The organism is Sporocytophaga myxococcoides, assembly GCF_000775915.1.
GTDB classification, from domain to species: Bacteria; Bacteroidota; Bacteroidia; order Cytophagales; family Cytophagaceae; genus Sporocytophaga; species Sporocytophaga myxococcoides_A.
Map to the genome: position 1 here is coordinate 1 of NZ_BBLT01000001.1, position 57,671 is coordinate 57,671.

Annotated in this window: 49 protein-coding genes (1 of these 49 running past the window's edge); 33 read left to right on the plus strand and 16 right to left on the minus strand. The window is 35.7% G+C overall.

Translation table 11 applies throughout. The features are described 5' to 3' along the window. The 8 genes from MYP_RS00005 to MYP_RS00040 form a co-directional block, all read left to right on the plus strand. Positions 1–1,020, plus strand: a 1,020-nt coding sequence (locus MYP_RS00005; RefSeq protein WP_156140205.1) for an alkene reductase, incomplete at its 5' end; no start/stop codon positions are given. Between the two features lie 544 nt (positions 1,021–1,564). Then, positions 1,565–2,248, plus strand: coding sequence for a DNRLRE domain-containing protein (locus tag MYP_RS00010; protein WP_156140207.1), 684 nt, complete (start codon positions 1,565–1,567; stop codon positions 2,246–2,248). A gap of 123 nt (positions 2,249–2,371) precedes the next feature. Beyond that, on the plus strand, positions 2,372–3,025 hold the full coding sequence (locus MYP_RS00015) for a DNRLRE domain-containing protein (RefSeq protein ID WP_197059972.1): 654 nt from the start codon (positions 2,372–2,374) through the stop codon (positions 3,023–3,025). Between the two features lie 142 nt (positions 3,026–3,167). Continuing rightward, positions 3,168–3,716: a DNRLRE domain-containing protein gene (locus MYP_RS00020; protein WP_197059973.1), complete on the plus strand. Its 549-nt coding sequence runs from the start codon at positions 3,168–3,170 to the stop codon at positions 3,714–3,716. Between the two features lie 55 nt (positions 3,717–3,771). Continuing rightward, positions 3,772–3,969 (plus strand): hypothetical protein, encoded by a 198-nt coding sequence (locus MYP_RS00025; RefSeq protein WP_045456811.1) that lies wholly within the window; start codon positions 3,772–3,774, stop codon positions 3,967–3,969. 256 nt (positions 3,970–4,225) lie between these two features. After that, positions 4,226–4,810, plus strand: coding sequence for an RNA polymerase sigma factor (locus tag MYP_RS00030; RefSeq protein ID WP_052429834.1), 585 nt, complete (start codon positions 4,226–4,228; stop codon positions 4,808–4,810). Between the two features lies 1 nt (position 4,811). Then, entirely contained in the window at positions 4,812–5,444 is a 633-nt protein-coding gene (locus MYP_RS00035) for a hypothetical protein (protein ID WP_045456814.1), read from the plus strand. A 9-nt stretch (positions 5,445–5,453) separates the two neighbouring features. Further along, positions 5,454–6,224 carry a hypothetical protein gene (locus MYP_RS00040; RefSeq protein WP_045456817.1) on the plus strand — a complete coding sequence of 257 codons (771 nt, stop codon included), beginning with the start codon at positions 5,454–5,456 and terminating at the stop codon, positions 6,222–6,224. Positions 6,225–6,437: 213 nt separating this feature from the next. On the opposite strand, the gene MYP_RS00045 is transcribed toward MYP_RS00040, so the two are convergent. Next, the gene (locus MYP_RS00045; RefSeq protein WP_045456820.1) at positions 6,438–7,847 is read right to left on the minus strand and encodes a trypsin-like peptidase domain-containing protein; all 1,410 of its coding nucleotides are present in this window, start codon (positions 7,845–7,847) and stop codon (positions 6,438–6,440) included. A gap of 139 nt (positions 7,848–7,986) precedes the next feature. Between MYP_RS00045 and MYP_RS00050 the strand changes: the two genes are divergently transcribed. From MYP_RS00050 to MYP_RS00065, 4 genes are read left to right on the plus strand one after another with little or no spacing between them, the layout of a single operon-like run. After that, positions 7,987–9,486 carry a GH3 auxin-responsive promoter family protein gene (locus MYP_RS00050; protein ID WP_045456823.1) on the plus strand — a complete coding sequence of 500 codons (1,500 nt, stop codon included), beginning with the start codon at positions 7,987–7,989 and terminating at the stop codon, positions 9,484–9,486. Between the two features lie 15 nt (positions 9,487–9,501). After that, the gene (locus MYP_RS00055; protein WP_045456825.1) at positions 9,502–10,668 is read left to right on the plus strand and encodes a 1-deoxy-D-xylulose-5-phosphate reductoisomerase; all 1,167 of its coding nucleotides are present in this window, start codon (positions 9,502–9,504) and stop codon (positions 10,666–10,668) included. A gap of 58 nt (positions 10,669–10,726) precedes the next feature. Then, entirely contained in the window at positions 10,727–12,049 is a 1,323-nt protein-coding gene (gene rseP / locus MYP_RS00060; protein ID WP_045456827.1) for an RIP metalloprotease RseP, read from the plus strand. 17 nt (positions 12,050–12,066) lie between these two features. Next, a complete protein-coding gene (locus MYP_RS00065) occupies positions 12,067–13,503 on the plus strand; it encodes a LysM peptidoglycan-binding domain-containing protein (protein ID WP_045456829.1) in 1,437 nt (478 codons plus the stop codon). A gap of 195 nt (positions 13,504–13,698) precedes the next feature. Here the strand turns inward: MYP_RS00065 and MYP_RS00070 are convergent, their stop codons facing one another. Then, the gene (locus MYP_RS00070; protein ID WP_045458877.1) at positions 13,699–14,247 is read right to left on the minus strand and encodes an NUDIX domain-containing protein; all 549 of its coding nucleotides are present in this window, start codon (positions 14,245–14,247) and stop codon (positions 13,699–13,701) included. Between the two features lie 106 nt (positions 14,248–14,353). Here MYP_RS00070 and MYP_RS00075 point away from each other — a divergent pair, with 106 nt between their 5' ends. The 3 genes from MYP_RS00075 (at position 14,354) to MYP_RS00085 (ending at position 16,872) form a co-directional block, all read left to right on the plus strand. Then, positions 14,354–14,962 carry a ribonuclease HII gene (locus MYP_RS00075; protein WP_045456832.1) on the plus strand — a complete coding sequence of 203 codons (609 nt, stop codon included), beginning with the start codon at positions 14,354–14,356 and terminating at the stop codon, positions 14,960–14,962. Positions 14,963–15,035: 73 nt separating this feature from the next. Then, on the plus strand, positions 15,036–16,139 hold the full coding sequence (gene gcvT, locus MYP_RS00080) for a glycine cleavage system aminomethyltransferase GcvT (RefSeq protein WP_045456835.1): 1,104 nt from the start codon (positions 15,036–15,038) through the stop codon (positions 16,137–16,139). Positions 16,140–16,149: 10 nt separating this feature from the next. Beyond that, entirely contained in the window at positions 16,150–16,872 is a 723-nt protein-coding gene (locus tag MYP_RS00085; RefSeq protein WP_045456838.1) for a 2-phosphosulfolactate phosphatase, read from the plus strand. A 135-nt stretch (positions 16,873–17,007) separates the two neighbouring features. Here MYP_RS00085 and MYP_RS00090 read toward each other — a convergent pair whose 3' ends face one another. Both MYP_RS00090 and MYP_RS00095 read right to left on the minus strand, forming a co-directional pair. Then, positions 17,008–18,075 (minus strand): branched-chain amino acid aminotransferase, encoded by a 1,068-nt coding sequence (locus MYP_RS00090; RefSeq protein WP_045456841.1) that lies wholly within the window; start codon positions 18,073–18,075, stop codon positions 17,008–17,010. Positions 18,076–18,354: 279 nt separating this feature from the next. After that, the gene (locus tag MYP_RS00095) at positions 18,355–20,937 is read right to left on the minus strand and encodes a putative LPS assembly protein LptD (RefSeq protein WP_052429835.1); all 2,583 of its coding nucleotides are present in this window, start codon (positions 20,935–20,937) and stop codon (positions 18,355–18,357) included. A 158-nt stretch (positions 20,938–21,095) separates the two neighbouring features. On the opposite strand from MYP_RS00095, the gene MYP_RS00100 reads away from it, so the two are divergent. From MYP_RS00100 to MYP_RS00115, 4 genes are all read left to right on the plus strand, one after another. Beyond that, on the plus strand, positions 21,096–21,878 hold the full coding sequence (locus MYP_RS00100; RefSeq protein WP_045456847.1) for an N-acetylmuramoyl-L-alanine amidase family protein: 783 nt from the start codon (positions 21,096–21,098) through the stop codon (positions 21,876–21,878). 2 nt (positions 21,879–21,880) lie between these two features. Further along, entirely contained in the window at positions 21,881–22,816 is a 936-nt protein-coding gene (locus MYP_RS00105) for an MlaD family protein (protein ID WP_045456849.1), read from the plus strand. 279 nt (positions 22,817–23,095) lie between these two features. After that, on the plus strand, positions 23,096–24,724 hold the full coding sequence (locus tag MYP_RS00110; RefSeq protein ID WP_045456851.1) for an acyl-CoA carboxylase subunit beta: 1,629 nt from the start codon (positions 23,096–23,098) through the stop codon (positions 24,722–24,724). A 77-nt stretch (positions 24,725–24,801) separates the two neighbouring features. After that, positions 24,802–25,653, plus strand: coding sequence for a transglutaminase-like domain-containing protein (locus MYP_RS00115; RefSeq protein ID WP_045456853.1), 852 nt, complete (start codon positions 24,802–24,804; stop codon positions 25,651–25,653). A gap of 11 nt (positions 25,654–25,664) precedes the next feature. Here MYP_RS00115 and MYP_RS00120 read toward each other — a convergent pair whose 3' ends face one another. Next, positions 25,665–26,261: a thioredoxin family protein gene (locus MYP_RS00120; protein WP_045456855.1), complete on the minus strand. Its 597-nt coding sequence runs from the start codon at positions 26,259–26,261 to the stop codon at positions 25,665–25,667. Positions 26,262–26,287: 26 nt separating this feature from the next. Further along, complete coding sequence (locus MYP_RS00125; RefSeq protein WP_052429836.1) at positions 26,288–26,917, minus strand: 4'-phosphopantetheinyl transferase family protein; 630 nt, start codon at positions 26,915–26,917, stop codon at positions 26,288–26,290. Positions 26,918–26,995: 78 nt separating this feature from the next. On the opposite strand from MYP_RS00125, the gene MYP_RS00130 reads away from it, so the two are divergent. From MYP_RS00130 to MYP_RS00160, 7 genes are all read left to right on the plus strand, one after another. Further along, a complete protein-coding gene (locus MYP_RS00130; protein ID WP_045456858.1) occupies positions 26,996–27,904 on the plus strand; it encodes a WD40 repeat domain-containing protein in 909 nt (302 codons plus the stop codon). Positions 27,905–27,962: 58 nt separating this feature from the next. Then, positions 27,963–28,676 (plus strand): DivIVA domain-containing protein, encoded by a 714-nt coding sequence (locus MYP_RS00135; RefSeq protein WP_045456860.1) that lies wholly within the window; start codon positions 27,963–27,965, stop codon positions 28,674–28,676. Beyond that, entirely contained in the window at positions 28,676–29,041 is a 366-nt protein-coding gene (gene folB / locus MYP_RS00140) for a dihydroneopterin aldolase (RefSeq protein ID WP_045456863.1), read from the plus strand. Before MYP_RS00135 ends, folB begins: the two co-directional genes overlap by 1 nt. Continuing rightward, positions 29,034–29,894: a ChaN family lipoprotein gene (locus MYP_RS00145; protein WP_045456865.1), complete on the plus strand. Its 861-nt coding sequence runs from the start codon at positions 29,034–29,036 to the stop codon at positions 29,892–29,894. The genes folB and MYP_RS00145 overlap by 8 nt, the downstream gene beginning before the upstream one ends. A gap of 41 nt (positions 29,895–29,935) precedes the next feature. Beyond that, positions 29,936–30,457, plus strand: a complete 522-nt coding sequence (locus MYP_RS00150; protein ID WP_045456868.1) for a DUF7935 family protein — start codon at positions 29,936–29,938, stop codon at positions 30,455–30,457. A gap of 425 nt (positions 30,458–30,882) precedes the next feature. Further along, entirely contained in the window at positions 30,883–31,731 is an 849-nt protein-coding gene (locus tag MYP_RS00155; RefSeq protein ID WP_045456870.1) for a prephenate dehydratase, read from the plus strand. Beyond that, on the plus strand, positions 31,703–32,881 hold the full coding sequence (locus MYP_RS00160) for a pyridoxal phosphate-dependent aminotransferase (RefSeq protein WP_045456873.1): 1,179 nt from the start codon (positions 31,703–31,705) through the stop codon (positions 32,879–32,881). The genes MYP_RS00155 and MYP_RS00160 overlap by 29 nt, the downstream gene beginning before the upstream one ends. A gap of 82 nt (positions 32,882–32,963) precedes the next feature. Here the strand turns inward: MYP_RS00160 and MYP_RS00165 are convergent, their stop codons facing one another. Continuing rightward, positions 32,964–34,421, minus strand: a complete 1,458-nt coding sequence (locus MYP_RS00165; protein ID WP_045456875.1) for a sugar MFS transporter — start codon at positions 34,419–34,421, stop codon at positions 32,964–32,966. A gap of 324 nt (positions 34,422–34,745) precedes the next feature. On the opposite strand from MYP_RS00165, the gene MYP_RS00170 reads away from it, so the two are divergent. Continuing rightward, positions 34,746–35,072 (plus strand): T9SS type A sorting domain-containing protein, encoded by a 327-nt coding sequence (locus MYP_RS00170; protein WP_045456878.1) that lies wholly within the window; start codon positions 34,746–34,748, stop codon positions 35,070–35,072. A gap of 54 nt (positions 35,073–35,126) precedes the next feature. Further along, positions 35,127–36,167 carry a uroporphyrinogen decarboxylase gene (gene hemE, locus MYP_RS00175; RefSeq protein WP_045456880.1) on the plus strand — a complete coding sequence of 347 codons (1,041 nt, stop codon included), beginning with the start codon at positions 35,127–35,129 and terminating at the stop codon, positions 36,165–36,167. 53 nt (positions 36,168–36,220) lie between these two features. Here the strand turns inward: hemE and MYP_RS00180 are convergent, their stop codons facing one another. Next, positions 36,221–37,246 carry a bifunctional heptose 7-phosphate kinase/heptose 1-phosphate adenyltransferase gene (locus tag MYP_RS00180; protein ID WP_045456882.1) on the minus strand — a complete coding sequence of 342 codons (1,026 nt, stop codon included), beginning with the start codon at positions 37,244–37,246 and terminating at the stop codon, positions 36,221–36,223. Further along, positions 37,225–38,436, minus strand: a complete 1,212-nt coding sequence (locus MYP_RS00185; RefSeq protein WP_045456884.1) for a pyridoxal phosphate-dependent aminotransferase — start codon at positions 38,434–38,436, stop codon at positions 37,225–37,227. Before MYP_RS00185 ends, MYP_RS00180 begins: the two co-directional genes overlap by 22 nt. A gap of 235 nt (positions 38,437–38,671) precedes the next feature. Here MYP_RS00185 and MYP_RS00190 point away from each other — a divergent pair, with 235 nt between their 5' ends. Both MYP_RS00190 and MYP_RS00195 read left to right on the plus strand, forming a co-directional pair. Next, positions 38,672–39,250, plus strand: coding sequence for a DUF4136 domain-containing protein (locus tag MYP_RS00190; RefSeq protein ID WP_045456886.1), 579 nt, complete (start codon positions 38,672–38,674; stop codon positions 39,248–39,250). 194 nt (positions 39,251–39,444) lie between these two features. Further along, positions 39,445–44,019 carry a translocation/assembly module TamB domain-containing protein gene (locus MYP_RS00195; protein WP_045456888.1) on the plus strand — a complete coding sequence of 1,525 codons (4,575 nt, stop codon included), beginning with the start codon at positions 39,445–39,447 and terminating at the stop codon, positions 44,017–44,019. A gap of 4 nt (positions 44,020–44,023) precedes the next feature. Here the strand turns inward: MYP_RS00195 and MYP_RS00200 are convergent, their stop codons facing one another. After that, the gene (locus tag MYP_RS00200) at positions 44,024–44,917 is read right to left on the minus strand and encodes a DMT family transporter (RefSeq protein WP_045456890.1); all 894 of its coding nucleotides are present in this window, start codon (positions 44,915–44,917) and stop codon (positions 44,024–44,026) included. 147 nt (positions 44,918–45,064) lie between these two features. Here MYP_RS00200 and MYP_RS00205 point away from each other — a divergent pair, with 147 nt between their 5' ends. Then, a complete protein-coding gene (locus MYP_RS00205) occupies positions 45,065–45,280 on the plus strand; it encodes a hypothetical protein (protein WP_045458883.1) in 216 nt (71 codons plus the stop codon). Here the strand turns inward: MYP_RS00205 and MYP_RS00210 are convergent. The 3 genes from MYP_RS00210 to MYP_RS00220 all read right to left on the minus strand — a co-directional run bounded on the left by MYP_RS00210 (position 45,277) and on the right by MYP_RS00220 (position 48,186). Further along, on the minus strand, positions 45,277–47,229 hold the full coding sequence (locus MYP_RS00210; RefSeq protein WP_045456893.1) for a glycosyltransferase family 2 protein: 1,953 nt from the start codon (positions 47,227–47,229) through the stop codon (positions 45,277–45,279). The two genes, MYP_RS00205 and MYP_RS00210, sit on opposite strands and share 4 nt — an antisense overlap. A 5-nt stretch (positions 47,230–47,234) precedes the next feature. Beyond that, positions 47,235–47,840 (minus strand): recombination mediator RecR, encoded by a 606-nt coding sequence (recR, locus tag MYP_RS00215; protein WP_045456895.1) that lies wholly within the window; start codon positions 47,838–47,840, stop codon positions 47,235–47,237. A gap of 70 nt (positions 47,841–47,910) precedes the next feature. Further along, the gene (locus tag MYP_RS00220) at positions 47,911–48,186 is read right to left on the minus strand and encodes an ATP-dependent Clp protease adaptor ClpS (protein WP_045458885.1); all 276 of its coding nucleotides are present in this window, start codon (positions 48,184–48,186) and stop codon (positions 47,911–47,913) included. Positions 48,187–48,273: 87 nt separating this feature from the next. Between MYP_RS00220 and MYP_RS00225 the strand changes: the two genes are divergently transcribed. Next, the gene (locus MYP_RS00225) at positions 48,274–49,761 is read left to right on the plus strand and encodes a sodium:solute symporter (RefSeq protein WP_045456898.1); all 1,488 of its coding nucleotides are present in this window, start codon (positions 48,274–48,276) and stop codon (positions 49,759–49,761) included. 2 nt (positions 49,762–49,763) lie between these two features. On the opposite strand, the gene MYP_RS00230 is transcribed toward MYP_RS00225, so the two are convergent. The 3 genes from MYP_RS00230 to MYP_RS00240 all read right to left on the minus strand — a co-directional run bounded on the left by MYP_RS00230 (position 49,764) and on the right by MYP_RS00240 (position 50,845). After that, on the minus strand, positions 49,764–50,093 hold the full coding sequence (locus MYP_RS00230) for an MGMT family protein (RefSeq protein WP_045456900.1): 330 nt from the start codon (positions 50,091–50,093) through the stop codon (positions 49,764–49,766). 62 nt (positions 50,094–50,155) lie between these two features. Further along, positions 50,156–50,590 (minus strand): Hsp20/alpha crystallin family protein, encoded by a 435-nt coding sequence (locus MYP_RS00235; RefSeq protein WP_045456902.1) that lies wholly within the window; start codon positions 50,588–50,590, stop codon positions 50,156–50,158. Positions 50,591–50,650: 60 nt separating this feature from the next. Then, complete coding sequence (locus MYP_RS00240; RefSeq protein ID WP_028981833.1) at positions 50,651–50,845, minus strand: hypothetical protein; 195 nt, start codon at positions 50,843–50,845, stop codon at positions 50,651–50,653. Positions 50,846–51,188: 343 nt separating this feature from the next. Here MYP_RS00240 and MYP_RS00245 point away from each other — a divergent pair, with 343 nt between their 5' ends. Next, a protein-coding gene (locus MYP_RS00245; protein ID WP_052429837.1) for a glycosyl hydrolase family 8 crosses the window boundary here: on the plus strand, positions 51,189–57,671 show its 5' portion. Its footprint extends 39 nt past the window's final position; 6,483 of the gene's 6,522 nt are visible here — the first part of the coding sequence; the start codon lies at positions 51,189–51,191; its stop codon lies beyond the right edge, outside the window.

Below are 57,671 nucleotides of genomic sequence, written 5' to 3' on the forward strand. Positions count from 1 at the left end.
ATTGTAATGGCTCCTATGACAAGGTCAAGAGCAATCAATTCCATCCCAGGAGAAAATGTAGCAATCTACTATGCTCAAAGAGCTTCAGCCGGACTCATCATTACAGAGGGAACGGCACCATCTGCCAATGGTATCGGTTATGCGAGAACTCCTGGTATTTTTACAAAAGAGCAAATTGATGGCTGGAAGAAAGTAACAAAGGCTGTTCACGATAAAGGTGGAAAAATCATAGTACAATTAATGCACGTAGGTAGAATTGCACATCCGGCCAACATGCTGCCTGGTTCAAAAATTGTGGCTCCATCTGCTGTTGTTCCTAAAAGCGAAATGTGGACCGATACATTGGGAATGCAGCCTATGCCTCAGCCATCAGAGCTTACAGAAGAGGAAATAAGACTGACAGTAGCAGAGTTCGCTCAGGCAGCTAAAAATGCAGTAGAGGCGGGCTTTGACGGAGTGGAGCTGCATGGAGCCAATGGTTATTTAATAGAGCAATTTATCAATCCATCAACCAACAAGAGAACTGATGCTTATGGAGGTTCAACTGAAAACAGAAGCCGCTTTTTAATTGAAACCGCTAATGCAGTGATCGCAGCAATAGGTAAAGATAAAGTAGGAGTAAGAATCTCTCCTTATAATACTTTTAATGATCTGGAGCTATATCCTGAAATTACAGAAACCTATAAGTATATAGCAGAAGAGTTAAATAAGCTGGATATCCTTTATCTGCACATAATTGATGCTCTTGCCAATGCTTCAGAAGAAGGTCGCTTATTGGTTGCAGCAATCAGAAAAACTTTTAATAAGACATTGATCCTTGCCGGTGGTTATGACAAAGCAAGGGCAGAACAAGCAATTGAGGAAGGTAGAGGAGATCTTGTATCATTCGGAAGGTTCTTTATTTCTAATCCTGATTTGCCAGAACGTTTCAGAAACAATGCTCCTCTTGCAGAAGGCAATCAACAATTATTCTATGCAGCAGGAGACGAAGGTTATACAGATTATAGCTCATTAAATTAATATTAAGGCCACGTGAAGTTGAAAGACGTGCCGGAGAAATCCGGTGCGTTTTTTTTATTTATTGAAAAATAGCCTCTGTAATTTTATTGAATTTAATTACTTCCAGCGATTAAACCTTTTAGTCCCATGGAAATAAAAAGTGAATACATTTCCGCACAGAGGCTATTTAGCGACGAAAGAAGTTAACATTGATGAAATTAAAACCTTGAAAAGGCCTTCTTTTAACCGTCTTTAAATCTAAGTTAGGCTTTTTTTTCTAAAAAAAATAAAAGCCGGAAGGCTAATTTTATGATTTTTCTTAGAAGTTATTGATTTTTAGTAATTCATCTTAACAGTAATTAAGATTATTAAAAATGTCAATTCAATTTTACACGCAAACCAATCAAAAATATTCTTATTGGGAACGATTTCAAATTTTGAAGTCTATAAGGTAATTCATTTTTACTCAGATGAGAAAATCTGGGAATATTATTATGAAATTGTTGATTAGATATTGATAAACTTCTGTGTCCTCAGTTTTGAGGCCATACAATGTAGTTACCTTATGGATAAACTTCTACAGATTAATTTTTTTATTATACTATTGCTTCTTAGTATATCTGGATGTATGTCTGATAAATCTCCCATTGATCCTAGACTTGATGGAAGTATAGATACAATTGTCATAAAGCCAGGTCCGGAAGGGAAAGATGCAATAGTCAGTTCTTACTATCCGGAACATAATTTTGGTAATGGTTTATCATTAAACGCTATGATATCCAATATAGACAGAATTCCATATGTAGAAAGAGCCTACATAGACTTTGACATTTCTTCAATTCCTACAGGAGCTTCTATCTTAAATGCAGAATTGATATTATATGCTGATACGGTTTTAATGACTGGAGGATATGCTGGCCATTCGACATCTTCTTCCGGTTCTTTTGAGACAAATGATTGGGTTGTTGAAACAATAACAACTCCATGGGAAGAAAATAGTATTACCTGGTTTAATATTCCTTCAACAGATATTTCTTCAAAAATTGCCTGCGCTCCGGCAACCTCATTTTCTCAGAAATATACAATTAATGTTACTGATCATATAGCTCAGCAATTCCGCTATAAAGGGAGTTCATACGGTTTTTTGATAAAATTGAAGGATGAAAACGGGAGTCGCAAAATAAGTTTTTGTTCTTCAGATTATGCTTATCCTAAACTACGACCAGAATTGATGGTGGTTTATCAGTAGTGTTTAACTAAGTAAGTGGTTGTTGTGATGGAAAGAAAAATAAATATGAACCTTTTGCATTCATATTTTGGGGAAATATGGAGAGGCAAGTGCTTCTTCTTATGGTTAATTCTAATATGTTTAATGAGTTGTTCTAATCCTGTTTGTTTAGCTCCAAATGGAGAAGTCGGTACAAAAGTGATCAATAGGTTTACTATTGTTATTCAGCCAGGAGCAGAAGGTAAAGATGCTGGGGTCTCAACTTATTACCCGGAAGAAAATTTTGGCAACGTTAAAAGTTTAAATGCTTTAACATGGACGGAAAATGTATTGCCCTATACTGAAAGAGGATATATTGATTTTGATATAAAAGAATATATGCCTGCTGGGGCAAAGATAGTAAGTGCATATTTAAAACTTTTTGCAGATACTGTTAATAAAGCTCCCAATATTATAGGCCATTCTGTTCAGAGTTATCAGGGAGTGAAATTGAATAATGAATGGCAGATTTATCGAATAGTGAGTCCGTGGAATGAAAATGAGATAACATGGTTTGATCAGCCCGAAGTGTCAATGACTGATGTTTTTAATTTACCCGGCCCTCAGTTTTCAATCCAATCATTTACCATTGATGTTACAGAACATATCCGGCAGAAGTATAAAGGCACTCCGGGATATAACGGGTTTATGATCAGAAATAAGTTTGAAAGTCCCAATCAATGTGTAGTTTTTTGTTCCTCTGATAATGATCGGAAAGAATTGCGCCCGCAACTTGAAGTGGAGTATGAGAATGAGTGAGCGACTAGAGATTGTAATTAAAAATTTGACAAGGTGCGTTTCTCTTCTTATTGGGATTCTCATTTCTTGTGGAATTTTTTTAACTAGATGTACTCATCCTTATTGTCCGGAAGAAGATGAAGTAATTAATATATTCCATCTAATGCTAAAGCCGGGACCTGAAGGAAAGGATGCTATTTCGATGCCGGATAAGTTCGGAAAAAACTTTGGAGATACTAGTGTCTTAACCTTCATGTATGAAGATGATAGTGGTTTGAGTAAAGGTAACGGATTTATTGAGTTTGATCTTGATCAGCTACCATCGAATTCAAAATTAAAAAGAGCTGTATTGAAACTATTTATTGATACATACGATTCCACTTTTCGCAAGATACCATTATCAGATATAATCCAATCTCATGGATGGTCGGCGCGGGCAGTCATACAGCCTTGGGGCGAGCAGGTCAGCATATACGGCAATGAACCATTAACTTCAGGAGCATTGAAAATTCAATTTCCTGCCAATGATTCCAGCTTTTCGTGCAGTATTGACGTAACACCACTTATCGCAAAGGAGCTCGAAAGACCTGCCAATTATTATGGGTTTATCATTGTTCCGCCTTATGATCAAACTAAATATATGTTCAATTATTGCTCTTCTGATCATCCGGATCAAAGCCTGCACCCAGAATTGATAATTGATTATGAATGATAAAAGTAGAGTTTTTCAAACTCATTTAATATCTATCCAAATCCTGTAGAAATGAATGAGTCATTGTCTTGAAGAGAAAATTAATCCAAATCTATTTGCTATACAGGTTGTGATTCAAACTTGGGAGGAAGACAATATGGATATAGATGATCGTTTATTGTCCTCTGGTGAATTTCGTACCGATTTTCCATCCAATAACCCAGATTATTCCTGTAATATTGATATTACCAGCCTTGTTCAAAAGCAATATTAAAGTCCTCAAAATTATTTTAGTTTTGTGGTTTTAATGAAACGGGATTAGTTTGAAATGTTACCAGAAGGAACGATGAAAAATATGCGGTACTGTTCTTCTGATCATCCGGATCAAAAGTTACATCCGGAATTAACAATAATTTATAAAAAATAATCGATGAAATGATTTCCTTATAGTTCAAGTGTTTTTTATTTCGGGTTAATTAAATTATTTTAGTATTAATATCTTACTAAAATAATCCGGAATCAGAAAACTGATGCTGAAGGAAGCAGACATAATTAAAGGTTGTAAAGAGTATAATTCAACAGCACAAAATGCATTATACAAAGCGTATGCACCTAAAATGAAAGCTTTATGTGTAAGATATTCTTCCAATGAGGAAGAAGCAAAAGATCTTATGCAGGAAGGATTTATCAAAGTCTTTTCAAACATAAAATCATATAATGGAAAGGGGAGCTTCGAGGGGTGGATTAAAAGAATAATGATTAACACAGCTATTTCTCATTATAAAAAGAATAGAAATAAATTTTCATTGGAAGAAATCTCTTTGCTGAATTCAAGAGAGTTAGGATTGGAACAGGAAGAAGAGGTTGAAGAATTATACTCAGAATATACTTCTGAAGATTTAATAAAAGCTTTGAGTAGTTTACCTGAGCAATATAAATTGGTATTCAACTTATTTTGTATTGAAAATCATTCTCATGCAGATATAGCTCAAATGTTATCTCTGGATGAAAAGACTTCAAGGACCAGGTTATTTAGAGCTAAAAAGTTGTTAAAAGATTACCTGATCAACCTGTCCGACAAGCGATGGGTAAACTCTTCGGAAAGGGGAATGTGAAATGGAAAAAAGGAGTATAGAGAATATTTTTAAACAAGGGCTTGAAAATTATGAAATTCAACCCAATGAAGACGAATGGTCGGAAATAGACCTTGCTCTTCCCAGGATAAATTTCTTCAGATTTTCTTTTGTTAATTTCAATATCTATTATTGTTCTCTGATTGTCTTATGTTTTTTATTTTCTGCTTTATCATTGATTTATACTCTTGCTGGAAAAAATGTTAGAACTCAACCTTCTGTTGCTGTAAAAAAGGAAAATATTGAGTTTGAGAAATTTGACCAAAAAGAATTAAAGCAGATAAATAAAGATAGTAAATCGGTAGTATCTCAAAGAGTATCAGTAGTTAAGGTAAAGCCTAAAAAAATCGTAAAATCAGAAAGTGTAGCAAATTATAAAATTAACACAAATAAGAATTTACATATTCCTTTAGATATTAACCAGGATACACTGGGGAATAATGAAAAATTGCAGCAATCAAGCAAGGAAGCTAACCTCTCATTAACTGAATTAAGTCAGCCTGAGCAACAAAAGAAAAAAGATGTCTCGAAAAAGAGAATAGTCTATATTACCAAACAGGATACTATTATTGTTATTGATACATTGAGTAAAAGAAAACCCAAAAGAAAGAATTAAGTTATTGGCATGTGTATTAAGTTATTTTTAATTTCTATAGTATTTCTATTTGTTTCCGGATTATCTTTTGCTCAGATTGACACAACTAACCTCTCAACAGAAGACGAGGTTGATACTGTCATCATAAAAAAAGCAGATTACGTTATCAGAAAAGAGGTATACATTGATGAACCAAAAGAGTATACCAGATTTTTAACAATTTACGGAGCACCTGTCTATTATTCAAGTTATTATGATGTATGTGAAGATTGTAAGGATTTTCTGACAAATCAAAAAAGAGCTGCTGATCCCTTACTTAGTTATAGAATCGGTTTAAACCTTTCGTTTACAAAGGAAAAAATATATATAACTCCTGGAGTTGCCTTTACTTCCGTCCGTGAAAGATTTATAGCCGGAGACTTTTCAGAACAGTATAATCTGGTAAATCATTATAATTACCTGGATGTATCTTTGGCTGCTGGTTATAAGGTCGGGGACGGAAAGCTTAACTGTGTTATTCAAGGGTATGGAGTTGTCAGCAGGTTAATAGAAGCTGAAGGTAAAATCATTTCGACAAAAGACTTTACATCTGTAAATTCAATAAAGACAGATAATTTTAAAACTTATGTATTTAGCTTAGGCCTTGGATTCCGTTTGGGATATAAATTATCAGAAAGGCTTCAGCTCATCGTTGAGCCTGGGTACAGAGGCAATATCTCGACGGTTATAAAAAGCAAAACACCATATGTTCAACAAAGAAATTTTTTCTCAACTGAAATAGGTTTGTCGTTTGCATTTTGAAATGAAACAATCTTGAAGTTAGAATTCACTAATGACTTGTAAGTATTAAATTTTTGTTATTCAGATGAATTAAAGTTCTTTCTTTGGGAAGGATCAGGGATGATGTTTTAATAAGACTTTCAAAAAAAGCTGATGAGATGATCATCAGCTTTTTTAAAATTTTCATTCGTTTTTTGGTTTAGTTTTTTATATTTTCTATTTTCTATTTTCTATTTAAAAATAGAAGTTGTAGTAGCTTCTTGCTCCGTTTGAAGACAAACCTTCAATCATAACCCTTCCTTTTATTTTTTCCAAGATTTCAATCAACTCTTCAGGAGAATTAATGGCAACCTTATTAATAGAGGTGATTATAAAACCTTCAGGTAGCCCCATTCTTGCAATGAGTCCATTTTTAATTCCAGATATTTTGACTCCGTTTGCTATATTAAGTTTATCTCTTTCAACCTTTGAAACAGTTTCAAAGGAAGCTCCAAGGTTCTGAGAGGTCGTAACTTGTTTTACCAACATTGCTGTAGTTCCCTCCCGGTTAGTAAGTGTCACAGATTCGTCAGTCAGTTTTGAATCACTTTTAAAAGTAATCTTTATCTTATCACCCGGATTATGATAGGCAAGTAACTCCTCAAACTCACTTCTGGTATTCACCGGAATGTCATTTAGCTTTAAGATGATATCGCCTTTTTTCAGACCAATTTTTTCAGCAGCTCCGTCTTTTTGCAGATAGGTAACAATTACTCCTGACAAATCTTTCAAATGATGCTTCTCTGCTACAGATGTATTCACTTCAGAGACTTCAGCACCTATGAAAGCTTTTTGAACACATCCGTATTTTATAAGATCTTTAACTACCTTAACCACGATATCGACTGGCACAGCAAATCCATACCCTGTATATGAACCTGTCTTGGATAGTATGGCTGTATTGATTCCTACCAGTTCCCCCTTGGAATTTACAAGTGCTCCACCACTATTGCCTGGGTTAATGGCTGCATCAGTCTGTATGAAAGATTCCAGAGGAAATTGACTGTTCACAACATTTATATTTCTCGCTTTTGCACTAACAATACCGGCTGTTACAGTAGATGTCAGATTAAATGGATTTCCTACGGCAAGCACCCATTCTCCAATCTGAAGGTTTTTAGAATTACCGATTTTAACAGCAGGAAGTCCTTCGGCTTCTACTTTAAGAATTGCTAAATCGGTACTTGGGTCCGTACCAACTATTTTTGCCTGATAGGTTTTTCGTTCATGAATTACTTCAATCTTATCAGCCTTTTGAATAACGTGATTGTTGGTAATGATATAACCGTTGTCTGAAAAGATCACTCCCGAACCAGAGCTGGCAACCTGACTACTTCCATTAAAATACCAGTCAAACCATGAGCTTTGAGCATTGGTTCCAACAGTCTGAATAAAAACTACTGAAGGGGTGCTCTGTGCAGAAGCTGCTACAAAATCTCCGGTCATATTTATAGATTCCTGAGATTTGTAATTTGCAAAAACCTTATTTGTCGGGTTGGTGGCTTGAATAATAATGGGTTCACTTTTGTGGAACAATCCATAAGTATATGAGCCCGCTATGCCAGAAGCAAACCCAAGAAAAATTATTGGTATAAACTTTTTCATAATAATAAAGTGACGCATCTAAGAGCGAAAAATTATAAAATTCTTACAATTTTTTGAAGAAGTTTTTTCTAAAATTGGAACATGGGAATATTTAATAAGGATAATTGCTCTTATTTATTAAATTTGTAAAGACACGTATATGGGAATCAGAGCAATATTAAGTAAGCCAATAGCTAATTTTGTAGTATCAAAACAAAAAAAGTGGGCGTCCGATCCGTCAGGAACTCAGCAGAAAGTCTTTAAATACCTCATCGATAAAGCGAAACATACTGCATTTGGCAGAGACCATGATTTTGCTGGTATAAAATCCTATGAAGATTTTAAAAAAAGAGTACCTGTAAGAGACTATGAGGAGTTAAAATCTTACATTGAGAAGGTCGTTGATGGCCAACCGGATATCCTTTGGCCGGACAAACCTCTTTATTTCGCCAAAACTTCAGGCACAACCAGTGGTATAAAATACATTCCAATAAGCAAAGAATCCATTCCTTACCATATTAGCGGAGCAAGAGATGCTTTGTTGAACTATGTTTATAACACCGGTAAATCAATTTTTCTGGATGGAAAGTTAATTTTCCTTTCCGGAAGTCCTGAAATGGAGATGAAAAACGGAATTCATGTGGGAAGATTATCAGGTATTGTAAATCATCATGTTCCAGGCTATCTGAGGACCAACCAAAAACCAAGTTACCAAACAAATTGCATCGAGGATTGGGAGGAAAAGCTTGATACAATCATAGAAGAAACCATAGATCAGAGAATGACTCTTATCTCCGGTATTCCGCCATGGGTGCAAATGTACTTTGACCGAATTACTGCAAGAACTGGTAAGAAAATCAAAGATATATTTCCTGATTTCTCTTTGTTTGTTTACGGTGGCGTTAATTTTGAACCTTACAAAGCCAAATTGTTTGAATCGATAGGTAAAAAAATTGATTCAATAGAGACTTATCCTGCCTCAGAAGGGTTTATAGCCTTTCAGGATCAGCAAGATAGTAATCAGCTTTTGTTGTTGCTTAATAGTGGTATTTTCTATGAATTCATACCTGCTGATGAATATTTTAATGAAAATCCAACCAGGTTAAATATCAATGAAGTACAGTTGGGCGTTAATTACGCATTAATTATGAATACAAATGCAGGTTTGTGGGGATACTCTATTGGAGATATGATAAAATTCGTTTCCAAAGATCCTTACAGAATCATTGTTACTGGAAGGATAAAACATTTCATTTCGGCCTTTGGGGAACATGTTATAGGTGAAGAAGTTGAAAAAGCATTAAAATTTGCTGTTTCCAAACATCCGGAAACAGAAGTAATAGAGTTCACTGTTGCACCTCAGGTAACTCCCAAAGAAGGGCTGCCATATCATCAGTGGTTTATAGAGTTTAATAAATTTCCTAACGACATCAATGCTTTCAGAGAGGATCTGGATGCAGAGATGGTTAGGTTGAACACATATTATGACGATTTGATTTCCGGAAATATTTTAAGAAAACTGGAAATCACTCCAATGAAAAAAGGTGCATTTATAGATTACATGAAATCAATCGGAAAACTTGGTGGTCAGAATAAACTTCCGAGACTGGCTAATGATCGTAAGATTGCAGACCAGATAGAACAATTTAAGCAAGTGTAAATTTTTACAGATTTCATGGGTATTTTAAAAAAGCATATTGCAATATTAGGATCTACAGGTTCAATTGGAACGCAAGCTCTTGATGTTGTCAGAGCTCATCATGATAAATTTAAAATAGATGTCCTTTCTGCTGAAAATAATGCAGAATTACTTATCAGTCAATGCCTTGAGTTTTTGCCGGAAACTGTAGTTATTGGAAATGCAGAACATTTCGAGAAAGTTAAATCAGCACTGGAGCCAGCAAATATTAAGGTGTTTTGTGGTAAAGAAGCACTTGCAGATGTGGTCCAGACTGAAAGAATAGATCTGGTGCTAACAGCGATGGTAGGCTACTCAGGCTTGTTGCCTACTCTGAAGGCTATTGCTGCCGGAAAAGATATAGCTTTGGCAAATAAAGAAACGCTAGTGGTTGCAGGTGAACTGATTACACATGCTGCCAAAATAAGTAAAGTAAATATCTATCCTGTTGACTCAGAACATTCGGCTATTTTTCAATGTCTTGCAGGCGAGGATTATTCAAAAATCGAAAAGATAATTCTTACAGCTTCTGGTGGACCCTTTCGCGGAAAATCATTGGATTTTCTTAAAACTGTTACCAAACGAGATGCTTTGAAGCATCCAAACTGGAACATGGGAGCAAAAATAACAATAGATTCTGCCTCTTTGATGAATAAAGGGCTCGAAGTGATTGAAGCGAAGTGGCTGTTTGGACTTGAATCTTCACAAATTGAAGTAATTGTACATCCTCAATCTATCATTCATTCTCTTGTTCAGTTTACTGATGGTTCCATGAAAGCCCAGATGGGTCTGCCAGATATGAAGTTGCCTATTCAATATGCACTCTCTTATCCGGAACGTCTCAATTCAGATTTTCCAAGGTTCAATTTTCTTGATTATCCAAATCTTACTTTTGAAAAGCCGGATATGGAAACCTTTAGAAATTTAAAACTGGCCTATGAGGCAATGGAAAAGGGAGGCAATATGGCCTGTATTTTGAATGCTGCAAATGAAATAGCTGTTCAGGAGTTTTTGGCAGATAAAATAAACTTCCTGGATATTCCAGATGTTGTTGAAGATTGTATGGCCAGCATTCCATATATATGCAGGCCTACTTATGAAGATTTTGTACAGACAGATATTGAAACGAGACAGCTTGCAAAAAGAAAGCTTTATAAAGTATAAATTTTACTTATATTTTTCATATTTATTGATTACTATTGTTTAAAGGAACTTAGAGATAATGGATGTATTAGGCATTTTAATTATGGCAGGTCAGCTTTTGCTGGCGCTTTCTATTTTAGTGGGAGTTCACGAAGCGGGGCACATGCTTGCTGCTAAATATTTCGGAATGCGGGTTGAAAAATTTTCGATTGGTTTTCCTCCAAAAATTTTCGGGTTTAAAAAAGGTGAAACAGAATATTCATTCGGTGCTGTACCACTAGGTGGTTTCGTAAAAATCTCCGGAATGGTTGACGAGTCTCTCGATACAAAAGAGCTTTCAGAAGAACCTAAACCTTACGAATTCAGAGCTAAGCCAGCCTGGCAAAGATTGATCGTTATGATGGGCGGAATAATTGTCAATGTTGTTGTTGGAATAATTATTTTTATAATAGCTACTTATGTATATGGGTCAGAATATTTCCCTGCTTCTGAAATTAACAAAAATGGTATAGTAGCGCATGAACTAGGAAGAGAAATAGGTTTAAAGACAGGAGATAAAATTGTCAATGTAAATGGTAAACCTTATGAGAAATTTCCAGAAGATGTTATTAATGCTGATGTATTTCTAACTGACAATAATTTTTATACTGTTAAAAGAGGCGATTCACTTCTTACTATAAAAATACCAAGCAATATTGCTGGTAAACTTTCAGAAGATAAAAACAATTTCATTTCAGCTATTACTCCATTTGGTGTGGAAGCCGTAGAAGACGGTTCTAATGCAGCAAAGGCTGGCTTGAAACCAAATGATAAGATTATCACTATCAATGGCGATTCTATAAGATATTTTCATGAATTGACTTCCAAGCTGGAGACTCTGAAGAACAAGAGGGCAAATATTGTTGTGGAGAGAGAGGGAAAATTATTGACATTAAATCCTGAGGTATCAAAAGAAGGAAAGATTGGATTCCAGCCTAAAATGCTTCTGGAAACCAAAACGGACTATTATACTTTTTGGCAGGCCGTTCCGAAAGGCACCACTGATGCATTTGCTGTAATTACTAATACTGTAAGAGGGTTTGGAAAAATCTTTAAAAGAGAAGTACCTCTAAGCAAGTCAGTAAGCGGTCCGATTGGAATTGCATCGAAATTTGGAAATCAGTGGATCTGGCAAAGGTTCTGGTTTATGACAGGATTACTTTCCATGGTGCTTGCATTTATGAATTTCCTTCCTATACCAGCATTAGATGGAGGACACGTGATGTTCCTTACTTATGAAATAGTTTCGGGTAGAAAACCATCAGATAAATTTCTTGAAGTGGCTCAGAAAGTGGGAATGGTCATTCTATTGTCTTTAATGGTATTTGCCTTTGGCAATGACATATTTAAAAAGTTTCAATAAATTTTATTTAACCTAATATGACTAAAAGGTTTTTTCAGGTTTGCCTCTTACTATTGTTAGGAAATGCTTCTGTATTTTCTGCCCCCCTTGATTCACTTGGAGTCGTCAAAATAGACGACAAACTCCATGTGAAATATCTGGTGTCTCCGGGAGAAACTATATATGGTATTTCAACAAAATATGGTGTCTCTGTTAATGATCTGATGGAAATTAATCCTCAGTTAGAAAATGGCCTGAAGGTCGGGCAGATCATAAACATACCTTATAATCCTTCAATTGTTCAGCAAATCAGAAAAAGTGAGGATGCCATAGTGCATAAAGTGACAGCTGGTGAAACGTTGTTTGGAATTTCCAAAAAATACAACATTCCAATGAATGATCTGTTAAAATGGAATGGGATGGAACTGAAGGCTGGTCAGGAAATAGTAGTTGGCTATAAGAGTCAACAAAGCGCTCCTTCCTCAATTGCTCAAAATTCAAATCCTAAGACGGAACCAGTAAAGCAAAATACAACTACTGAACAGCCAAAGGCAGCACCTGCTGTGAATACTGCTAATGCTCAGCCAGCAAAACCTTCTTCTGCTACAGAAACAAAGGAACCTGTAAAGCAACCTGTAGTTGCGGAAAAAACTACTCCTGCTGAAAAGGCTAAGCCACAACCGGCACCTGTAAGTACTACTGAACAATCAAATACAACAGCTACAGCATGGCCCACCAGTGGTCAGGAACAATACAGATATGATCCGGAAATGAAGCAAATTCTGGTCATTCCGTTTGATCCATATTTATATTTCAGTGATGCTGATGATGAAATTGCAGCTAAATCCAATATGCCTCGCACCAAGGTTCGTCAGGTATTCAGAAGAAGATTAAATGCTTTACTGGATAAGCCTGGCTATGAAATGATTTATCTGGTCGGAGGAAAAGCTAAGGACTCTATTGGTGACTTGAATAAAATTTACAGCTCAGTGAGCTATGCATATCAGGAATCTGTAACCACTGTTAATATTCAGCAACAGGAGGTAAAAGAAGCCAAAGCAAAATCTACTAAGAACTGGATTGAGAAACAGAAAGAAAAACTGATTCCTCAAAATGAAAAGAAATATGATGTGCCTGAAGATTTTGGAAGCTATTTTGGAGTGAAGATCAAAAACCCTCAGGAGTTTTTCGATTATTTTAATTCAAAATACAGCGTTGATTATTATATTTTCATCAACCAGTTTGAAGTTAAAACAGATTATGAGCATTGCCTGGATAGGGCAGCTTTAAATTTTGAAAGAAGCTTTACAACTCATTTCTCCATTTATGACAATGAAGGGAAACAAATTGCAGGCAATAAATTCAAGACGCATTATAATTCCAATTCCAACTACGTTTACCAAATCGTTGCAGACAATTGTCCTAAAATAGCAGAGAGAATTTTATCGGAACTTCCTGCTCCAGACCAGAAATAACAGTAACAGAGAACTGTAACAGTAAACAGAATTAGGAACAACAGCTTATTGAAACAGGAATAATAAGAAAAAAACAATATTTATTAAAAGAAGAAGGCTGCTCATTTTGCAGCCTTTTATTTTTTAGAGTAATAAATTTATTCTATTCTTTTTATTATTTCAGTTCTCTATCACTGATTACTTTTACTGTTTTCCTCAGATCTTCAATATTCTAGCAGCTTTCAGAATACCTGCTATACTCAGACTATCAGTAATTTCATTGTTCATCACCATTTCCACCGCATCTTTCAGATGTACTCTCTTTACCTGCAATTCTTCAGTATCTTCAGGCTCGCTTTCTCCATCTTTCAGCCCTTGTGCAAGATATAAATAACCGACTTCGGAGGTTACGCTGTTTGACGTATGGATAGTGCAGATATTGGTCCATTGATCAGCAGTAAAACCTGTTTCTTCTTTGAGTTCTCTTTTTGCAGACTCAAGTGGGTCAATACCAATTGGTCCCCCACCTTCAGGAATTTCCCAGGAATATTCATTTAGTGTATATCTGTATTGACCAACAAGGTATGTATAGCCTTCGTCATCTACCGGGATAATTCCGATAGCTATATTTTTAAAAGTTACTACTCCGTAAATTCCATTTCCTCCTTTTGGGTTGATTACCTGATCTTCGCGGACAGAAATCCATGGATTGTCATAAATAGATCTGGAAGAGACTGTTTTCCATGGGTTTTGAGTTAGCTCCATATGTTCTGAATTTGAATTTGTGGATAAATTTAGCATAATATAATTAAAAGAAGGATTTCAGGGAGTCATTATTATTCCTTACTTTTATAATAGCAATTTGTTATTGATGCTGAAATCCTACCATACTGAAGATTTAGTGGAAGCAGGGGTTGATGAAGCGGGAAGAGGCTGCCTTGCAGGTCCTGTTGTTGCTGCAAGCGTAATTTTACCTAAAGATTACCATCACCCTATACTCAATGATTCTAAGCAGCTTTCAAAAAAGCAAAGAGAGCTTCTGCGTGAAGAAATAAAACGTGATGCAATTTCCTGGGCAATAGCTGAAGTCTCCCATACAGTCATTGATGAAATTAATATTCTGAATGCATCATTTCTTGCTATGCACAAGGCTATTGGAAAACTTAAAACCAAGCCCGAACTCCTTCTGATTGATGGTAATAGGTTTAAGCCCTACAAAAAAACCAGTCACTACTGTATTGTTGAAGGTGATGCAAAATATCTGAGCATTGCAGCAGCTTCTGTGCTGGCTAAAACCTACCGTGATGATCTTATGGTCAAACTTGCTTCAAAATTTCCTGTTTATGACTGGGAAAACAATATGGGATATGGAACTCCAAAGCATAGAGAAGCAATTTTCCAAAATGGACTTTCTCCTTTTCACAGGCTCTCTTTTAAACTTGATAAATCGGGCTTCGATTCTCAATTGAATTTATTTTGACCTTATCTCTGACAGGCAATATTATCAATCTTTAAAGTCAAAATAAAAAATCGTATTTTTATACAATTTTTATATGGAAAACACTGAAACAATACTCAAAAAGGTCCCTTTGAATGACCTTCATACTGCACTAGGTGCTAAAATGGTACCATTCGCAGGGTTTAACATGCCTGTCCGTTATTCATCAGATCTGGATGAACATAATACTGTAAGAGAAGCTGTCGGTATTTTTGATGTATCTCATATGGGAGAGTTTATGGTGAGGGGAAAAGGGGCTTTGGAGTTGATTCAGAAGGTGACCAGCAACGATGCGTCAAAACTGTTCAATGGCAAAATTCAATATTCTTGCTTACCAAATTCTAAAGGTGGTATTGTAGACGATCTCCTTGTCTATAAGATAAACAACGAGGAATATTTGCTTGTTGTAAATGCATCAAATATAGAAAAGGACTGGAACTGGATATCAAGTCATAATTCGTTCGGAGCTCAGCTGGAAAATATTTCTGATCAAACAGCACTTTTTGCAGTTCAGGGCCCAAAAGCCACAGAAGCTCTTCAAGGACTTACAAGTCTAAACTTGTCTTCAATGGAATATTATACATTTGAAATTACAGATTTTGCCGGGGTTTCAAATGTGATTGTTTCCGCTACAGGATATACTGGCGCTGGCGGTTTTGAGATTTATGTTCCCAGTGATAAAGCAGTACTTGTCTGGAATAAAATCATGGAGGCAGGTAAGTCGTTTGGAATTAAACCTATAGGTCTGGGTGCACGGGATACGTTAAGGCTGGAAATGGGATTCTGTCTTTACGGAAATGACATAGATGATAGTACTTCTCCAATAGAGGCAAATCTTGGCTGGATTACAAAATTTACCAAAGATTTTGTTAATTCTAAATCCTTAAGAGAGCAAAAAGACAAAGGTGTGTCAAAAAAGCTGGTAGGGTTTGTGATGCAGGAGAGGGGCATTCCGAGAAGCCATTATCCGATTTTGGATGCAGAGGGAAATAAAATCGGAGAAGTGACATCCGGAACACAATCTCCAACTTTGTCTGTCGGTATTGGAATGGGATATGTTTCAACTCCATTTGCAGAGGTAGATTCAGAAATATTTATTGATATAAGAAGTAAAAAACATAAGGCTAAGGTTGTAAAGCTTCCTTTCCTGAAGAAGTAAAAGCTAGAATATGAGAAAAGTGGATGTATGCCTTACCCCTGAGCTCCTTCATTTATATGGAGTAAAAAACAGGGTAGTTGTAATTGTTGATATTCTTAGGGCAACCTCATGTATGACTGTAGCCATTGCTAATGGGGTTGAAAAAATTATTCCTGTTGCGAAGTTGGAGGAATGTCAGTCACTTAGGCAAAAAGGATGTGTTGGTGCTGCCGAAAGGGATGGAAAAATGCCTGAAGGTTTCGATCTTGGAAATTCTCCCCTCGCTTATCTTAACAATGCTTATGCGGGCAAAACCATTGCTATGACTACAACCAATGGAACTTTGGCAATCTCAAAATCAAAAGATGCAGAAGAAGTTATCATCGGTTCTTTTCTGAATAAAACTGCTGTTATAAACTATCTTATTTCTCAACCTAATGATGTGCTGATTGTTTGTGCAGGGTGGAAAGGTAAAGTAAATCTTGAAGATACTCTATTTGCTGGTGCAGTAGTGGAAGGTTTGAAAGATCATTTTGAAATTGAAAATGATGCTGTTATTGCTTCTGCCACATTGTACAATTATGCTAAAAAAGATATGTTGGATTACCTTTCAGCATGCTCGCATGTCAAAAGATTAAAAAATCTACACATTCAAAAAGATATTGAATTTTGTCTTCGCGAAGATCAGTTTAATGTAATACCAGTGCTTAAAGAAGATGCATTGGTTGATATGGAAAAACTGGTCCTGACTTAATCTTTTAATGGCTAATTCCTGCTTCTTCAGGAGTAAAAATGAAGATGTGGTTTATTAATCAGACTTAAAAAAGTGTCCTGAATTCAAGTAATTTTTACTTGCATTCAGGACTCCTTTTGTTTATAAACTTTTGGATTATTTTATTCTGTATATCCAGCCAAATTTATCTTCTGCTTTTCCAAGCTTAATATCATTTAGCGCCTTATTCAATTTGTTAGAAAGCTCTCTTGTCTCTTCGCCTGGTAGAACAAGGTCAGTTCCTTTATAATTTATTGTAGATATCTGAGTAATTGTTGCAGCTGTTCCTGTTCCGAAAGCATCTTTCAGCGTTCCGTTTTCATAAGCTTTTACAACCTCATCTACAGATACTCTTCTTTCTTCCACTTTTACACCCCAGTCCTTAGCCAATGTAAGAATACTGTCTCTCGTAATCCCTGCAAGAATAGATGTAGACAGAGGTGGCGTAACAAGAGTATCTCCGATGATAAACATCAGGTTCATGGTTCCGGATTCTTCAAAATATTTATGCTCTTTGCTGTCTGTCCACATAATCTGCTGATATCCCTTTTCAGCAGCAAGTTTGGCAGGCAAAAGAGAGGCAGCATAGTTACCTCCTGATTTTGTAAATCCAGTACCACCTTCTGCTGCTCTTACATATTCTGTCTCTATGATAACTTTAACTGTTCCTTTATAATAGCCGGCAACAGGTGAAGTAAATACTATAAATTTATAAGTAGAAGATGGTTTTACCCCAATAAACTCATCTGATGCATACATAAATGGTCTAAGGTAGAGAGAGCATCCTGGCTGATTAGGAATCCAGGCTCTGTCCAGTTTAATTAGTTCAGTTATACCTTCAAGGTACGCACTTTCGTCAAGCTCAGGCATGCAAAGTCTTTTTGCAGATTTGTTTAGCCTTTTATGATGATCAAGAGGACGAAATAGAAGAATGTCCCCATTATCTGCTCTGTATGCTTTTAAACCTTCAAATATCGTCTGGCCATAGTGTAAAACTGAGGTGGCAGGACTCATTGAAATATTCTGGAAAGGCACAATTCTCAATCCGCCCCATTGCTTATCTTTGTAATCCATGACAAACATATGGTCTGAGTATACTGCTCCAAACTCAAGATTTGTAAAATCCGTCTGACTTAACTTTGAATGTTTGGTCTTTTCAATTTCGATATTCTGAGTATTAATCATAAAAAGGGGAAATTCTCAATGTTTAACGGTAAAGTTATTATTTTGGTGATCCAAAATCAATCAAAACTGACTTTTTACAAGATCAACCTTAAATTTTTTTAGCAAGCCTTAAATAAAGTGTATGCTGTTTTAATAACGGATTTTAGAAATTGTATGTTATTATTTGTCTGGTTATTTTATATATAGAAATATAAAAAGAATTATCAGATCTTTTTTAGGATGTAAATTATTGATTTACAGTTTTATTTAAAGGTTGCAGGTGTAGTTATAATTTTACAATTAACGCGGGCCTGTTCTAAGCGAGTTGTCGTACCAGTCACGTTTTCTGTTCAATTTCAGATCCTGAAGTACCGAAGCTTTAACATTTATGTCAAAACTATAAGATTGTCTGTATCCAAACGGAATCCAGTTGAAACGCATCTCCCAGCAATGAAGGTCACGGTAGACATTGATCTGGGTATAGGTTACCGCCTGGTTGGTTATATCATATCCAGAGTTGAATCCGATTTTCCATTTTTCAGAAATCCTCAAATCTCCGTTGAAAGAAAGCGTTTGTATCCTATTGCCTAGATTATAGCCAATTTTTGTATAGCTAAGGTTGTAGCTTACATACATGCTCCATGGAATATTGAAGTCCACATACATTTCCGGATTGGCGTTAATTACATTAAGTTCTGCCTGACTTGCATTTGGAGCTTTGTAATTTTTCTTTTTAGCTGCAGGATTCAGATTGGTGCTAAGCATTAAAGAGTATTGCTGATCTTTTGTTCCTCCAAAAGTAATTATATCATTACGTCTTTGAAATACTCCTCTAGTTGACTGGGAATCTAACGTGTAAAAATAAGGGTCGAACACATAATTAAAATTTATATCCAGTCTATTGAAAAGTTTAGTTCTGGCAGAAATAGCAATTTTGCTAAGTTGAAATGAATCTGCGGTGAAGTCATAGGAACCATTCATAGAAAGGTTTTCGAGAATTGGTACTTTTTTAGTTGGGTTTACACTATCGTTTTTTGTTTTAACTTTAGCTTCTATTGTATTATTTAAACTGAAAGAGAGCATATTAGATTCACCCCTGCCAGGACCTCCGTAAAGAAATCCATTATACCTGGAAAGGGATTGGTTCGTAGTCTCGCCTCTTGCGGTTACTGGAACAATCTGATAAGACGGACCTCCAAATAGTTTCGAAAAATCAGGACGGTATGTATAATTTAAAGTAGGGATCAATGTATGGCGGACGCCCATTAGGCTGCCTTTTTTGAAATAGACAGATCCGAAAATTCTGGTAGTTAAGTCGGCGCTGAAGTTAAAATCATAAGCGTTTGAAAATCTTCTAAGAGTATCATAAGTTACGACTTGATTGGTGTCAGGACCAATTGTTCTATAATTTAGCCTGTTAAAATACATGTACTCGTTGAAGTTCAAAGATGGGTTCAGGTTGAAGTATTTCAGGGCTTTAATGGTGGTAGCAACACTTGCAGAATGTCTGAGGCCGCTTCTGGCATAAGGAGGAGAGAAGATCCTTCCCAGATTGTTAAAGTTTAATTTTAAGGTATCAAGGTTTTCACCCTCCGGAGTTCTTCCCCTTCTTACACCACTTAAGTTACTGGCCTGAATTGATCCAATCGAGCCATAAGAAACGTTAATTTTTTCATACCAGCTGTTTCCGTCTCCGATTTTTTTCTTGAATGGATAAATCCTGTTCATGTTAAAAGCAAAATCAGGGAATGTAAAATCGTATACTCCTGTGTTATTATTCTGAGTAGATCTTGCAGCAAGTGATAAATTGAATGGTGTACCCCCGAAGAATTTTGAATAAGAAATACTGGAGGTCATTGTATTTGTTAAATAGGCTGCCGGGTTATAAGCATTATTTCTGTTAAAAGTTGTACTGGCAAAATTAACCCCTGAAGAAAGCCTGCTGTTTTTCTTTGATATCGTCTGGTGGTTCCAGACAATTTTATAATCATCAACAAAATAGAATTCTTTAGCTCCCTCTGCCACACCAAAATTCGGATTGGTACTTTTCCTATGATTAAACGCTAAATCCAGGTTTCCCCTGAATTTGTACCTGCTTATATAGTCTGTCTGAGATTGCAGTCCATAACTTCCCAATGTATAAATCTCTCCGATTAACCTTGAGGCAACGTAATCATTGATTGCAAAATAATACCCACCGTTTCTCAGGAAAAATCCTCTGTCGCGGGATTCACCATACATTGGAAAGATCAATCCGGATTTGTTCTTTTTAGGTACCGGAAAGATTCCAAGAATAAAACCCAGTGGGGTAGGAACATCTGCAACATAAAGGTTAAATGGTCCTGTTACAATCTTGTCCTGAGGAATTACCTTTAGTTTATTTGCTCTGATATGAAAATGCGGATGAGCCAGATTACAGGTCGTATAATTAGCACTATTAATGAATAGTGCTTCATCAGTTCTTTTTACTTTTTCACCATGGATAAATCCTTCGCCTTGCTGAGTAATGATGCCTGAAATTATTCCTTTGCGGGTTTTGAAGTTGTATTTGATGATATCTGCGGAATATTTGTCATCCTTTTCTTTAAACAGAGGAACTCCTTTTACTTTTCCTGTTGAATCAGGAACACCAACAGCAGTCAGCGTAGAAGTTGCCCAGTTAATTTCAATCTGCTCGGCTTCCAGAGTAATATCTCCATAATTGATTTTTGCATCACCATATAAATATGCTGTTTGAGTCACCACATCAAGACGTATGGAATCTCTTGCAGAATATTTAATAGTAGTTTCAATGTCGCCTTTATGTTTCACATTAAGCGAATCAGAAGTGTCTGTAGTATCCTTTACTGCAGCGGCTTCCGTGCTTTCTGCCGGCGCCAGCACCTCGGTAGAATCTGACTGAGAAAAAGCAATTCTGCCTGAAAGCAGAAAGATAGTCAGAAAAAATACACCTAAATTTTGTACTAGTTTTTTCAGAATTTATTAAAAATTTACAATTTTTGTATGCAAAGTTATCGTAATAACTTTTAAAATCGAATATTTTGAACAATATTGTATTGACCATCCTCCTCTCAGCAATTATTGTGCTAACTTCCTTCACTCCTGTTGAGGTCAAACAATACAAGCTTAGAACAGTTGTAATTGATGCAGGTCACGGAGGTAAAGATCCCGGTTGTCTTGGAAAGAATTCTCATGAAGCTGAAATCACTCTCGCAACCGCACTTGAACTTGGCAGAATCATCAAAGAGAATCTTCCCGACGTAAAGGTAATCTATACAAGAACAAAAAACGAATTTGTTGAACTTCACGACCGTGCCGGTATTGCAAACCGAAACAATGCAGATTTGTTTATCTCTATTCATTGTAACTCTGGCCCTAAGCATGTATTTGGTACTGAGACATATACAATGGGATTGCATACAACCGAAGACAATCTTGAAGTGGCGAAAAGAGAAAACTCTGTTATACTGAAAGAATCTAATTATAAGAAAAATTACCAGGGTTTTGATCCCAGCTCTCCTCAGGCACATATCCTCTTTTCAGTTTACCAGAATGCTTTTATCGAAAATAGTCTTAGATTTGCACAAAAAGTCGAAAAACAATTCTCTACAAGAATTGGAAGAACAAGCAGGGGAGTAAAGCAGGCAGGATTGGTTGTATTGTGGAAGAGCGCAATGCCTAGTGTCTTGATAGAAATCGGGTTTTTAACCAATCCAGCTGAAGAAAAATTTTTGAAAAACAAAACAAGCCAGGTTTATATGGCTTCAGGAATTTACAGAGCCCTGAAAGAATATAAATCAGAACTTGAATCAATGAATAAATAAAAGTGAAAATATCTAAAGAAGTAAAGGTAGGACTATTGGCCCTGGTTGCCGGTGTGATACTATATATCGGATTTAATTTTTTAAAAGGAGTAGACTTTTTTTCTCCTACAAAAAAATACTACATCGTTTACAATCAGATTGACGGACTCACAGTTTCAAATCCTGTCACTTTGAACGGTATGACCATAGGCCGTGTAGACAATCTCAAAATGGTCACATCCCAGAATAACAAGATTGTTGTTCAGATTCAGGTAGATGAACATATTGTTTTGGGAGACTCAACAAGCGCTTTCATTGCCAATACAGATTTATTAGGTGGCAAATCGATCGACCTTAAACTCGGCAAAAATAGCAGGACTTTTGAAAATGGCGATACGCTCAAAGGAAAGATTGAAAAGAATATCACCGAAATGCTCAGTGAAAAAGCAATTCCAATACTAACCAACCTTGACTCAACTGTCGTAAATCTTAACAAAATTTTTGGAGATGAGCTGGGTACGAGTGTAAAAACAACTCTTCACAATTTTGAACTGGCTTCCGGCGATTTGAAATTACTTATTGGTGAAAACAGAAAGAATCTTTATGCAATCACCTCAAATCTTTCGGCTATGACCTCATCTTTGGCTCAAACAGAAAAAGAGTTAAAACCACTGATTGCTAAAATGAATCATTTCGCTGATTCTTTAAATGATCTTGAGTTAAAAGCAACAGTTGCAAATGCCAACAAAGCAATGGAAAATCTTAGTTCTATTACCAATAAAATTAACTCTGGGCAGGGTAGTATCGGCGCATTGGTGAATGACAAAGCATTTATTGACAATCTTAATAGTGCTGTTAAGAATATGGACAAGCTGGTTATTGATCTTAGAAATAATCCGAAGCATTACTTCTCTCCTCTGGGGCAGAAACCTAAAAAGGGATACGTAGCTCCTGAATAGTAAAATGAGTTATTTATTGAAAAAGAAAATTGTAAATCCCGCTTCTGCGGGATTTTTTGTTTTAAATTACCAGTCTCAAAAGAGAACAAAATTTTTTATCCTAAGTAAATAACAAATAAAAGTATCATAAGGATAATAAAACCTGGATTTTGGAAAGTCAGTAACGATTTTTATTCAGTATTTTCAAATAGGATGTGGAACCCGTTTAATAGATACTAATAAGTTCGACTCATCATCCTAACTATTATTGTCAGTTTATTTATTTTAACCCCGAAGGTCATGAATATTGAGTTCAACAAAAATGAAGATGTTTTCAGACAACTTTCCTTTCAGTTAAAAACAAGATTACAAAAAGTAAAACTAGGAGGCGGAGAAAAGAAAATAGAAGAGCAGCATGAAAAGGGTAAGCTAACTGCAAGGGAAAGAATTAAAAAATTAATAGATAAGGACTCTCAATTTCTTGAAATAGCAGCCTTGGCAGGAGAAGGCATGTACTCTGAAGTTGGGGGATGTCCCTCTGCTGGTGTGGTTACTGGAATAGGATATATTCACGGACGTCTTTGTATGATAGTTGCAAATGACGCTACTGTGAAAGCAGGAGCCTGGTTTCCGATTACTGCAAAGAAAAACCTTCGAGCTCAGGAAATAGCGATGGAGAACAGACTACCTATTATATATCTGGTAGACAGTGCAGGTGTTTTCTTACCAATGCAGGACGAAGTCTTTCCGGATAAAGAACACTTTGGACGGATATTCAGAAACAATGCCATTATGTCTTCTTCAGGAATTGTGCAGATTTCAGCCATCATGGGTAGTTGTGTTGCCGGTGGAGCATACCTGCCAATTATGTCCGATGAGGCTTTGATTGTTGAAAACACAGGTTCTATCTATCTTGCGGGACCTTACCTGGTAAAAGCGGCTATTGGTGAAACTGTAGATAATGAAACACTCGGAGGTGCCTCTACCCATTCTGAAATTTCAGGAGTAACAGATTATAAATGTGCCAATGATGAGGAATGCCTGGAGAAGATAAGAAGTATAATCAGTAAAATCGGACATTCGGACAAAGCAGGATTTGACCGAGTAGAACCCAAACCGCCAACAAAGGACTCGGATGAAATATATGGAATATTACCTGCAGATAGGGTGAAGCCCTATGACATGAGGGAAATAATAGAACGCCTGGTCGATAATTCAGAATTTGAGGAATACAAAGAACTGTATGGAAAAACCATTTTGTGTGGCCTAGCAAGAATAGATGGTTGGTCTGTGGGTATTGTTGCCAACCAGCGCAAAATGGTTAAAAATAAAAAGGACGAGATGCAGATGGGAGGGGTGATATATTCAGATTCTGCTGATAAAGCTGCTCGTTTTATCATGAATTGTAATCAAAAGAAAATTCCATTATTGTTTATTCAGGATGTTACAGGATTTATGGTAGGTACCAGATCTGAGCATGGAGGTATTATAAAAGATGGTGCTAAGATGGTTAATGCAGTGGCTAATTCTGTGGTACCAAAGTTTACTCTTATCATTGGTAATTCTTTTGGTGCAGGCAACTATGCTATGTGTGGGAAGGCTTATGATCCAAGATTAATTTTTGCATGGCCAACAGCGCAATTGGGGGTTATGAGTGGAGCTTCAGCAGGTAAAACACTTCTTCAAATCAAAGTATCTTCTATGAAAGCAAAAGGACAAACCATCACTCCGGAAGAGGAAAAGAAAATCCTTGAAGAGATTACGTCCCAGTACAATGAGAAGCTCTCTCCCTATTATGCTGCCTCCCGCATATGGGTAGATGGAATAATTGATCCTAAAGAAACCAGAAAATCAATTTCCATTGGCATAGAAGCTGCCAATAACGCTCCAATTGAAAAAAAGTTTAACCCAGGAATCCTTCAAACATGATGTTTTCAGGTTTCCTGTATATCTTTATAGTTTGAATTTTGGTTATTATATAGGTAAGAAGGTAGTTAGTATAAGTAATGGACAATAAGAAAATCAAAGCATTAATTTCCCTTTTGGATGATGAAGATACAGAGGTGCTCCTGCATGTAGAAAAAGAAATTCTTGCTTTAGGGGAAGGTATTATTCCATTTTTGGAAAATGAATGGGAAAATAATTTTAACCCGATTGTTCAAAAAAGAATTGAAGAGCTGATTCATACTGTCCATTATGATTTGCTGAAAGTAAGATTAGCTGCCTGGAAGGAAAGCGGTGGAAAGGATCTGCTTGAAGGAATGTGGATTATTGCTACTTATCAATATCCTGATCTCGAAATAGGTAAGTTGAGGTCTGAACTTGATCAGATATACTTCGAAGCCTGGACAAATATGAAAAATGAAATTCATCCATTTGACCAGGTTAAAATTTTAAACAATGTAATTTTTAGCCAATATAGATTTTCAGCAAATACTAAAAATTTTCACTCTCCTTCTAACTCAATGATTAACATTGTTTTAGAAAGCAAAAAGGGGAATCCGATTACGCTTTGCGTAGTTTATCTGCTGATTGCGCAAAAACTGAATATGCCGGTATACGGAGTGAATCTCCCTAATTTATTCATACTTACATATAAATCGGATTCTGTTCAGTTTTACATTAATGCGTTTAATAAAGGATTGATCTTTTCTAAAGCTGATATCGACAACTATTTGTCTCATCTTAATATCAATCCTTTAGATATTTTTTACCAGCCATGTTCCAATCTGGATATTGTTAGAAGGATGCTTAGAAACCTGTCCGTTTCCTTCGAAAAACTTGGTGATGCAGTAAAAGTGGAAGAAATTAAACAATTATTGGATTCAATTTCAGATGGAAGAGAAATAATAGATTAGTTGCTGATTATTTATCTTTTAACAATACAACCTATTGCTCTTTTTTCAGAAACCTTAAGTGCATTATCCTGAACCAATGCAAGTAAAGCATCTCTAAGGTAATGATAGTGAACATCTTTTGGAACTTGAGGATTGTCGTCAATTGCTCCTTTATAAAAAAGCACAAAAGATTTATTGATGTTCTTTAAGACAAATACTTCCGGAGTTTTTGTGACTCCAAAGGCATTTGATATTTCAAAATTTTTATCTGGTAAATATGGGAAATTATAGGCCATTTCCTTTGCTCTGACTGCCATTTCGTTTATTCCGTCAGATGGACAGGCAGCAGGATTGTTAGGATTTATTAAAATAAATTTAACTTTGTTAATCTCAAATTCATTTGCTAAACGAATAATCCTTTCTTCATATAACTTAGAATAAGGACATTCCTGGCTGGTAAAAACAATTACTATACCTTTGTCTTCTGAATACTCTGTCAGACTTACCTTTTTCTGACTTGTTACATTATTGGCAGTAAAGTTTTTCACCTTGTCTCCAACATTGTAACCTGTCTGAGCAAATATATTTAAGGCAAAAAAAGAAAAGAAAACAGTCCCGATAATTTTCATCTTTTTCCCGGATTAGTGCTACTAATTTAATAATTAAAAGCTAAAATGTAATTTCCAATTCTTGAAATTTTCATTGGAATAGTGTTAACTGTAATATTATCGCTTTTAATCTCACATAAACAATGTGCCTCTTTATTAGAAAAATCAAACGGTTTAATTCTGATTGACTCCTTAAAGTTCAGCTTAAGGTCGGAAAACATTTTATATACTGCTTCCTTCACGCACCAATACGCAGACAAAACATCAAGGTTATCGCCAGCTTCAGCTAATTCGGTTTCACTCAGAAATTTATCTTTGACACGTATAATTTTTTCTGAAGAAAGTTCAATATCTATACCAACTTTTCCGACTTTGTTTAAAATTGCACAGCACATTGATTTCGAATGGCTTAAAGAAACCTCCGCATTAAAAGGTACTAAAACTGGTTTCCCCAAATTATCTTTATGAACATCATGGAATTCAATCCCGCTAAATGAGCATAATTTCTCTAAAAGTATTCTAGAAGCAAGCCACTCCTTCTTTCTTTTTTCACTCCAGGATTCCTCACATTTTATTTCCGGCTTGTACATCTGGAGGAGCTCATCAAGATTTTCTTCAATTGCCCAGATTCCCCAGCAGGAATTATCATCAATAGAAGTTATAGAAATTAAGGGCATCAGGAAGTTGAATTTTTTATATGTGTAAAATCGTTTATTAAATTGCTAAATTTAGACAAAATTCCAAAAGTACACTCCATGACAAAAATTGAGGTAGAAAAGATAGCTTCCTTAACTGGTCATAAAGACTGCATTTATACAATTGAAAAGGGCGAATCCGATAAGGTGATTTATTCTGCAGGTGGAGATGGTATGGTTGTTAAGTGGGACCTCAATCAGCCTGACCTTGGCAAGTTGGTTGCGAAGGTGGAAAACTCTGTTTACGCTTTGAGATTTCATCAGGGACGACTCCTGGTAGGGCATAATTTTAATGGTATTCATCTTATAAATCCTGATCTTAATAAAGAAGAATTGTCTACTTCTGTTAGCAATTCTCAGATTTTTGACGTGAAATCTACAGAAAAGAATATCTATTTAGCCTGCGGTGACGGTACTTTGGTTGTTCTGGATGCCGAAAATTTATCCACCATTGCTAAGATTAAAGTTTCTGATAAAAGCCTGAGAACAATTGCCATTAACGAAGCTGATCATTTGCTGGTTATAGGTTCCAGTGATTTTACTGTGAGTGTTTTTGACCTTCAGACTTTGCAATTGAAAGATCAGCAAAAGGCTCATGAAAATTCTGTTTTTACATTGGCATTTTCTCCTGATGGGATATATTTGCTAAGTGGTGGGAGAGATGCTAAATTGAAAGTATGGGCAATAAGGCAAAAAAAACTGGAGCTGATAGAAACAATAGCCGCTCACTTGTTTGCGATAAACAATATTGCATTTAGGGAAGATGGAAAATATTTTGCTACTTGCAGTATGGATAAGTCAATTAAAGTATGGGATGCCGGAACTTTTTCCCTTATAAAAGTTATTGATAAATCCAGACATGCTGGACATGGTACATCAGTAAATAAAGTACTATGGTCTTCTTGTGACACCATTGCTTCATGTAGTGACGACAGAACAATCTCTGTCTGGAAAGTGAAAAATTTATAATATACTCTGACGAACGGTAGAAAGGACTGAACAGTTTAGTTTAAAATTAGTATCCAAAATGAAAATAACCCCAATTGAAATCAGGCAGAAAGAATTTGAGAAAGCTTTCAGAGGGTATGAAAAGGAAGAAGTTGATGCTTTTTTGCTATCTCTGTCTCAGGAATGGGAGCGATTGCTCGAAGAAAATAAAGAATTGAAGAGAAGACTTGATACTTCAGAAAAAGAAGTTTCCAGATTACGTGAAGTTGAACATTCTTTATTCCGCACACTAAAGACTGCCGAAGATACAGGGGCTCATATGATAGATGCAGCTAATAAAACTGCTGAGCTACATCTGAGAGAAGCACAAATGAAAGCTGAGGCTTTGCTCAATGATGCTAGTTTTAAAGCTAAATCTATTTTGGAAGACGCTGAAGAGAAGGCTAAAGACATAATGGATTCGCTACAGGATGAGGTAAAAGCAATAGAAAGAGAATACAATTATATTGCTGATCAGAGAGATAATCTACATTCTGAATTAAAAAGTCTGGTTAACGATACCATAGAAAAGGTTTCCAGGGCAATGGCTAAATCCGGTTCTCAGGAACGTCTGGATGCAAAGCTTAAAGAATTCAGGGGCCTGGGCTTTGAGAAAAAGAAGTCAGAGCAAAAACCCCTTCCCGAAATTAAACCTATGGAAAATCCGGTAAATAAAACGGAAGATCCAAAACCTGCCAGTAATGCTCCAGAGCAGGGCAAAAAAAGTGACGGTTCATTTTTTGATTCACTCTGATGAAAGAAGATATTGAGGTAGCTTTAGAAGGATTGGAATTCTTTGCTTACCATGGATTGTATGAGGAAGAAACCAAAACAGGAAATCGTTTTATCGTTGATGTAAAGGTAAATTATCCAAAAATAAATTATCTGAGTGATGATATAAGCGAAGTAGTAGATTATGTAAAACTTTTCCAGATTGTTAAGCTTGAAATGGAGGTGCCAAGCAAATTACTTGAAGTGGTAGCCCAGAAAATTGTAGATGCCATTTTTAATTTATATCCCAATATAACATCTGCTGAAGCAACAGTATCCAAAATGAATCCTCCACTTGGAAGTCTTTGCAAAAAGTCAAAGGTAACTATCAGAAGAATCAATGATTAGGTTAGTTATTTATATTCATCTTGCACTATTCCCATTAAATATTATTGCCCAGGATGCTTATACTTTATTTGATAAACAAGGTAAGAAGGTCTCCTATGATAAATTCCTCTCTGTATTGGAAGGTGCTGATATTATTTTATTCGGAGAAATTCATGATAATGCACTTTGCCATTGGATGGAACTTCAGATTTTAAAAAAACTGGAAGCCAGTAAAAAAGGAAAGGTAGTTGTGGGAGGGGAGTTTTTTGAAGCGGATGACCAGATCATTATTAATGAATATTTAAAAGGTTATTTTTCTCTGACAAATTTTAAAGATGAGGCAAAAACCTGGAATAATTTTGAGCATGCTTATCTGCCGATTATTCAGTTTTCCAAAGAAAAGCACCTGCCGTTTATAGCGACTAATATCCCAAGAAGATATGCATCTATAGTAGCTAAAAAAGGGATAGATTCTCTTCAGCTCCTTCAAAGTGAAGCTTTTAAATGGATTGCTCCATTACCTTTTGAAATAGATAAAAACCTGCCCGGATATAAACACCTTTCTGAGGCTTCAGTACAAGGGCATGGCTTTAGTCTTCCATTTTTGGTTGAAGCTCAGGCCATAAAAGATGCTACCATGGCTCATTTTATCAATCTTTACAGAGGAGATAAAATATTTTTTCATATTAATGGGAGTTTTCATTCAGACGGGTACGAGGGGATTTATTGGTATTTAAAAAGAAAAAATCCTTCTTTAAAAATAATTACAATAAGTTCAAGGGAGCAGAACAACCTATCAGCCTTGAATAAAGAGCATTTGAATTTAGCTGATTTTATAATTTGTTTTCCCGAAGACATGGTAAGAACTAAATAAATCAGATATTAGGTTAAGTATTGATAATTAAAGTAAATAATATGCAAGAGTTTGTTGATCTTTTAAAAATTTTGTTGCCTGCAGGAGTTGTATTATACGGTATGTACCTGACTGTTAAAGCTTTTTTAAATAAAGAGTTTGAAAAGAAGCTTGTTGATATAAAAATTAAAAATACAGAGACCGTACTGCCAATCAGACTTCAGGCTTATGAAAGAATGGCACTCTTCCTTGAAAGAATCTCTCCTGCAAATCTTGTTGTAAGAGTTAATGATGCATCTTTTAGTTCTGTAGCTTTTCATCAGCAACTATTACATGAAATTCGTGAAGAATTCAGCCACAATCTTTCACAGCAGGTCTATATGAGCGATCAGGCCTGGGATAATGTGAAAAAAGCCATGGATGATATCATTTCAATAATAAACATGGCGGCAGATAAAACCAATCCTCAGTCAAGAAGTATTGAACTTGCTAAAAATATTTTTGACCTGCTTTCCACCAGAAGCGAAGATCCTGTAAATAATGCTCTTAGATTTCTTAAAATTGAAATAAGACAAGCTTTTTAATAAGAAATAGGGTTATTGAAGTTTACTTTTTATAGTTGTTAATGTATTTACACCTGTAAAATTTAAACAAGTAAACTTCAATAATCTTATGGACTTTCTCAGAGACCTCTTGAACTCTCAAACTGCCGGAGATTCATTTTTTTCATATGCTTCATTTTATATTTTTTTATTGATTTTTGTTCCAGTTACATTCATTTTAATCGTGTTCATCGACTATTTCATTTCAAAGGTTTTAAAAAAATAAGCTTATTAACTTAGACAAAATTTTTGTTTTCTTTACAAGAACAAATTAACTTTGAAAGTATGGTCCGGGGGTTAATGTTATTTGCATTTTACTATTTCTTTCAGTCCTAACCGGAGGGATCAGAATTGCTGTTGTTGATGGTCCCGTTTGGGACTTTTTTTTTATATATAGTTAACAGAGTATGGTAAAAGTTGCAATACAGGGCGGCAGAGCGTCATTTCATGAGATAGCGGCTCGCAATTATTTTAAAGATGACGTCGAGATGTTAGAATGCGGTTCTTTCCCCATCTTATGTGAGGCTTTAAAAAAAGAAGACGCTGATTATGCAGTTATGGCAATTGAAAATTCGATTGCAGGAAGTATTCTTCCCAATTATGCTTTATTGCAGAAATTTGATTTTTTAATAATCGGAGAGATTTATTTAAGAATAGAACAAAATCTGATGGCCTTTCCAGGAGTCACCATAGATAAAATTGAAAAAGCAAGATCTCACTATATGGCATTGCTGCAATGTCAAGACTTTCTTCAAAAGCACCCTCATATTAAAGTGGAAGAGTATCATGATACTGCGGATAGTGCTCGCGATATCAGATTAAAAGAGGAAAAGAATGTCGCTGCTATTGCCGGAAGGTATGCTGCTGAGCTTTATAATCTGGACATTCTGGCGGAAAGCATTGAAACTGAAAAGAGAAATTATACGAGATTTCTGATACTTTCCAGAGATAAGAGATATAAAACTGAAAATAAAAATAAGGCAACCATTAGCTTCCATCTTCCGAATAGGGTAGGAGCGTTGGCTGAGGTGCTTAGGGTTATAGTTGAAAATAATATTAACCTGACGAAAATTCAATCGTTGCCTATTATCGGCAGACCCAATGAATATACATTTTATGTAGACTGTGAATTCTTCAATTATGAAGACTTCAAAAAGTCAATTGAAATAAAACACATTGTAGAAAATCTCAGGATTCTGGGAGAGTATAGAAAAGGAGAAACCATTCATGATTATTCCAAAAGCAGACAGGCTTAATCTTGTAAAAGAATATTATTTCGTAAGAAAATTAGAAGAAATTGCCAAACTTAATAAAGAGGGCAAAAATGTAATCAACTTTGGAATCGGCAGTCCGGATCTGGCGCCTTCCAAAGAAACTGTTCAGGCAATTGTTGCTACTGCTGAAAAGGACAATACTCATGGATACCAACCTTATAGAGGGATTCCTGAATTCAGGCAAAAAATTGCTGAATGGTATAAAAAGACCTATAAAGTAGACCTTAATCCTAATGATGAGGTGTTGCCTTTGCTTGGCTCTAAAGAGGGAATTCTGCATCTCACAATGGCATTTTTAAATCCTGGGGAAGAAGTACTGGTGCCTAATCCGGGCTATCCTGGTTATTCATCATTGACAATGCTTGCAGGTGGCACGATTCGCTATTATGATTTAAAGGAAGAAAACAACTGGTTTCCTGATTTTGATGCATTGCGAAAAGCTGACCTATCCAGGGTTAAAATCATGTGGGTGAATTATCCGCATATGCCAACCGGGACAGTGGCTAATAAGGAAATGCTGAAAAAGCTTATTGAATTTGCAAAAGAGAAGAGGATTCTCATTTGTTATGATAACCCATATAGCCTTGTTCTGAATAAAGAAGAACCATTCAGCATTTTACAGATAGAAGGAGCGAAAGAGGTAGCAGTTGAACTGAATTCTTTCAGTAAATCTCATAATATGGCGGGATGGAGAGTTGGAATGATGTTAGGGAAAAAGGAATATCTTGATGCTGCCTTGGCAATTAAGAGCAATATAGATTCAGGTATGTTTCTTGGTATTCAGCAGGCTGCCATGAAAGCTCTGGATAATAATGAAACCTGGCATGCTAAAAGAAACGATGTTTATAGAGAAAGAAGAGACTGGGTTTATAAAATTCTGGATTTACTTAACTTCGAATACAGTAATGATCAGGTAGGCTTATTTATTTGGGCAAAGCCTAAAGATCCAATAGCTATTCCGGATATAGCAGCATTTGTGGACCAGATTCTATATTCTTCTTATGTATTTTTTACACCAGGTGAAATCTTCGGATCAAATGGAAAAAACTTCCTGAGACTATCTCTTTGCGTACCTGCAGAGAGAATGAAAGAAGCATACGAAAGGCTGGAAAAAGTATTGACTAAAGCATAAAATTTTATAAAATCATCCTTAAAAAAAGCGGCTCCCTTCATTAGATTAGAAAGGAGCCGCTTTTTATTTTGTATAATTGTTACTATTGACTGACTCTTTTCGGTTTTGAACCTACAAAACCATAATAAGCAATATACAGGTAACACAATAGTGGTATAATAAATGAGAACTGAAGTCCGCTATTACCTTCGCCATACAATAATCCTTGAACAGGAGGGATGATTGCTCCACCAACTATTGCCATGATAAGTAAGGAAGCTCCCTGAGAAGTGTCTATACCTAAATCTTTGATTGCAAGAGTGAATATAGTAGGGAACATGATCGAATTGAATAATCCTATTGAAAGAACAGACCACATTGCAAGGTCTCCTTTTCCAACAATTCCAATTAGAAGTAGTCCAACAACTATAGAAGCAAACAGACCTAAGGTAAATCCTGGCTTATTTTTCCCAATATAAAACGCAACTAAATTTAAAAGTGCAACACCCATGAAAATAATTGGTGTTTGGAAATCAACGACATCTTCAGGAGAAGGAGTTCCCATTACAAAATCTTTATTCATTAGGAATACTCCTAATGCATAAGACAATAAAATAACAGAGAAAATAACTCCTTTTTGTTTACTTATATCTGTTTTTTCATCCAAAAACACAGCTCCGAAGAATCGGCCAACCATAGCTCCACCCCAGTAGAATGAAAGAAACTTATCTGCCTTATGTGCTGGCAATCCTGCAATATTATCTAATTCAAGAAAGTTAATTATTGCAGAACCTATTGAAACTTCACCTCCTACATAAAAGAAGATACAAAGTACTCCCAATAATAAATGTGAATATTTCCAAGCTCCAATTCCCTTCTCCATAGAGACTTCTCCACTTACTTTTGGCAATGGTATTATTGCTATAATTAAAGCCAGAGCAAAGAGAGCAGAAGCTAAACCAACATAAGGAATTTTAACAGAATCTAATCCTCCGGCTAGAATAAACATACCACCGATAACAGGAGCGATAGTTGTTCCTAATGCATTGAATGCCTGAGTCATATTTAAACGGGAAGAACTACCTTCTGCCGGACCAAGAAGGGCTACATATGGGTTCGCTCCCATCTGAAGGATTGTTATACCTGAAGCTAAAACGAAAAGTGCTCCAAGAAACTGATAGAAACTTTCATTGTCAGCCGCAGGAATAAATAGTAAACATCCTGCTCCACAAATTGATAATCCTAAAATGATGGCATTTTTATATCCGATTTTTGAAATAAGGTCAAATCCTCCTGCTGAGGCAATAAAATAAACAAGTGATATTAAGAAATAAGCGCTGAAAAAGGCAGACTGTACAAGCATTGCTTCCCAACCTTGTAATGCAAAATGGCTTTTGAACTTTGGAATTAAAATGTCATTTAAACATGTGATAAAACCCCACATGAAAAATAGCGAGGTAATGACTACAAGAGGTACCTTATAGTTTTTATTTCCCTGCACATTTGGCGACGAGGTATCGTCTTTAACAGCATTACTTACAGGTGCACTTATTCCGGCCATAAATTTATTAAATCGTTTTGGGTGAAAAAGATTAGATCTTACAAATCCAATTTTACAAACTTACACTTTTTGCACCTTAGGTCAAAGGGGTAAAGTGCAAATAAATACAAAATAAATTATAAAAATTAGCTTTATAAGTACTTCAGTTTTATTTAATTATTGATAAAATTATACAACTGCTAAGGTAAGAAAAAAAACAGTTATGAAACATTTTTAATTCTATTTAATCTTAATTTTTAATTAGTTAAATGTTAATAAATGCGCTTTGATCGAACTTTTTTATGGTAACTTTTGTATGAAATTACACGCCTAAATACTTTAATAATGGATAAAAGATATAGATATATTACTTCCAGGCCACATCATGAATACATTTCACTTGACGATTCTGACCTGATTACTTTTCATTTGAGGAAGATAAAACAGGAAAATACCCGAAATGTTAACCTTGACTTGACTTTAAAAAAAGAGGGAGAAATGAACTTCTCTGTTTTAAATGTTTTGGGGAAAAGCGTTTTTCACGCAAAAAAGTACTTTAAAACAGGCTTTAATACCATAAATATCGGGGTTGAAAAGCTTGAAAGGGGAGTTTATTACATTGAATTGCTATTTCAGGGGAAATCATTTGTCAAAAAAGTAGTGTTAGATTAGAAAGCTATTTTTTTTTAATCTGATATCTGTATTTTTCTTTTATATCTTTGCGGCATGCAATTGAAAAATGATTTAATCCTGCGAACAGCCAAAGGAGAGAAAACTGAGAGAACTCCTGTGTGGCTTATGAGACAGGCAGGAAGAATTCTTCCGGAGTACCGAAAAGTTAGGGAAAGTGTAAATGGTTTTAAAGAACTGGTAACAAATCCAACCCTGGCAGCAGAAGTTACAATACAACCTGTTGATATTTTAGGTGTAGATGCTGCAATCATTTTTTCGGATATTCTGGTAATTCCTGAAGCAATGGGCCTTCCTTATGAAATGATTGAAGCAAAAGGACCTTTGTTTCCTAAAACTATACAATCTGAAAGCGACATTCGCCAGTTGAGAGGGAAGGACGCTGCTGCTGATGAACTTCAGTATGTTTATGAGGCGATAAAAATTACCAAAAAGGAGTTGGATTGGAGAGTCCCTTTAATTGGTTTCGCCGGTGCCCCATTTACTATTATGGCATACATGGTTGACGGAGGCGGATCAAAGACATTCAGCAAAACAAAAAAGATGCTTTATGCAGAACCTGCTCTTGCTCATGCATTACTTTCTAAAATTACAGCTGCAACAATAGTATATTTGAAAAGACAGATTGCTGCAGGAGTTGATATGCTTCAGATATTTGATTCCTGGGCAGGCATTTTGGCACCTGATGTATACAATGAATTTTCATTGAAATATATCAGCGAGATATGCAATGCAATAAATGAAGTACCTGTGACCGTATTTGCGAAAGGCGCCTTTTTTGCAAGAAAGGAAATGGCTTCATTGAAATGTAATACAATTGGTCTGGACTGGAATATGGATATTAAGGAGTCCAGGACAATCATCGGAGATGCAAAAACACTCCAGGGAAATCTTGATCCGTGTGTTTTATATGCTTCTTTTGACGATATTAAAAAGGAAACTCAAAAAATGCTGAATGCATTTGGTCCTTATAAACATATAGCTAATCTTGGACACGGAGTTTATCCGGATACAGATCCTGAAAAGGTTAAGTATTTTATCGAAACTATTAAGGAATATAGTCCAAAAATGAGATAAAAAAAGTGGAGTTCTTTATTTTAAGAACTCCACTTTTTTTTGTTTAATTTTAATTAGCCATTGTTCACCTGTACATTCAGCCTCTTGGCTTCTGCAATTAAAATATTTTTATCTATAGGAACGACTCCTACATGTTCGCAAACAATTCCACCGGCAAGGTTTGATAATTCAGCAAGAGTTTTATGGTTTACATTCAAAGCACAACATAATGCAGCGGCGCTAACCACAGTGTCACCAGCTCCTGATACATCTGCAATTTCGCGAAGATGTGCCGGTATATGATGTGTCTCTTCTGAATTGGCTATAATTACGCCTTTTTCTGAAAGTGTAACCAATATAGTATCTGCATTTAAAGTTGATCTTAACAGGTCAATGGAGCTTTTAAGCTCATTGATATTATCAAGATCTCCATCAAGTTTCAATCCCTCTTTCATTTCCTTTTTATTAGGTTTGAAAAGAGTTGTTCCTTTGTAGTGCAGAAAGTTTCGTTTCTTTGGATCTACAACAGTAGGAATGTCGCGTTCTTTGGCAAGTTTTACGATTTCAGCTATCAGGTCTTTATGCAGTGTTCCTTTGTCGTAATCTTCAAAAATTATGACATCTGCTTGCTGAATTAAGTTTCGAGCTTTTGTCAACAGAAGAGCGGTTTCTTCACTGGTAATAGGAGTGTCAATTTCCTGATCTACTCTTAACATGTGATAGGACCCTGATATCACCCTGTGTTTTATCGTGGTAATTCTGGAGTCACTTTTAATTATTCCTTCTGTAGAAAGGTTATTTTGCTCTAAAAGTGTGATGAAGTCTTTACCTTCGGTATCCTTACCTATTATACTGCATAGAATTGGTGTAGCGCCCAATGATTGCACGTTTAAAGCTACATTGGCCGCTCCTCCAAGCCTTTGGTCCTTTTTCTGGACATTTATAATAGGGACGGGTGCCTCCGGAGATATTCTTTCAACTTTACCCCAAAGGTAAGAGTCAATCATAACATCTCCGAAGATCAATACTTTCAGACTTTCAAATGCCTTGAAAAGCCCGTCTATTGAATTAATATTTGTTATTTTAGTTTTGCCAAGCATTCTTTGATTCTTCTCAATGCTTCTTTCAGGTTATCATCAGAAGCTGCAAATGAAATACGAATACAGTTTGGTGCACCAAAAGCATCACCACCTACAGAAGAAACATGTCCTTCATTCAATAGAAACATTGCAAGATCACTTGCTTTATTGATTACTGTTCCGTTATAGCTTTTTCCAATATAAGAGCTGATGTCAGGGAATGTATAGAAAGCTCCTTGAGGCACATTAACCTTAACACCTGGAATTTCTTTTAATAATCCTGTTACCAGATCTCTTCTTCTTTTATATGCTACAGCCATTTCTTTTGCTGCAGACAAATCTCCAGTAACAGCTGCATATGCTGCTTTTTGAGCAATTGAGCATGTACCTGATGTAACCTGTCCTTGAATTTTATCACAAGCAGCAGCTATCCATTTTGGAGCACCAATGTATCCAACTCTCCAGCCAGTCATTGCATAACCTTTTGAGAATCCGTTGACAGTTATTACCCTGTCTTTTATAGCAGGCACGCTCCCAATACTAAAGTGAGTTCCTTCAAAATTAATGTACTCGTAAATTTCATCTGCTATCACAAATATTCTTTCGTGCTTTGCAACAATGTTAGCAATAGCTGTTAATTCTTCTTTAGAAAATACTGCACCTGATGGATTACAAGGGCTTGAGAAAAGTATCGCTTTAGTTCTTGGTGTAATAGCAGCTTCAAGATCAGAAGGTTTTACTTTGTAATCATTTTCAATTGTTCCTTCAACAATTACAGATTTACCTTCAGCAAGTTTTACCATTTCCACATAACTTACCCAGTATGGAGCGAAGATTATCACTTCATCCCCCGGATCTATAATACTTAGAAGAACATTCGCAATTGACTGCTTAGCTCCGGTAGAAACTACAATATTTTCAGCAGTATAATCCAAACCGTTTTCTTTTTTCAGTTTGTCAGCAATAGCTTGTCTAAGCTCTGCAGTACCTGGAACAGGAGTGTAGAAAGTAAAACCATCATCAATAGCCTTCTTCGCTGCATCCTTTATATGTTGTGGTGTTTGAAAATCAGGCTCACCTACGCTGAGGCTTATTACTTTATGTCCTTGTCCTGCCAGCTCACGCGCTTTTTTGGTCATGGCTAGTGTTTCAGATTCTGACAAGGCTCTGAGTCTTTCAGACAAAAGATTAGTTTCTGTGATTGTACTCATTTTAGATGTTTTTTGCGGGATCAAAATTATGGATTATCCACCTATATTGCTAATCAATTTTGGGTTTTTTCTTTATTTTATTAAATTTTTTTTATTTAGTGTTTTCTTTTTTTCTTGTTGATTTACAGATTTTTGAGTGGAGGTTGTTTTGGGTTCTCTCTACTATTTTTTACCAAATTCAACATTCTTGAATTTTCTATTGTTCTATTGATAGTGAGAAAGAAAGTGGAGGGATATGAAACTATTAATGAGTATTGTAGGGATATTAGGTTTGTTCTTGGCTTCTTGTTCGCCAAAAGTACATTCCAATCTTGCAAGTGGTGCTGATTTTAAGAATTATAAAACTTATGCCTGGATTAGGGAAACCGATACCTCAGGAACCAGTCAGGACCAGCAATTTAGCGCGTATAACAATCAGATTATAAGGAATAATGTGAAGAATAACATTAATAGCGAATTGCAATCAAGGGGATTTACAATAGATACTTTAAACCCGGATTTTCTGGTATCAATGAAAGCAGTTTTTGAGAAAAAAACTGACCTTGTGGGATACCCGCTATATAGTAGTTATTACAACTTCTATTATCCTGGATATTACGCACTTTACCCCGGGTATTATTATTCTTATCCTTTTGCCTATGACTACTATGACTATACCTATACTGAAGGTACTTTGGTTGTAGATATCATAGACAGAGAAACCAAAAAACTGGTTTGGAGAGGGTGGTCTGACGAGAGAGAAATCAAACCTAAAAAGGTGGAAAAAGAACTTGCTAAAGATGTAAACGAAATTTTTCAGGAATTTCCTTCTTAAGCAAGATTATCACTATAAGGCAAATCCAGTCGAATAAACTCTTCTGCTGGATTTGTCTTTTTTTTCGCGTACCCTAATAAACAATCTGCTGTTTATTTTTATTAGTATAATGTACTAATTCTATTATCACTATTAAATCTGTAAAGAAACTTTTCTTATTATTTATTAAAGGCTCATTGGTTTTCTTTGGGTCGTTGGTTCTTCTATTTTTTCTTATAGTCCTTTCCTTAAGATTACCTATAGTTCAACAAGTATTAGCTAATAAAATATCTGTTTATTTCTCAAATAAGACAGGTGTAAGAGCATCCGTAGAAAATGTTTATCTGGACTTTACAGGGAAAGTTGTTTTAAAAAATGTTTATATAGAAGATCAAAATAAAGATACTCTGGTTTTTGCCGAGCAAGTCAAAGGAAGACTTAGTTTAATAAAGCTTCTAAATAAGTCTGTAGATATTAATTATGCTTCAGCAGATAATGCTGTCATAAATGTTAAAAGAAGTTCGAAAAGCCCAATATTCAATTATCAGTTTCTGCTTGATGCATTTAAAAATGACACTTCAAATCAAACTTTTGGCTTTAATTTGAATCAAGCGGTTCTCCATACTTTAAGCATGGAGTATGATGACTTTTATTCTGGGGTCGTGTTTTCTTATTTTTTAAAATCAGCAAAACTGGAATTTAATAGTTTGCCGGTGTCTTCAAAAAACTTAATTGTAACAGGTTCAAATATCGACGGGCTATTTTTTAAGCTTGATCTGCTAAGCAAAAAAGATGATTCACAACTTGATACTACTTTAAAAAAAACTGAATCAATTTATATTCAAATTTCAGACCTAAATGTCCGCAATTCAAAGTTCATTTATAATAATCATAACTTCCCATTAGCAGAAAAGGGCTTTGATGTGAATCATTTTAATACCTCGGTTGATGGCTTGCTGAATAGCTTTACAATGGCAGAAGACTCATTATTTCTTTCTCTTAATGATTTATATTTAAAAAACTCTGATGGTTTTTTGGTAAAAAGTTTAAGTGGAAAACTAGAGATACCCGGAGATCTTATGAACGTTTATATTAATAAAATCATAACTGAGAGGTCTGAGTTTAATGGAAGTTTAGTGCTCAAATTCCCTTCCATAGAGCATCTTTCAGACTCGACTTCAGGCATTTTTACCACTACTACTTTTAACGAAGACAAAATATCAATTGAAGACATTAATTACTTCTATCCTGAAATATATTCTATCCTGGATAAAAGGAAAAAGGAAATGTTTATTCATGGCACAATTAACGGGCACTTGTCTGGGTTTTCTTTCGATAATGCATTTGTAGGCTTTGATTCTTCTAACTATTTCAAGGGGGATCTTTCCCTCTCTGGTTTACCCGACTTTAGGCAATCGGCAATAAATGCTAACATTCATAGTCTAAAGTTAGATATTCCCTGGTTTCTTTCATTTATTAAGATACCTGGAAATCAAACTTTCAATCTAAATGAACTTGGACAGTCTCATGTAAAGGGTAGTTTAAAGGGAACCTTTAAAAATCTTAAATTCAGTGGGCTGGCAATAACTAAAGCTGGTGATGTTAACGGAAATGTAAGAATTGTTTCTGATAACCAGTTGAAATTTATAGGCGCATCTGGGATACTTTCTGGAAGTGACATTCATGCTGACAGGCTTATAAAGGGGATGGATGGATTTGGAAAGTTATCAGCTCTTGCAATTTTTAATTTTGAGAATAACAATTTATTGTATCTGGAATCTGATATTAAAAAACTTGATTACAATAAAAGGACGTTAACTAACCTTTCAGTTGTTGGGTCTTTAATTGAAAATAAAGGAAGGTTTCAATTGAAGTCTTCTGGAAAATATGTACATGCAAATCTCTGGGCTGATCTGGATCTTAACCAAAACATATACAAAATTAAAGGAGCCTTAAGTGAACTTGATCTATCCTTATTAGATGAAAGTTTACAAAAAAATTATGTGGGTGGAGATCTTAATGCAGTCATTGCAGCATCAAAGTTTGATGATCTCAATGCAGAAGTAAGAATTGTAAATTTCTATGCAAAAAATACTCAATCTGAATACCATTCGGATACAGTCATAGCACAATGCAAAGGGGACAACGTTTATCGGAAAATTTCATTGCGATCTGATAGCATTGATGCTGTGGCAGAAGGAAGATTTTTAATGTCCGAGCTACCAAAGGTCTTAAGTAGGGAATATTTAAAGGAAGAGAAGAATAGTATAAATTATATTTCTGAAAATATTAAATTAAATATCTCTGCCGGAAAGGTTACTTCATTGCTTTCAATGTTCCAGAAAGATGTTTCCGCAAGTAACATTGAAATAGACGGGACTTTTGATTTTTCTAGCAAAACAGTAGCATTAAGTGGATTCGCAGAACGATTTAAATACAGTAAATACTCTTTAGAAAATCTAACCATAAATACAGAGGGAGCCTTTGATGGTCTTAGATTTGATCTTTTTGGAGACAGAATGGGGCTTTCTAATGGTATATACTTAAATAGCCCTTCAATGAGAGGTGAGATCAGAGAAAATACTACTTCATTCGTTTTGAATCTTTATGAAAATCAGTCTAACTCAGCTTTAAGTATGACTGGAATGCTTACTTTTCCAGGAGATACCATGATTTTGAATGTTCGTCACCTTGATCTCAAATTAAAAGGGGAAGAGTGGAGATCAGAAGGTAATGCAAGAGTTATGTATTATCAAAAAAGTCTTGCTATCCAAAATATTCTGTTTTCTCAGGGGGCGCAAAAGGTAAAGATACATTCACAGGATTTGCTGGGTGAGGGGGAGCTTGAGGCTCAATTATGGAATCTTAAGCTTGAACCCGTACTGTATTTTACTCCATTAAATAAGTATGCGATAAAAGGTTCTTTGAATGGAGGGCTTCAGGTAAAAGGGCTTTTTACATCACCAGCCTTTGATATAGATCTGATTATAGACAGTCTAATAGTAGGCAATACACCCGCAGGAAGATTAGCGCTTGTAGCGGCTCCAATTGGCAATGAAAGACATTCATTAAATTTTAGTTTATCAGGTAAAGAAAATAACGCTTATGTACATGGAGTAGTGAATAAGGTAACACAGTTAAGCGAAGCTACAGGAAATATAAATGTAGATATACCAAAATTGAGCTTACATTTTTTTGAGCCGTTTTTAAAGAATTATTTATTCGCTATGCATGGTTACATGTCCGGGAAAATGGTTTTTAAAGGAAAACTTTTGCGACCTGATATGAAAGGAAAAATAGCTTTTGAAGATAGAAATGTTTTGGGGCTTCATTTTACTAAAAGCAAATATGTAATAGCTAACCAAAACATATTATTTAATAATAACAGAATTATTTTTGATAATCTTGATTTCAGAGACTTTGAGGGAAATAAAGCGCGTGTTGACGGATATATTCTTCATGATTATTTTAAAAATTTTAATATCAATCTTTCTCTGGAAGCTATGAATTTTCAGGTGATGAACACTGAAAAGGTAAACCAGGCAGGCTTTTTTGGGGTTCTCTTTGCCGATATTAATATGGAACTGAAAGGGCCTGTCAATGATCTTGCAATTAATCTCAAGCTTACTACAAGGCCAAAATCAACCATAAACATCCCTCTTCAAACATCTAATTCTGAATTTAAAACGCCGAGTTATATCATTTTTGTTGGGGAAGAAGATAAGTCAGATACAACTGAAGATGAATTTCACGGAGTCCCTATAAATCTGTCAAGGTTTAAGTTTACAGGTAATCTTGCGATTACCAAAGATGCTCAGATAAATATTATTGTCGATCCCACTAATGGAGATAAAATATCAGCCAGGGGGGCTGGAAGATTTGAAGTAAAGGTAGATCAGGATAACGTTCCTGAATTGTATGGTTCTTATCAAATTCGTGAAGGTCGTTACACTTTTACTTTTGCCAGTCTTGTAAAAAAAGATTTTATAATTGAGAAAGGCAGCAGGTTATCATGGAATGGGGATATTATGGAGGGGCTTTTAAATGTTAAGGCAATTTATACTACGAAAGCATCCAGATATGATTTGATAAGCAATTATACGACTGCATTAAACGACGAATTTGTAAGGTCATCAAAAAGAAACCATCCAGTGACTGTAAAGCTTAATGTTACAGGAGAGCTTGCCGAACCTGAGCTGAGCTTTCAGATTGAAATGCCGGAAAGTAATGATCCTTTTCTTGGAAATATTATTTCACAAAGAATTAATGAAATTAATAACGATCAGCAACAATTGCAGAGGCAGGTTTTTGGATTAATTGTACTGAATAGATTTTTCCCGGAAGGTACAGGATATGTTAATTCAGGAGGAGGTATCGCAATGGAGCAAGCGAATCAAAGTGTAAGTCAGATTCTTAATTCTGAGTTAAATAAAATTGCACCCGAATCAATAGCAGGCTTTGATATTGATGTAAATATAGAAGCACTCTCCCCGGATAATCCAGGACTTGCTCAAAGTTTACAGTTTAAAGCAAGCAGGCAGATTAGTGAAAGGATTACTATTACTGCAGGTGGGAATGTTAATGTAGGCAATGTACCTAATTCAGGTCAGTTTCTTGGAGATTATACTGTCATTTATAGGTTGAATAGTTCAGGAAGTGTCAATCTGAAGTTTTTCAGTACAACTTATCAAAGCTATTATTATTACTACTATGATGATATCACAACTCGTTCGGGTGTGAGCATTCAACATAGAAAGTCTTTTAATGAATTTAAGGAGTTGTTTAAGTGATTCTTTATTTACTTTTACTAACCAGTAAAACTCCAGCAAGTACAAATGCAGTTCCTAGAATCTGAAGCAGGGTTATTTCTTCTTCCAAAAATATATTTGCAAGAATAATCGTGGAAACAGGACCGACACTGCCTATGATGGAGGCTTTTCCTGCCCCTATAAGCCTTATTCCCTCTGCTAGAAGAAAACTTGGGATGACAGTTGCTACAATAGCCATGAATATACTGAGTGCGTACACTTGCCATTCATAATGAAATAAATTACTTTCAGTACTTAGAAAATAATGGATCAGCACAATCAAAGTCGATACAATCATCGAAATAGAATTATATCTGACAGCACCAATTTTAGGGATAAGTTTTCCACTACCCACAAGGTAAAACGAATAGGTGAGTGCACTTCCAAAAATGAGGAGCCCTCCTGTAATTACATTTCTCTGATCAAATTTTAGATCATTAAGGAAAACAACAGCTATTCCGCTATATGTCAGAAGTAAAGCTATAATTTCGTTTCCCGTAATTTTCCTTTTATAAATAGCAGCTGATAGAAGAACTACCAGAGTTGGATAAATAAATAGAATAAGTCGCTCAAGACTAGCAGTGATATATTCAAGTCCTTTGAAATCAAGATAACTAGCCAAATAATAGCCCATCAGACCCAAAACTATCAGAAAAAGCCAATCATTTTTTTCAATAGGTTTGAGTTTTTCTTTCAGACTCGAATAAGCAAGAGCTCCTAGAAAAAATGGAAGCGAAAACAGCATGCGCAAGGCAAGAAGAGAAACTGAATCTATATGGAAATTATAAGCTATTTTCACTATTACTGCTTTTGAAGAGAAACAAATAGCCCCAATAAAAATGATAAACGCTCCCCAAATGTTTTTATACTTAGTATTCAATTGATTCTTTTCCGGATTTTTCCGGGGTCTTAAATTGGTAAAATTACAGAGGCACTTTCCCTTGCAATTTTAAAACAATTCATCTAAAAAAAACGTTTTAAAATTACTTCTGAGGGAGGTAAAACATTAAACTTTTAGAACATGGTAATGCAAGGAAATAAATTGAAAGTTTTCATTCAGGAAGATGATAAACTTTTGCAAAAAAGAATAGCAGATGATCTTAAGGAGTATAATTACAAATTACATTTTTTCTCCAAAGATGATTCAGTATTTGATTTGCTTAAATTCAATCCGGATATTTTAATTCAGGATTATTACAAAAACAAAGTAATAAACTGCTATCAATGGTCTTTTCCCTACTAAGTTCCCAGATTTCTGATAGATCTGAAAATAAGCTGTATATCGTTCATCGGGGTATATTCCTTGGAGTATAGGTAGTTAAGCCTTTTAACAGTCTCTTCATCAAGGGATTCGCTGGAAATTCCTGTAATAGGGTTAATTATGCCATTTTTTACCTGATGAACGTCTTTATTAGAATTATTTTCAAGTCCAACCCAAGAAATCTTTCCACTCATAACATTAAAGATGTTTCTTAAAAATTTTCCAGGATTTTTTACCAGAAAAATCAGAAGTGGAAAAGATATTAAAAAGAAAAGTGCTATTAAAGTGTCAAATATTCTTTTAGTTTTTGCCTTTTCGTCGTCAGTTTTATTAAGCTTGATATCGAGAGTATAAAATGAACCTGGGGCATTTGATGAGTTACTTCCTATGACAAAGTTACTTTCATCCGGTACAATTTTATATTCTGGTATATCTTCCCCATGAGCAAGCATCCATTCAATAATCTGTGATGTGTCAAGTCCCTTGGAACAGAAAATGATTTCATGAGGTTTGTATAACAGACATATTTCCTCTAATCTATCAATATTGCCAAGCCAGTAATCTTTATTTGTTCTTTTTTCAGGGCTTACAAAGCCAAGAATTTCAAGATTATAATCCTGGGTATTTAATGTTCTGATTACGCGCAAACATTCTTCTTCTCGTCCTGCGATAAGTACTTTTTTATTAGAGTTTTCGTCAGAGAGCAGTTTCTTTGATTTAATAAAGTTAATAACTAATCGGATTAAGAAACTACAAGCGATTGTAAGTATTCCACCTAGTACAATCAGAGCTTTTGAAAATCGATAATCATCAAAAAAGTTACTTACAGCTGAAATAATTAATGTTCCAATTAAAGCTCCTTGGATTATTTTTCTTGGTTGAAAAAGTTTGCGATAGCCACCGAAGAAATATATGCTAATTAACCATATTCCGATATATATTGGTACTATAAGCTCCATATATACAGGAGGATATGGCATACGAACATATTTGTGATTATTTTCCCAATATGATTTTAGTAAATACATACCGGTATATATTAATGAAGCTTCAGCAAAAGGAATGGAACATTTTTGTATAAATCTTGATGATATAGATAAAAATGCTCTAAGGTAAATGGCAATTTTAATTAAGAAGGAAAATGTACCTGCCTTGTTGTCTGGAAAATGTTTTTGGGCAAAGATTATCATGGCCTTATAAAAGATAAACACATAGTTAATACTGGTTTTTTTTGTGCTTTCTCCTTTATAGTGGATAATCCTTGTTTCCGGATAATAATAATTTTTATAACCGCCTTTAAGAATCCTGTAAGAGAGGTCGATATCTTCTCCATACATGAAATAATCCTCATCCAGTAACCCGATTTTGTCAAGTACAGATTTGCGAATGATCATAAAAGCCCCGCTGAGAACCTCTACTTCATGGATTTTATCTTTATCTAAATAAGTGAGGTGGTACTTGCCAAACTTTTTAGATTTAGGAAAAAGAAAAGATAAGCCGAACATTTTGTAAAATGCTATCCATGGAGTTGGGAATCCCCTTTTTGATTCAGGAAGAAAATTACCTCTACCATCCAGCATTTTTACTCCCAAACCACCGCCATCAGGATGACTGTCCAGAAAAGAAATACATTTTTCAAATGTATTTTCCTCAACAACAGTATCAGGATTGAGCAATAAAATATATTCTCCATTAGCTTGTCTGATAGCTTGATTGTTGGCCTTTGAAAAACCGTAATTAACCTTATTTTCAATTAGATTGAATTCGGGAAATTTATCTTTAACCATCTCGACAGAGTTGTCTGCGGAGTTATTGTCAACAATCCAAACTTCACCGTCTATTCCGGTAAGTGCCTTTTTAACGCTTATCAAAGTCTGTTCTAAAAAATAGCAGACATTATAGTTGACGATAATGATGGAAAGTTTTTTCAAGGATTTTAATGTTCGTACGTTGTTCGTGCTGTAATACTTCTTCCAAGAGTTATTTCATCGGTGTACTCTAATTCTCCTCCAACGGGAATTCCCCTTGAAATGGTACTTATTTTCACATTAAAATCCTTAATTTTTTTTGTGATATAAAAAGCGGTAGTGTCACCTTCCATAGTCGGACTAAGAGCTAATATCACTTCTTTGATTGTCGATCCTGGTATTCTGCGAGTTAAAGCATCAATTTTTAAGTCACTGGGACCTATACCCTGAAGTGGGGAAATTATCCCTCCGAGTACATGATAAATACCATTATATTGATGAGTATTTTCTATAGCCATAACATCTCTGGTATCTTCAACAATACACAGGATGGATGGGTCTCTTCTTGGATTATTGCAGATATTACACAGATGATCATCTGCAATATTATGGCATTCTTTACAATAAGTAATGTTTTTCCTCAGACTCAATAAAGCTGAGCTAAGTGATTCGGTAGCAGTGCTTTGTTCTTTTAATAAATGCAATACCAGCCTGAATGCTGTTTTTTTTCCAATGCCGGGTAATTTTGAGACTTCATTAACGGCGTCTTCAATCAGCTTTGAGGGGTATATCATAATACTTTAATTTAATTTTTTAGGTTCAACCCGTTTTTCAGAGAAATAATTTCCGAATAAAGCCTAAAAACTAAAGTATTTCTGCAGAAATGCCTCTATTGCAGATAGCTTGTCTCATTGGTATGAGCTTTTCAAAATTCCCTGATTTTACTGTGCATTGGCCCTTGTAGTGAATAATGAGAGTGCATTGTTCCGCTTGCTCTGAGGAGTGTTCACATATTTCGATCAGGGTATTAATGACATGATCAAAAGTATTCACATCATCATTAAAAACAACCAAATCAAAATTTTCTGAAGTTTTTTCAAGCTCTAGAACTTCAATTTCTTCTTCGTGAAACGGACGCATGTTAGAAATTGTGGTCATATATGTGATTGACATTTTAGCAAATTTAAAAAAAAATAAACAATTTTATCGCTTATTTATTGATAAAATATGTCTCCTTCTCTGATTATCACTATTATAGCAGTCTATTTCAGCGCATTATTGGTAATTGCTTATTTTACAGGCAAAAATGCGGACACGAAAACTTTTTTTACTGCGGATCGAAAATCGCCATGGTTTTTAGTGGCGTTCGGAATGATAGGAACATCAATCAGCGGGGTTACGTTCATTTCTGTTCCTGGTGCTGTCGGTCTGGTTAACCAAGCAGGAGAATTGAAAGCATTTTCTTACTTTCAGATTATTCTTGGTCACCTGGTCGGATACTTTATCATTGCTACTGTCTTAATGCCACTGTACTATCGTCTCAATCTTATAAGTATTTATACCTATCTTGAGCAAAGATTCGGTTTTTGGGCATACAAGACAGGATCTTTTTTCTTTTTACTTTCTCGGACAATAGGATCGTCATTAAGGCTGTTCCTGGCCGCTATGGTATTGCAGTTATTTTTATTTGATAAACTCAATGTGCCGTTTTTTTTGACTGTACTTATCACTATCGTTCTTATCTGGATTTACACTTTTAAGGGAGGTGTAAAAACCATTATCTGGACTGATAGCTTCCAGACTCTATTCCTGGTAGGAGCAGTCGGAATCAGCTTAGTGCTGATTTCCCAGCGCTTAGGTTTATCGGTACCTAAAATGTTTACAATGATCCAAAGCACAGATTATTCTAAGGTCTTCTTTTTTGATGATATTAAAAGTGAAAAATATTTCTTCAAACAGTTCATTGCAGGAATTTTTATTGCCGTTGCAATGACTGGTCTTGATCAGGATCTGATGCAGAAAAACCTGACTTGTAAAAACATAAAAGAGGCTCAGAAAAATATGTTTTCTTTTTCTATTATTATGGCCATTGTTAACTACATGTTTCTGATGCTAGGAGCTTTGCTTTATATCTATTCTACACAAAAAGGAATTTTACTTCCTGCAGGGGCCGATAAAGCATATCCTTTTCTGGCAATGAATGAATTTGGTACCTTGGCTGCGGTCTTTTTCCTGCTTGGTATAATTGCGTCATCTTATGCCAGTTCAGACTCTGCATTAGCTGCTTTAACAACATCCTTTTGTATAGATTTCCTTGATTTTAAAAATAAGCCGGAAAATGTTAAAGCAAAGCAGAAAACTATTGTTCATGTGGGATTTTCACTGGCATTTTTGATTATTATTTTGATTTTTAAGGAATTAAAACAAACTTCTGTAATTGATGCAGTATTGTCTGCAGCCAGTTATACATATGGACCCCTATTAGGTTTATTCAGCTTTGGAATATTGACCAAAAGAAAGGTAAAAGATACTTTGGTCCCTCTTATTTGTGTTCTAAGTCCTTTCATTACTCTGCTTATAAGTTACAATTCCGATACTTTGTTATGGGGGTATAGATTCTCGTTTGAAACTCTGATTTTGAATGGACTTATCTGTTTCCTTGGCTTATATCTTATTTCATATCCTTTAAAAGAGGAGGAAAAAGTATTCGTGTAATTTTAAGGCATTTCTATGGAGGGGTCCCAAAATACTGCTTCAAAATCTTTAATCTTGTCATCGATAACTTGAATTCCCTCCATCTCAAGTTTTTCCTGCATTAATGTAGGAGGGGAGAAGTGCATTTTTCCAGTAAGTAAACCGGACCTATTTACAACACGATGTGCCGGAATATTATTATGAATGAGTGAGGCATTTAAGGCCCATCCCACCATTCTGGCACCTGATTTTATACCAAGGTACTTTGCAATTGCTCCATAGGAAGTCACTTTTCCTTTAGGTATAAGCTTCACAACCTCATAGACATTTTCAAAGAAAGATTCAGGTAGCATCGGGCAAAAGTAATGGAATGAAGATTAAAATAATTAAAAAGTCAGGGTGTTTTGCCCTGACCTTACTTAATTTCGATAGATTTAATATTTTTAATATCCTTTTCGGCTATTTTAGGAATAAATAATGCTAAAATTCCATTTTCATATTTTGCTTCTATCTTATTTTTATCCGCTGTTTTAGGTAGTACAAAAGATCTTGAAAAACTTGAATAGCTAAATTCTTTTCGACTATATTTTTCATTTGTTTCCTCTTCATTTACCTCTTTTTCAGCAGAAATGGTTAAAGTATCATTGTCGATATTAACCTTAAAATCACCCTTTTCCATACCAGGTGCAGCCACATCCACTTGAAATCCTTTATCTTCCTCTTTCACATTTACAGCTGGTACAACATCAGCAGAAGTGCCGAGAAAATCAGAGACATCTCTTCCGAAAAAGTCTTCCAATACGTTAGTGAAACCTGGAACCCTGGATTTATTATATTTAACAATTCCCATAATTATATTCCTCCACATAAAAAACAATGAGCCGGGGAATATAATTCTTTACCAGGAGTCCTATTTCCTTTTCAAGATAGGTAACCCTGTTTTCTCGTTTTCAATAATTGTATAGCCATCGGGCATGTCCTCGATGACATCGGTTCCCTGGCTTTTGGAGAAAAAATAAAGTTTACCTTTACCCTCTTGTTTTGCCGGTCCCCTTAAATGAAGATAGTAGGTAATTCCTTTTTTGTTTTTGTAGCTGAATGGCATAGTAGTTCTGATTTGTTTGGTACAACTACCCGTGAAAAGCTATTTTGTTAATTTTTTTTTGAAAAAAATGAAAATACAAGTCTATTTTCAGGGAAATATAATCTTAAATAACAGAAAGTTAATAGTACTTTTCTTTGAATATTTCATGGCTTTTTAAATTGAATTTTTCGGAAGTTTCCCAAATTCAAGCGAAATAACCTTGTTTTTATTTTTTAAGTGAATAGCTTAGGTTGGATTATTTTTCAATTTGTATAATTTATTTGTCTTCCATTCGGATCTTTCTTAATTTGGAGTCAATTTTTTAGATAAAAAATACAAAATCTAAATCCTTTTATAACTAAATATGATAAAACAATACAGTCTCAGATTATGTGTGTTTTTGATTTGTTGCTTTTTTTCCATTGGAGCGATAGCACAAATTAATACACCTGCAGGGGCCAGGGTACCATTTGGAGCCAACACAAGTTACGGCTTTGGTATTATGCCTACAAACTTACCAACATCTGGAGCTTATGGGAAATCTACAGATGCAGGGCTTGCTTACCTGGAGTGGAAACAAAATTACACTGAAACCTGTAATGATGGTTCCATTAGGGTAAAGTTTGATGAACCACAAAGAACAGTATCCGAAGGTATTGCTTATGGTATGATTCTTTCTGCTTATGCAGCCGACAAAGCTTTATTTGATGGTCTATGGAAATACTATAAGAATCATTCAAATGATCGTGGGATCATGCATTGGAGAATTGAAGGTTGTGGCAATAATTCCGGAAACAACGGAGCTACCGATGCAGAGTTGGACGCCGCTTTTGCACTTTTAATTGCAGATAATCAGTGGCCTACCGCAACCTCTCCATACAAATATATAAATGAAGCAAATTCCCTCATTTCAAAAATTAAGCAATGGGAAATTAATTCACAGGGAGTTGCAATCAATGGAGATGGATGGGGGTTTGGTGATCCTTGTAGAAACCCTTCTTACCAGTCACCAGCATATTACCGTGAATTTGGTAAACTGGCAGACGCATCCTTCTGGAACACAGCGGTAAATGGTGGGTACAATCTTATCAATGCAAACGCTAATACAACAACAGGTCTGATCTCTGACTGGAGTTCAGAAAATGGAGTAATGAATACATGTAATCCAGGTGGTTTAGGATATGCTGCTACTGCTGGTTATGGTTACGACGCATGTCGTAATCCATGGCGTATGGCACAAGATTTTCTTTGGAATGGACCAACTGTAGCAACTTCTGCAAAAGCAATCTGTGATAAGATTACAACTAAAGTTGTTGCTGTTATGGGTGCTTCAGGTGTCAGAGGCCCTCTTTATCAAAACGGAAATCTGTATAGCGGAAATCAGCATAATGCAACTTTTACTTCAACATTTGCTCTTCCGGTAATGGCTTCAAGCAATCAGACATTGATGAATGCCATGTATACAGAGGTTAAAAATGTTAAAGATCCAATTCAAAACGCTACCCTTTCCGGTTATTTTGGAAATACACTTCGTTGTTTGTCTCTATTCATGATGACCGGTAATACATGGAAAATAGGTACTACCTCTTTACCAGATCTAAATGTTAAAACTACACTTGGAGATGTGCCTTCAGGTGGTACTTTTGATTTTCAGAATGTTATAAAGTCTGGTAATAAAGTAGTTACTTTTACTTTAGAAAATAAAGGGTTCCAGGGCTTAACATTTAGCGGAAGTCCGGTCGTTCAAAAAACAGGTACTGATGCAGCTTTATTCACAATAAATCAGACTTCAGTTACCACTTCTTTAGCAGGAAATCAAAGTGTTACTTTTACTATTACTTTTGCTCCTGGAGGTGCAACCGGTCTTAAAACTGCAAACATCTCAATAGCTAGCAATGATCCGGATGAAAATCCTTATACTTTCACAATTATTGGTACTGGAACTAATACAGCGACTTCTCCGAAGATTTCAGTGTTTTCAGAATCTGGTCCAATAGCTAATGGTGGAACATTCAATATGGGTACGTCAGCTACAAGTTCTATTAATAGTAAAAGATTTAAGATCAAAAATACGGGGGATGGACAGTTAAACATTCCTGCTACCGGTGGAATTACAGTTACCGGAACTGGTTACACAATTGAAGGAGCGCCGACAATAATTGGTATTGGTGATTCTGCCTATTTTTGGGTAAGATTAACTTCTGCTACAGCTGCGACTCCAGCGGGAGTTGTTACAATTAATAACGATGATGCTACAAATGGTGCTTATAAATTGAATCTAACTTCAAGTATTGTAGCATGTGCAAGTGCGCTTACAACTAATGAAGTTTACCAGGACTTTGATGGGAATGCTCAAAATTCTAAGTTAGATTATACTAATCCTAACTGGAGTGAAATAGCATTAAATCCTTCAGTCGATGCAATTAACCCTAGTTATACTTCGGCTAAATTCACTAGACCGGCAACTGGTGATTACAACGGAGTCCGTTATAAATTATGCTCTGGGTCAGTGAACATAACATCTAGCAAATTTGTAGTTAGTATGTTGGTTTATTCACCAGCGCCTGGAATCCCGGTTTTAATGAACCTGAAAACAGCTGCTGATGTAGCTAATACTACTACTTATCCATCAACTGCTTCATCTACGGTTAGCACAACGCAAACCAACAAATGGGAAAGATTGTATTTTAATATGAGTGGGGCTGCGGGTAAAACAGGTATAACTTTTATTGAGGTGTTTATTGATCCAGTCGCTGCAAATGGCGCTAAAACGTATTATGCAGATGATATAAGACTAGAAGTTGCTCCTTGTCTATCCGATCTTCCACAAAGCGGAGTTCTTCAAGGCTTTGAAGTACACAACAATTCAACCCTGGAATATAATGTGCCTTCTTATGTGGGACCTGTAGCAAATCCTAGCTCAACAGGAAATCCATCATCTACTGTTGGTAGATTTAATAAGAGTGGATCTGCAGGACAGTACAGTGACGGTATCAGATATATTGTTTGCGGAAACAAGTTCAGGCTGAACAGTAAGAAAATTATAAGCATGTTAGTTTATTCTACAACAGCAGGCGCTACAATTCAATTTGCTGCTAAGAAACCTGATGGGGCAGATGCTGATACTTATCCGGATGATGCTGCTGTAGATTCTGCAAAAACAGTATTCGCTAATCAGTGGCATAGGGTTTATTTCGATTTGTCAAATATTGCAGCAGCGGATACTGCTTCTACATTCGGCTTTGATATTTTCTTTGATCCGAAAGCAACTAAAGGAACTCAAACTTACTACATTGATGATATCAGATATGAGTCTGAATTACCTTGTATTGCAGGTATTCCAGCTTCTAAAGTGCTAAACGATTTTGATTTTAACAGATATGCGGAAATAGTGTTCCCTGGAACATTTAATACAATTTATCCGAATCCTTCTGCTACGGGTATTAATACAAGTATCAATACGGGACAATTTGTAAGAAATACAGGTACTGCTTCTGGTACTTCAGTAAGATTCAGCGGATGTCCTGGTACATTCGACTTAAGTCCAGGAAAATCAATAATTGACGTAATGGTTTATTCACCTAATGCCAATACTGAATTTACTATGTCGCTAAAAAGAGCTAATGGAACTTCAGTTAGCGATGTAACTGCCAAAGGCGGTGCTGCAAACACTTGGGTGAATTTATCTTTTGATCATTCTGATGTAGTAAATTCTACAGAAGTAGCTTATATAGATATTTTAGTAGACCCTACTGGGGCTCAATCTGGAACAAGTACTACACCTGCTCAGAGAACGTATCTTTTCGATAATCTAAAATACGCAGACGCAAGACCTGAGATCAATGTTAAGGCTTTAACATTACCGACCAATACGTCTATCCTTAATACTGCTTCTTTCAACATGGGTACTGCTACGATTGGAGATAGTACTTTAATGACCTTCAGTATTAAAAATAATGGATCTGCTGATTTGCTTCTGACTTCACCTGGTGACCTTACTGTGGCTGGTGCTAACCCTTCAGATTTTATTGTTAGAAAATTACCAACATATACAACAACAATCGGTGCCTTTGGTGCTAGTAATTTTGTAGTTGTATTTAAACCAACAGCTGGCGGAGCTAGATCAGCATCAATAACAGTAAAAAGTAATGATGCTGACGAGGCAACATATGTGTTCTATTTGAATGGTACTGCTAAATCTTCTGAACTGACAGTTAAGCAAGGAGCCACTATTTATAACGCTGCTTCTGCTGCATATGACTTCGGTACTTCTTTACTGAACACAGCTACCACTCCTGTCACTTTCACTATTACAAGTACAGGCGACGATACTTTGAGGTTGTCAGGTAACCCTGTTGTAACTATAACTGGTACAAATGCAGCTGACTTCTCAGTAACTCAGCCAGTTGTAACTAAGTTACACCCTTCTACTGGTACTGTTCTTACAACTACTTTTACTGTGACATTTAAGCCAACAGCTTCTGGTGTTAAAAACGCAATAATAAATATTGGAAACAATTCTACTGTTAATCCTTATACCTTCAAAGTTACAGGAAACGGGGATTGTCCTCAACCAACTGCTCCACTTGCCGGACCTGATCAGTCCACTTGTGAGGCATCGGTAACTCTTGCAGGAAATACTCCAGTTGTTGGAAATGGAACCTGGTCTATTGTAGGAACGTCTTCTGCAATTATCAAAACTCCAGCTTCTGCTACTTCAGTAGTTGAAAATTTGACTGCAGGGCAAAGCGTAACATTAAGATGGACAATAGCTAATACTTGTGGTACTAACTTTGATGATGTAGTAATTACAAGAAATGCAACACCATCTGTTTCTTTCCCTGAGGTTTCATCTGTTTGTGCTGGTGGATCGGTTGATCTTTTCCCAACAGTGAGCGGTGGAACTCAGCCTTATGTTTATACTTGGACTGCTAGTTCAGGTACTGTGCCAACAGGCCCTATTCCAACTGTTACACCAACAGTTACAACAACATATTCTTTGGTTGTTAAAGATGCTAATAACTGTTCTAACGTTGCTGTTCAGAAAGTAATCGCAGTAAATGCAAAACCTGTATTGACTGTTACTCCTGCAGCTTCTGATATTTGTTCTGGCGGATCAGCTTTATTGACTGCAAGCGCAAACGGAGGAACTACTCCATATTCTTATGCATGGGATTCAGCTCCATCATTAGTTGTCAATGGAGATAAAGCTACAGCATCCCCATCCGTAACTTCAACTTATTTTGTAACAGCATCAGATGCAAATGGTTGTACTGCTGACAAGAAAAGTGCTTTGGTTAATGTAACTAACGGAGGTGCTGCAGCGGTAACTATAACTCCTGCTACTATAGCAGTTTGTGAAGGTACTCCTGTTACTCTTACTGCATCCAACCAAAATGGTGGTGTGCCTACTTATGAGTGGTTTGTTAACGGTAATAAAGTTACAGCAGGCGTGAATGGTGCAGAATTTACTTCTTCAACACTACCAAACAATGCCCAGGTAACGGTAAAAATGACATCAAGCATTGCTTGTGCCACAGGTTCTCCTGTTACTTCAAGTGCAACCACTGTTACAGTTAACACTCTACCTGAAGTATCTGTGAGTACATCTGTTGCTGAAATTTGTAATGGTGGATCAGTGAATGTAAATGCGCTTGTAAATGGCGGTAAAGCACCTTATAGTTATGCATGGACATCTTCTGCAGGAAACAAACCTTCTGATGCCGGATCTACTTTAAATCCGACTGAAACTACCACTTATTCGGTAGTGGTAACAGATGCTAATGATTGCAAGAACACTTCTGCTGCATCTAAACAAGTTGTTGTAAATGCTAAACCTTCTGTTATTGTTACACCATCATCTACAGATGTTTGTACAGGACAGTCGACAGTTCTTACTGCTAACGTAACAGGCGGAACCGCTCCATACAATAATTACCAGTGGACAAATGTAGTAGGTACTACAGCAAGTGTAACGGTTGCTCCAACTACTGAAACAACTTACTCTGTAGTTGTGACAGATTCTAAAAACTGTCAGAGTACGTCTGCAACTTCTTTAGTAAAAGTAAGTTCATCCGTAGTAGCTGCAGTATCAATTGTAAGTTCGATTGAAGACAAAGCTTGCGATGCAGGAACAAATGCTACATTTACTTTAACATCTGAAGGTGAAGGAAGCAACCCAGTTTATTCTTGGTTAGTAAACAATATCAATGTAGGTATTAGTGCCAAAACATACTCTGCTTCAGTGAAACCTGGTGATGTTGTAAAAGTAGTAATGACTTCAAGCCTTGCTTGTGCAACAGGTTCTCCTGTAACTTCAAATGTTATAACAATTAAGAATGCTGGTAGTAATTTCTGTGTGGTTCCTGCTAAGAAAACTGTCAATGGACCTGTATCAGTAACTGCTGGTGATGAAGCTACTTATATGACAGATGATGCGCCTGAAGGATCTGTATATACATGGTCACTTCCTGAAGGTGCTACGATTGTATCTGCCAACGCAGACAATTCTGTTATTACGGTTAAATTTGGATCTACTAGTGGAAGTGTTGTTCTTCATGAAACTAATCCTGCAGGAACCACTGATTCTGATCCAATAAATGTAACTGTTACACCTGCTGGAATATCTGCTATATTGAGTAGTTCAGTTAATGTAATGCCAAACCCTGGAGTTGACTTCGTGGTTACTTTAGGTGATGCATTTGCAGGAAATGTTAATATTGTTGTGAAAAATGCTCTTGGTACTTCAGTACTAGAAGAAAATGTATTTAAAGGTTCTTCTTCTGCTGATTACAATTTTAACTTGACTGGTTTTGCTTCAGGAGTTTACTTCCTGGAAATCAGAACT

What these genes read in the sequence shown, in the direction of transcription:
- MYP_RS00225 (WP_045456898.1), top strand. Translation starts at nt 48,274, where the DNA reads ATGTCTCCTTCTCTGATTATCACTATTATAGCAGTCTATTTCAGCGCA.
- folB (WP_045456863.1), top strand. Translation starts at nt 28,676, where the DNA reads ATGAAAGAAGATATTGAGGTAGCTTTAGAAGGATTGGAATTCTTTGCT.
- recR (WP_045456895.1), bottom strand. Translation starts at nt 47,840, where the DNA reads ATGATATACCCCTCAAAGCTGATTGAAGACGCCGTTAATGAAGTCTCA.
- MYP_RS00165 (WP_045456875.1), bottom strand. Translation starts at nt 34,421, where the DNA reads ATGGCCGGAATAAGTGCACCTGTAAGTAATGCTGTTAAAGACGATACC.
- MYP_RS00180 (WP_045456882.1), bottom strand. Translation starts at nt 37,246, where the DNA reads ATGCTTGGCAAAACTAAAATAACAAATATTAATTCAATAGACGGGCTT.
- gcvT (WP_045456835.1), top strand. Translation starts at nt 15,036, where the DNA reads ATGGAAAACACTGAAACAATACTCAAAAAGGTCCCTTTGAATGACCTT.
- MYP_RS00120 (WP_045456855.1), bottom strand. Translation starts at nt 26,261, where the DNA reads ATGAAAATTATCGGGACTGTTTTCTTTTCTTTTTTTGCCTTAAATATA.
- MYP_RS00240 (WP_028981833.1), bottom strand. Translation starts at nt 50,845, where the DNA reads ATGCCATTCAGCTACAAAAACAAAAAAGGAATTACCTACTATCTTCAT.
- MYP_RS00040 (WP_045456817.1), top strand. Translation starts at nt 5,454, where the DNA reads ATGTGTATTAAGTTATTTTTAATTTCTATAGTATTTCTATTTGTTTCC.
- MYP_RS00135 (WP_045456860.1), top strand. Translation starts at nt 27,963, where the DNA reads ATGAAAATAACCCCAATTGAAATCAGGCAGAAAGAATTTGAGAAAGCT.
- MYP_RS00050 (WP_045456823.1), top strand. Translation starts at nt 7,987, where the DNA reads ATGGGAATCAGAGCAATATTAAGTAAGCCAATAGCTAATTTTGTAGTA.
- MYP_RS00130 (WP_045456858.1), top strand. Translation starts at nt 26,996, where the DNA reads ATGACAAAAATTGAGGTAGAAAAGATAGCTTCCTTAACTGGTCATAAA.
- rseP (WP_045456827.1), top strand. Translation starts at nt 10,727, where the DNA reads ATGGATGTATTAGGCATTTTAATTATGGCAGGTCAGCTTTTGCTGGCG.
- MYP_RS00030 (WP_052429834.1), top strand. Translation starts at nt 4,226, where the DNA reads ATGCTGAAGGAAGCAGACATAATTAAAGGTTGTAAAGAGTATAATTCA.
- hemE (WP_045456880.1), top strand. Translation starts at nt 35,127, where the DNA reads ATGCAATTGAAAAATGATTTAATCCTGCGAACAGCCAAAGGAGAGAAA.
- MYP_RS00090 (WP_045456841.1), bottom strand. Translation starts at nt 18,075, where the DNA reads ATGATTAATACTCAGAATATCGAAATTGAAAAGACCAAACATTCAAAG.
- MYP_RS00055 (WP_045456825.1), top strand. Translation starts at nt 9,502, where the DNA reads ATGGGTATTTTAAAAAAGCATATTGCAATATTAGGATCTACAGGTTCA.
- MYP_RS00150 (WP_045456868.1), top strand. Translation starts at nt 29,936, where the DNA reads ATGCAAGAGTTTGTTGATCTTTTAAAAATTTTGTTGCCTGCAGGAGTT.
- MYP_RS00220 (WP_045458885.1), bottom strand. Translation starts at nt 48,186, where the DNA reads ATGCGTCCGTTTCACGAAGAAGAAATTGAAGTTCTAGAGCTTGAAAAA.
- MYP_RS00160 (WP_045456873.1), top strand. Translation starts at nt 31,703, where the DNA reads ATGATTATTCCAAAAGCAGACAGGCTTAATCTTGTAAAAGAATATTAT.
- MYP_RS00015 (WP_197059972.1), top strand. Translation starts at nt 2,372, where the DNA reads ATGAGTTGTTCTAATCCTGTTTGTTTAGCTCCAAATGGAGAAGTCGGT.
- MYP_RS00020 (WP_197059973.1), top strand. Translation starts at nt 3,168, where the DNA reads ATGCTAAAGCCGGGACCTGAAGGAAAGGATGCTATTTCGATGCCGGAT.
- MYP_RS00155 (WP_045456870.1), top strand. Translation starts at nt 30,883, where the DNA reads ATGGTAAAAGTTGCAATACAGGGCGGCAGAGCGTCATTTCATGAGATA.
- MYP_RS00070 (WP_045458877.1), bottom strand. Translation starts at nt 14,247, where the DNA reads ATGGAGCTAACTCAAAACCCATGGAAAACAGTCTCTTCCAGATCTATT.
- MYP_RS00125 (WP_052429836.1), bottom strand. Translation starts at nt 26,917, where the DNA reads ATGCCCTTAATTTCTATAACTTCTATTGATGATAATTCCTGCTGGGGA.
- MYP_RS00230 (WP_045456900.1), bottom strand. Translation starts at nt 50,093, where the DNA reads ATGCTACCTGAATCTTTCTTTGAAAATGTCTATGAGGTTGTGAAGCTT.
- MYP_RS00115 (WP_045456853.1), top strand. Translation starts at nt 24,802, where the DNA reads ATGGACAATAAGAAAATCAAAGCATTAATTTCCCTTTTGGATGATGAA.
- MYP_RS00035 (WP_045456814.1), top strand. Translation starts at nt 4,812, where the DNA reads ATGGAAAAAAGGAGTATAGAGAATATTTTTAAACAAGGGCTTGAAAAT.
- MYP_RS00205 (WP_045458883.1), top strand. Translation starts at nt 45,065, where the DNA reads ATGCAAGGAAATAAATTGAAAGTTTTCATTCAGGAAGATGATAAACTT.
- MYP_RS00075 (WP_045456832.1), top strand. Translation starts at nt 14,354, where the DNA reads ATGCTGAAATCCTACCATACTGAAGATTTAGTGGAAGCAGGGGTTGAT.
- MYP_RS00010 (WP_156140207.1), top strand. Translation starts at nt 1,565, where the DNA reads ATGGATAAACTTCTACAGATTAATTTTTTTATTATACTATTGCTTCTT.
- MYP_RS00185 (WP_045456884.1), bottom strand. Translation starts at nt 38,436, where the DNA reads ATGAGTACAATCACAGAAACTAATCTTTTGTCTGAAAGACTCAGAGCC.
- MYP_RS00145 (WP_045456865.1), top strand. Translation starts at nt 29,034, where the DNA reads ATGATTAGGTTAGTTATTTATATTCATCTTGCACTATTCCCATTAAAT.
- MYP_RS00045 (WP_045456820.1), bottom strand. Translation starts at nt 7,847, where the DNA reads ATGAAAAAGTTTATACCAATAATTTTTCTTGGGTTTGCTTCTGGCATA.
- MYP_RS00025 (WP_045456811.1), top strand. Translation starts at nt 3,772, where the DNA reads ATGAGTCATTGTCTTGAAGAGAAAATTAATCCAAATCTATTTGCTATA.
- MYP_RS00085 (WP_045456838.1), top strand. Translation starts at nt 16,150, where the DNA reads ATGAGAAAAGTGGATGTATGCCTTACCCCTGAGCTCCTTCATTTATAT.
- MYP_RS00235 (WP_045456902.1), bottom strand. Translation starts at nt 50,590, where the DNA reads ATGGGAATTGTTAAATATAATAAATCCAGGGTTCCAGGTTTCACTAAC.
- MYP_RS00065 (WP_045456829.1), top strand. Translation starts at nt 12,067, where the DNA reads ATGACTAAAAGGTTTTTTCAGGTTTGCCTCTTACTATTGTTAGGAAAT.
- MYP_RS00110 (WP_045456851.1), top strand. Translation starts at nt 23,096, where the DNA reads ATGAATATTGAGTTCAACAAAAATGAAGATGTTTTCAGACAACTTTCC.
- MYP_RS00170 (WP_045456878.1), top strand. Translation starts at nt 34,746, where the DNA reads ATGGATAAAAGATATAGATATATTACTTCCAGGCCACATCATGAATAC.
- MYP_RS00190 (WP_045456886.1), top strand. Translation starts at nt 38,672, where the DNA reads ATGAAACTATTAATGAGTATTGTAGGGATATTAGGTTTGTTCTTGGCT.